The 49,569-nt window shown below is 72.6% G+C and carries 37 protein-coding genes; 20 read left to right on the forward strand and 17 right to left on the reverse strand.

The features are described 5' to 3' along the window. Window positions 1-87: 87 nt before the first annotated feature. Window positions 88-1,017 carry a LysR family transcriptional regulator gene (locus ABZ809_RS30350; RefSeq protein ID WP_357566052.1) on the reverse strand — a complete coding sequence of 310 codons (930 nt, stop codon included), beginning with the start codon at window positions 1,015-1,017 and terminating at the stop codon, window positions 88-90. 35 nt (window positions 1,018-1,052) lie between these two features. Here ABZ809_RS30350 and ABZ809_RS30355 point away from each other — a divergent pair, with 35 nt between their 5' ends. The 6 genes from ABZ809_RS30355 to ABZ809_RS30380 all read left to right on the forward strand — a co-directional run bounded on the left by ABZ809_RS30355 (window position 1,053) and on the right by ABZ809_RS30380 (window position 8,885). Beyond that, complete coding sequence (locus tag ABZ809_RS30355) at window positions 1,053-1,784, forward strand: succinate dehydrogenase cytochrome b subunit (RefSeq protein ID WP_357566054.1); 732 nt, start codon at window positions 1,053-1,055, stop codon at window positions 1,782-1,784. Between the two features lies 1 nt (window position 1,785). Continuing rightward, on the forward strand, window positions 1,786-3,723 hold the full coding sequence (locus ABZ809_RS30360) for a fumarate reductase/succinate dehydrogenase flavoprotein subunit (protein ID WP_357566055.1): 1,938 nt from the start codon (window positions 1,786-1,788) through the stop codon (window positions 3,721-3,723). After that, window positions 3,720-4,484 carry a succinate dehydrogenase/fumarate reductase iron-sulfur subunit gene (locus ABZ809_RS30365; protein WP_357566056.1) on the forward strand — a complete coding sequence of 255 codons (765 nt, stop codon included), beginning with the start codon at window positions 3,720-3,722 and terminating at the stop codon, window positions 4,482-4,484. Before ABZ809_RS30360 ends, ABZ809_RS30365 begins: the two co-directional genes overlap by 4 nt. 825 nt (window positions 4,485-5,309) lie before the next feature. Next, window positions 5,310-6,494: a zinc-dependent alcohol dehydrogenase gene (locus ABZ809_RS30370; RefSeq protein ID WP_357566058.1), complete on the forward strand. Its 1,185-nt coding sequence runs from the start codon at window positions 5,310-5,312 to the stop codon at window positions 6,492-6,494. Between the two features lie 128 nt (window positions 6,495-6,622). Next, a complete protein-coding gene (locus tag ABZ809_RS30375; RefSeq protein WP_357566060.1) occupies window positions 6,623-7,624 on the forward strand; it encodes a serine hydrolase in 1,002 nt (333 codons plus the stop codon). A 115-nt stretch (window positions 7,625-7,739) separates the two neighbouring features. After that, window positions 7,740-8,885 (forward strand): MBL fold metallo-hydrolase, encoded by a 1,146-nt coding sequence (locus ABZ809_RS30380; RefSeq protein WP_357566061.1) that lies wholly within the window; start codon window positions 7,740-7,742, stop codon window positions 8,883-8,885. Window positions 8,886-8,898: 13 nt separating this feature from the next. Here the strand turns inward: ABZ809_RS30380 and dgt are convergent, their stop codons facing one another. Continuing rightward, window positions 8,899-10,410, reverse strand: a complete 1,512-nt coding sequence (gene dgt / locus ABZ809_RS30385) for a dGTP triphosphohydrolase (protein ID WP_357566063.1) — start codon at window positions 10,408-10,410, stop codon at window positions 8,899-8,901. A 151-nt stretch (window positions 10,411-10,561) separates the two neighbouring features. Here dgt and ABZ809_RS30390 point away from each other — a divergent pair, with 151 nt between their 5' ends. Further along, window positions 10,562-12,997: a Tex family protein gene (locus ABZ809_RS30390; RefSeq protein ID WP_357566064.1), complete on the forward strand. Its 2,436-nt coding sequence runs from the start codon at window positions 10,562-10,564 to the stop codon at window positions 12,995-12,997. A gap of 368 nt (window positions 12,998-13,365) precedes the next feature. After that, window positions 13,366-13,800 carry a hypothetical protein gene (locus ABZ809_RS30395; RefSeq protein WP_357566066.1) on the forward strand — a complete coding sequence of 145 codons (435 nt, stop codon included), beginning with the start codon at window positions 13,366-13,368 and terminating at the stop codon, window positions 13,798-13,800. A gap of 106 nt (window positions 13,801-13,906) precedes the next feature. Here the strand turns inward: ABZ809_RS30395 and ABZ809_RS30400 are convergent, their stop codons facing one another. Beyond that, entirely contained in the window at window positions 13,907-14,857 is a 951-nt protein-coding gene (locus ABZ809_RS30400; protein ID WP_357566067.1) for a DUF389 domain-containing protein, read from the reverse strand. Window positions 14,858-15,086: 229 nt separating this feature from the next. Between ABZ809_RS30400 and ABZ809_RS30405 the strand changes: the two genes are divergently transcribed. From ABZ809_RS30405 to ABZ809_RS30420, 4 genes are all read left to right on the forward strand, one after another. Continuing rightward, entirely contained in the window at window positions 15,087-15,785 is a 699-nt protein-coding gene (locus ABZ809_RS30405) for a sugar transferase (RefSeq protein WP_357566068.1), read from the forward strand. Continuing rightward, a complete protein-coding gene (locus ABZ809_RS30410) occupies window positions 15,782-16,930 on the forward strand; it encodes an aminotransferase class I/II-fold pyridoxal phosphate-dependent enzyme (protein ID WP_357566069.1) in 1,149 nt (382 codons plus the stop codon). The genes ABZ809_RS30405 and ABZ809_RS30410 overlap by 4 nt, the downstream gene beginning before the upstream one ends. After that, window positions 16,927-17,568, forward strand: a complete 642-nt coding sequence (locus ABZ809_RS30415) for an acetyltransferase (RefSeq protein WP_357566070.1) — start codon at window positions 16,927-16,929, stop codon at window positions 17,566-17,568. Before ABZ809_RS30410 ends, ABZ809_RS30415 begins: the two co-directional genes overlap by 4 nt. 149 nt (window positions 17,569-17,717) lie before the next feature. Beyond that, window positions 17,718-19,589, forward strand: coding sequence for a nucleoside-diphosphate sugar epimerase/dehydratase (locus ABZ809_RS30420; protein WP_357566071.1), 1,872 nt, complete (start codon window positions 17,718-17,720; stop codon window positions 19,587-19,589). Window positions 19,590-19,661: 72 nt separating this feature from the next. Here the strand turns inward: ABZ809_RS30420 and wecB are convergent, their stop codons facing one another. Genes wecB through ABZ809_RS30440 form a run of 4 tightly spaced genes read right to left on the reverse strand, consistent with a single transcriptional unit; the run spans window position 19,662 to window position 24,179 of the window. Further along, the gene (gene wecB / locus ABZ809_RS30425; protein ID WP_357566072.1) at window positions 19,662-20,786 is read right to left on the reverse strand and encodes a UDP-N-acetylglucosamine 2-epimerase (non-hydrolyzing); all 1,125 of its coding nucleotides are present in this window, start codon (window positions 20,784-20,786) and stop codon (window positions 19,662-19,664) included. Next, on the reverse strand, window positions 20,783-22,021 hold the full coding sequence (locus ABZ809_RS30430; protein ID WP_357566073.1) for a glycosyltransferase family 4 protein: 1,239 nt from the start codon (window positions 22,019-22,021) through the stop codon (window positions 20,783-20,785). Before ABZ809_RS30430 ends, wecB begins: the two co-directional genes overlap by 4 nt. Further along, window positions 22,018-23,145 (reverse strand): NAD-dependent epimerase/dehydratase family protein, encoded by a 1,128-nt coding sequence (locus ABZ809_RS30435; RefSeq protein ID WP_357566074.1) that lies wholly within the window; start codon window positions 23,143-23,145, stop codon window positions 22,018-22,020. Before ABZ809_RS30435 ends, ABZ809_RS30430 begins: the two co-directional genes overlap by 4 nt. Beyond that, on the reverse strand, window positions 23,139-24,179 hold the full coding sequence (locus ABZ809_RS30440) for a polysaccharide biosynthesis protein (protein ID WP_357566075.1): 1,041 nt from the start codon (window positions 24,177-24,179) through the stop codon (window positions 23,139-23,141). Before ABZ809_RS30440 ends, ABZ809_RS30435 begins: the two co-directional genes overlap by 7 nt. Before the next feature lie 372 nt (window positions 24,180-24,551). On the opposite strand from ABZ809_RS30440, the gene ABZ809_RS30445 reads away from it, so the two are divergent. Both ABZ809_RS30445 and ABZ809_RS30450 read left to right on the forward strand, forming a co-directional pair. Next, window positions 24,552-25,955, forward strand: coding sequence for a hypothetical protein (locus tag ABZ809_RS30445; protein WP_357566076.1), 1,404 nt, complete (start codon window positions 24,552-24,554; stop codon window positions 25,953-25,955). A 68-nt stretch (window positions 25,956-26,023) separates the two neighbouring features. After that, on the forward strand, window positions 26,024-27,355 hold the full coding sequence (locus ABZ809_RS30450) for an O-antigen ligase family protein (RefSeq protein WP_357566077.1): 1,332 nt from the start codon (window positions 26,024-26,026) through the stop codon (window positions 27,353-27,355). Between the two features lie 58 nt (window positions 27,356-27,413). Here the strand turns inward: ABZ809_RS30450 and ABZ809_RS30455 are convergent, their stop codons facing one another. Together ABZ809_RS30455 and ABZ809_RS30460 are read right to left on the reverse strand one after the other, a co-directional pair. Further along, window positions 27,414-28,697, reverse strand: coding sequence for a glycosyltransferase (locus ABZ809_RS30455; protein WP_357566078.1), 1,284 nt, complete (start codon window positions 28,695-28,697; stop codon window positions 27,414-27,416). Then, window positions 28,694-29,818, reverse strand: coding sequence for a glycosyltransferase family 4 protein (locus ABZ809_RS30460; protein WP_357566079.1), 1,125 nt, complete (start codon window positions 29,816-29,818; stop codon window positions 28,694-28,696). Before ABZ809_RS30460 ends, ABZ809_RS30455 begins: the two co-directional genes overlap by 4 nt. Before the next feature lie 126 nt (window positions 29,819-29,944). Here ABZ809_RS30460 and ABZ809_RS30465 point away from each other — a divergent pair, with 126 nt between their 5' ends. Further along, window positions 29,945-31,240 carry a glycosyltransferase gene (locus tag ABZ809_RS30465; RefSeq protein WP_357566080.1) on the forward strand — a complete coding sequence of 432 codons (1,296 nt, stop codon included), beginning with the start codon at window positions 29,945-29,947 and terminating at the stop codon, window positions 31,238-31,240. Here ABZ809_RS30465 and ABZ809_RS30470 read toward each other — a convergent pair. From ABZ809_RS30470 to ABZ809_RS30480, 3 genes are read right to left on the reverse strand one after another with little or no spacing between them, the layout of a single operon-like run. After that, window positions 31,132-31,830: a CatB-related O-acetyltransferase gene (locus ABZ809_RS30470; protein ID WP_357566081.1), complete on the reverse strand. Its 699-nt coding sequence runs from the start codon at window positions 31,828-31,830 to the stop codon at window positions 31,132-31,134. The two genes, ABZ809_RS30465 and ABZ809_RS30470, sit on opposite strands and share 109 nt — an antisense overlap. 58 nt (window positions 31,831-31,888) lie before the next feature. Then, on the reverse strand, window positions 31,889-33,343 hold the full coding sequence (locus tag ABZ809_RS30475; protein ID WP_357566082.1) for a lipopolysaccharide biosynthesis protein: 1,455 nt from the start codon (window positions 33,341-33,343) through the stop codon (window positions 31,889-31,891). Then, entirely contained in the window at window positions 33,343-34,287 is a 945-nt protein-coding gene (locus tag ABZ809_RS30480; RefSeq protein ID WP_357566083.1) for an NAD-dependent epimerase/dehydratase family protein, read from the reverse strand. Before ABZ809_RS30480 ends, ABZ809_RS30475 begins: the two co-directional genes overlap by 1 nt. Window positions 34,288-34,435: 148 nt before the next feature. Here ABZ809_RS30480 and ABZ809_RS30485 point away from each other — a divergent pair, with 148 nt between their 5' ends. Continuing rightward, window positions 34,436-35,365 (forward strand): NAD(+)/NADH kinase, encoded by a 930-nt coding sequence (locus ABZ809_RS30485; protein ID WP_357566084.1) that lies wholly within the window; start codon window positions 34,436-34,438, stop codon window positions 35,363-35,365. Window positions 35,366-35,554: 189 nt separating this feature from the next. Here the strand turns inward: ABZ809_RS30485 and pgm are convergent, their stop codons facing one another. Together pgm and glgC are read right to left on the reverse strand one after the other, a co-directional pair. Beyond that, a complete protein-coding gene (gene pgm, locus ABZ809_RS30490) occupies window positions 35,555-37,201 on the reverse strand; it encodes a phosphoglucomutase (alpha-D-glucose-1,6-bisphosphate-dependent) (protein WP_357566085.1) in 1,647 nt (548 codons plus the stop codon). Beyond that, on the reverse strand, window positions 37,198-38,430 hold the full coding sequence (gene glgC, locus ABZ809_RS30495; protein WP_357566086.1) for a glucose-1-phosphate adenylyltransferase: 1,233 nt from the start codon (window positions 38,428-38,430) through the stop codon (window positions 37,198-37,200). The genes pgm and glgC overlap by 4 nt, the downstream gene beginning before the upstream one ends. A gap of 71 nt (window positions 38,431-38,501) precedes the next feature. Between glgC and glgA the strand changes: the two genes are divergently transcribed. Continuing rightward, a complete protein-coding gene (glgA, locus tag ABZ809_RS30500) occupies window positions 38,502-39,710 on the forward strand; it encodes a glycogen synthase (protein ID WP_357566087.1) in 1,209 nt (402 codons plus the stop codon). Window positions 39,711-39,715: 5 nt separating this feature from the next. On the opposite strand, the gene ABZ809_RS30505 is transcribed toward glgA, so the two are convergent. Beyond that, window positions 39,716-40,660 (reverse strand): inositol-3-phosphate synthase, encoded by a 945-nt coding sequence (locus ABZ809_RS30505; protein ID WP_357566088.1) that lies wholly within the window; start codon window positions 40,658-40,660, stop codon window positions 39,716-39,718. A gap of 470 nt (window positions 40,661-41,130) precedes the next feature. Between ABZ809_RS30505 and ABZ809_RS30510 the strand changes: the two genes are divergently transcribed. Further along, window positions 41,131-43,224 (forward strand): maltotransferase domain-containing protein, encoded by a 2,094-nt coding sequence (locus ABZ809_RS30510; RefSeq protein WP_357566089.1) that lies wholly within the window; start codon window positions 41,131-41,133, stop codon window positions 43,222-43,224. Then, complete coding sequence (gene glgB, locus ABZ809_RS30515; RefSeq protein WP_357566090.1) at window positions 43,212-45,314, forward strand: 1,4-alpha-glucan branching protein GlgB; 2,103 nt, start codon at window positions 43,212-43,214, stop codon at window positions 45,312-45,314. Before ABZ809_RS30510 ends, glgB begins: the two co-directional genes overlap by 13 nt. Before the next feature lie 444 nt (window positions 45,315-45,758). On the opposite strand, the gene ABZ809_RS30520 is transcribed toward glgB, so the two are convergent. Then, window positions 45,759-47,783, reverse strand: coding sequence for a family 10 glycosylhydrolase (locus ABZ809_RS30520; RefSeq protein WP_357566091.1), 2,025 nt, complete (start codon window positions 47,781-47,783; stop codon window positions 45,759-45,761). A 196-nt stretch (window positions 47,784-47,979) separates the two neighbouring features. After that, window positions 47,980-48,699 carry a hypothetical protein gene (locus ABZ809_RS30525; RefSeq protein WP_357566092.1) on the reverse strand — a complete coding sequence of 240 codons (720 nt, stop codon included), beginning with the start codon at window positions 48,697-48,699 and terminating at the stop codon, window positions 47,980-47,982. 183 nt (window positions 48,700-48,882) lie between these two features. Here ABZ809_RS30525 and ABZ809_RS30530 point away from each other — a divergent pair, with 183 nt between their 5' ends. After that, a complete protein-coding gene (locus ABZ809_RS30530; protein WP_357566093.1) occupies window positions 48,883-49,371 on the forward strand; it encodes a YcxB family protein in 489 nt (162 codons plus the stop codon). Window positions 49,372-49,569 lie beyond the last annotated feature (198 nt).

Raw genomic sequence — 49,569 nt, forward strand, 5'->3', positions numbered from 1 at the left:
GCGGCGCGGCGGGCCATCGGGCCCCCGTCGCCACCCGGTCGTTGACCAGCATGAACACCACCGCGTAGACGGGCGCGCCCGGCCACCTCAGAGGGGCTCGACGCCCGGCGGCAGGTCCCCGCCGGCGGTGGCGTCGCGGACGTAGTCCAGCAGGATCCGCCGTAGCTCCCGGCCGGCGTGCGTGGGCACCACGTCGCGGCGCCGGGCCACCGCGATGGTTCGCCGTACTCCGGGCGGGGCCAGCCGGGTGACGCGTACGCCCGGGCGCCGGGCCACCACGATCCCGGGCACCAACGCGACGCCCAGCCCGGCCTCGACGAAGCTGAGCACCGCGTCCATCTCGCCCCCGTCGACCGCGATGGTCGGCTCGAAACCGGCCTCCCGGCAGGCCTGGAGGGTGGCGTCACGCAGGTCGTAGCCCTCCCGGAACATCACCATCGGCTGGTCGCGCAGGTCGGTGACGCTCAGCTGGCCGGTGCCCCGCGTCCCGGGCAGTTCCTCGACCGAGGCGACCACCAGGCTCTCCCGGAGGATGGGGTCGGCGCGCAGCCCGGGGTCGGTGCCCTGCGCCGGCATGATGATCAGTGCCAGGTCGAGGTCGCCGCGCAGCAGGCCACGGACGAGGTCCTGGGAGCCGCTCTCCTCCACCCGCAGGTCGATGGTGGGGCGGGCGTCGCGGAACCGGCGCAGCACCGGCGGGGCCAGCGAGGTGGCGAGGCTGGGGGTGGCGCCGAGCCGGACCCGGCCCCGGCGCAGGCCGACCAGCTCCTGCACCTCACGGGTCGCCGTGTCCACGTCGGCCAGGATCCGCTTGGCCAGCGGCAGCAGCACCTCGCCGGCCGCGGTGAGCGTGATGTTGCCCCGTACCCGCTCGAACAGCGGGGCCCCGAGGGCCTCTTCGAGGGCGTGAATTTGCTTACTCAACGAAGGTTGGGTGATGCCCACGATGTCGGCGGCTTGGGTGAAATGTCGCACTTCTGCCACCGCGACGAAGTACTTCAGCTGATGGAGCTGCATCTACATAGCCTAAAGCTATCAAGACTGCGAGGTCGATGCATTGGACGACTGAATCAAGTGCTCCTAGCGTCGGTCGAGTGGTAGTCACGAGAACCCGGTCGCCCATCCGCTCCAGCGTCGGCCTGAAGGCCGTCATGGCGGTGACGGGCATCATCCTGGTGTTGTTCCTCATCGCGCACATGCTCGGCAACCTGAAGATCTTCACGGGGGCGACCTCGTTCGACCACTACGCGCACTGGCTGCGGGAGATCGGCGCCCCGATCCTGCCCGGCGTGTGGTTCCTGTGGATCCTGCGGATCGGGCTGGTGGTGGCGGTGCTCGGCCACATCTGGGCCGCCACCGCGCTCGCCCTGCGTGCCCGCGCCGCCCGCCCGGTCCAGTACGCGCACCGCAAGAAGGTCCAGGGCAGCTACGCGGCCCGCACGATGCGCTGGGGTGGCGTGATCATCCTGCTCTTCGTGATCTACCACATCCTCGACCTCACCACCGGCACGCTCAACCCGGTCGGCGACCCCACCCGGCCGTCCGCCAACGTGCTGGCCGACTTCACCCCGGAACGCTGGTACGTCACGCTCTTCTACACCCTGGCGGTCGTCACCCTCGGCTTCCACCTGCGGCACGGCCTGTTCAGCGCGCTGCGCAGCCTAGGTCAGCAGACCCCGCGCGGCGAGCGGCGGGCACGGGCCGTGGCACTGGGCTTCGCCGTCGTGCTCTGCGCCGGTTACCTGGCGGTCCCGTTCGCCGTACTCACCGGATTGGTGTCCTGACATGGATCTCTACACCGAAGGCGACCCGATCGCCGACGCCAAGGCTCCCGACGGCCCGATCGAGACCCGCTGGGAACGCCGCCGCTTCGAGGCCAAGCTGGTCAACCCGGCCAACCGCCGCAAGATGACCGTGATCGTGGTCGGCACCGGCCTGGCCGGCGGCTCGGCCGCCGCCACGCTCGCCGAGCAGGGCTACCGGGTCCGGTCCTACTGCTACCAGGACAGCCCGCGCCGGGCGCACTCCATCGCCGCGCAGGGCGGCATCAACGCCGCCAAGAACTACCGCAACGACGGCGACTCCGTGCACCGGCTCTTCTACGACACCGTCAAGGGCGGCGACTTCCGCTCCCGGGAGTCGAACGTGCACCGGCTGGCCGAGGTCTCGGTCAACATCATCGACCAGTGCGTCGCCCAGGGCGTGCCGTTCGCCCGCGAGTACGGCGGCCTGCTGGACACCCGATCGTTCGGCGGCGCGCAGGTGCAGCGCACCTTCTACGCCCGGGGCCAGACGGGCCAGCAGCTGCTGCTCGGCGCGTACCAGGCACTGGAGCGGCAGATCGGCCTCGGCAACGTGGAGATGAACGCCCGGCACGAGATGCTGGAGCTGATCGTCGTCGACGGCAAGGCCCGGGGCATCGTGGTCCGGGACATGGTCACCGGTGAGATCACCACCGAGTTCGCCGACGCGGTCGTGCTCGCCTCCGGCGGCTACGGCAACGTCTTCTACCTCTCCACCAACGCCAAGGGCTGCAACGTCACCGCCACCTGGCGGGCCCACCGCAAGGGCGCGTACTTCGCCAACCCCTGCTACACGCAGATCCACCCGACCTGCATTCCGGTCTCCGGCGACCACCAGTCGAAGCTGACCCTGATGAGCGAGTCGCTGCGCAACGACGGCCGGGTCTGGGTGCCCAAGGCCAAGGGCGACACCCGCAGCCCGCGGGACATTCCCGAGGACGAGCGGGACTACTACCTGGAGCGGATCTACCCCTCCTTCGGCAACCTGGTCCCCCGCGACATCGCCTCGCGCGCCGCGAAGAACGTCTGCGACGAGGGGCGCGGCGTCGGGCAGACGGGGCTCGGCGTCTACCTCGACTTCGGCGACGCCATCGACCGGCTCGGCCGCAAGGCCATCGAGGCCAAGTACGGCAACCTCTTCGAGATGTACGAGCGGATCACCGGCGAGAACCCGTACGAGGTGCCGATGCGGATCTACCCCGCCGTGCACTACACGATGGGCGGCCTCTGGGTCGACTACGACCTCCAGTCCTCCATCCCGGGTCTCTTCGTGATCGGCGAGGCGAACTTCTCCGACCACGGCGCGAACCGGCTCGGCGCCTCGGCGCTGATGCAGGGCCTAGCCGACGGCTACTTCGTGCTGCCCAACACCATTGCCCACTACCTGGCGACCAACCCGTCGGAGAAGATCGACGCCACCCACCCGGCGGCCGTGCAGGCCCGCGCCGACGTCGAGGACCGGATCCAGCGGCTGCTGGCCGTCGACGGCGACCGGACCGTCGACTCGTTCCACCGCGAGCTGGGCCAGATCATGTGGGAGCACTGCGGCATGGAGCGCAGCGAGGCCGGGCTGCGCAAGGCGATCGACGAGATCCGCGCCCTGCGGGAGCAGTTCTGGCAGCGGGTCAAGGTGCCGGGCAGCGGCGAAGGGCTCAACCAGTCGCTGGAGAAGGCCGGCCGGGTGGCCGACTTCTTCGAGCTGGCGGAGCTGATGTGCATCGACGCCCTGCACCGCGAGGAGTCCTGCGGCGGTCACTTCCGGGCCGAGCACCAGACGCCGGACGGCGAGGCGGAGCGCGACGACGACCGCTTCGCGTACGTCGCGGCGTGGGAGTTCACCGCCACCGGCGAGCCCTCGGTGCTGCACAAGGAAGACCTGAACTTCGAATACGTCCACCCCACGCAGCGGAGCTACAAGTGAACCTGACCCTGCGCATCTGGCGCCAGACCGGCCCCGAGGACAAGGGTCGGATGGTGACCTACAAGGTCGACGACGTCTCCCCGGACATGTCGTTCCTGGAGATGCTCGACGTGCTCAACGAGCGGCTGATCCTCGGCGGCGATGAGCCGGTGGCGTTCGACCACGACTGCCGCGAGGGCATCTGCGGCATGTGCGGCCTGATGATCAACGGCGACGCGCACGGGCCGCAGCGCGGCACCACCGCCTGCCAGCTGCACATGCGGCAGTTCTCCGACGGCGACACGATCGACATCGAGCCGTGGCGGGCCCGGGCCTTCCCGGTCATCAAGGACCTGGTGGTCGACCGGGGCGCCTTCGACCAGATCATCGCGGCCGGCGGCTACATCACCGCGCCGACCGGCAGCGCCCCCGAGGCGCACTCCACCCCGGTCGCCAAGGCCAACGCGGACGCCGCCTTCGAGGCGGCGGAGTGCATCGGCTGCGGCGCCTGCGTGGCGGCCTGCCCGAACGGCTCCGGCATGCTCTTCACCGCGGCGAAGGTCACCCAGCTCTCGTTGCTGCCGCAGGGCCAGCCGGAGCGCTACACCCGGGTGATCGGCATGGTCGACGCGCACGACGAGGCCGGCTTCGGCGGCTGCACCAATGCCGGCGAGTGCACCGTGGTGTGCCCCAAGGGCATCCCGCTCAACACCATCGGTCGACTCAACCGCGACTACCTGATGGCCACCTCGAAGCGGGGCGACAACACCCCCGGTTCCTGACACCGGACCGGCCAGCGGGCCGCCGCACCCCGCAAGGGTGTGGCGGCCCGCCCGCATTTCCGCCGGAACTCATGCCCGTGGGCCGGAAGTGGGCGACGCGACGGATACGGCCTATGGCCCCTGTCGAGCTGCCCCGTCCATGGGACCAGCCGCCAACCGAACGTCATCACGCCGGCACCCGGGTGCGCGTGCCCGGAGTCAACCGGCACCTGCACCGGCACGGCCGCCGCGCGCCGCGCGCCACGCGCCACGCGGCACGCGGCACGCGGCACGCGGCACGCGGCACGCGCCTAGGAGATCTTGGTACGAAACGGCCCCTGCATGGGCCGTTTCGTACCAAGATCTCGCGCATGGCAAGGCGGCAGGCTCAGCGAGTTCATTCCCACAGACGCGGCTTCACCGCCCCGTCCACGCCGCTCCAAGGCACCCCGACCCGGCCCTGCCTGGACGCCGGCCCCGCGGCCATCAAAGATCGCCGCCAACATGACACCGATCGGGTCCTATAACAGGCAAAATATCCGGTTTCGGGGCGCGGGCGGCACCACACCGGCACGGACGGCAGCACACCGGCACGGACGGCAGCACACCAGCACACGGCCGCGCATGCACGCCTGCCCCATCCCGCGGGGCAGCTCGACAGCGTCGTGCAAGCACCCCGCCACCCTGCGCACCGACCGGCGTGCCCGCACCGGCACCGGCACGAGCCCTGACCCGGGCACCGGCACCGGCAACGGGCCGAAGGTGGGGCGGGTCGGCTCGCCGTCCGGTTCAAGTCGCGTCGGCCGGGTAGCAGTCCGGGCACGACGCGCAGAGGGGGCGACGGACATGAAGGCAGTGACCTGGCAGGGCAAGCGGGACGTACGGGTGGAGGAGGTCCCCGATCCACGGATCGAGGAGCCGACGGACGCCGTCGTCCGGATCACCTCGACCGCGATCTGCGGATCGGACCTGCACCTGTACGAGGTGCTCGGGCCGTACCTGAAGCCCGGCGACGTCCTCGGCCACGAGCCGATGGGCATCGTCGAGGAGGTCGGCCCGGGGGTGACCCGGCTCAGGCCGGGCGACCGGGTGGTGGTGCCGTTCAACATCTCCTGCGGCTCCTGCTGGATGTGCGACCGGCAGTTGTACGCGCAGTGCGAGACCACCCAGGTCACCGCCGAGGGCAAGGGCGCCGCCCTGTTCGGCTACACCTCGCTCTACGGCTCCGTGCCCGGTGGGCAGGCGGAGTACCTGCGGGTGCCGCACGCCCAGTTCGGCCCGATCAAGGTCCCCGAGACCGGGCCCGACGAGCGCTGGCTGTACCTGTCCGACATCCTGCCGACCGCCTGGCAGGCGGTGAGGTACGCCGACACCCCGCCCGGCGGCACCCTCGCCGTCTTCGGGCTCGGGCCGGTGGGCCAGCTCAGCGCCCGCATCGGCCGGCACCTCGGGGCGGGCCGGGTGATCGGGCTGGACCTGGTGCCGGAGCGGTTGGCCATGGCCCGCCGGCACGGCATCGAGGTGCTCGACGTCACCGAGCTGGACGACGTGCCGGGCGCCCTGATCGACCTCGTCGACGGGCGTGGTCCGGACGCGGTGATCGACGCGGTGGGCATGGAGGCGCACGGCGCCCCCGCTGGCAAGTTCGCCCAGGCCGCCGCCGGGCTGCTGCCCGACAAGCTCGCGCAGACCATGACCGACCGGGCCGGCGTCGACCGGCTGGTCGTGCTGAAGGCCGCGGTGAAGGCCGTGCGGCGCGGCGGCACCGTCTCCGTCTCCGGGGTGTACGGCGGCGAGGTCGACCCGATGCCCCTGATGGAGATGTTCGACCGGGGCATCCAGCTGCGGATGGGCCAGTGCCACGTGCGCCGGTGGACCGACGAGATCGTCGATCTGCTCTCGGGCGACGACGACCCGCTGGGCGTGGCGGACCTGCGTACCCACCGGGTGCCGCTGACGCGGGCGCCGCAGGCGTACGAGATGTTCCAGAAAAAGGAGGACGGCTGCGTCAAGGTCGTGCTCGCACCGTGACCCGGGCCGGTGGTCGTGACCGGCGGTGGCCGCACCGCCGGGATCACCGGCGTCGATCGTTTCGCCTAGGGTGGTTTGCCGGAGAACGCTCCGGTACATCACGACGGGAGAGACGATTGACTATCCGGGTGAACCGCAGGACCGCGCTGGGACTGGGCACGGTGGCCACGGCGGGAACGGTGCTCGGCGCCGCCACGCCGGCGTCCGCCGACCCCGAGGTCACCGAACCGGCCCCGGCGACACCCCGGCAGGCCGCGCGGCGGGTGGCAGCCAGCTACGCGCGGGAGACCGAGCGCGCCGGCGGCAACTGGCAGGCGTACGTCAGCGTCGCCGACCCGGCCGGTGAGCCGGTGGTGGCGGTGGCCGCCGAGCCGGACCGGCGGATCGAGGCGTACAGCGTCAACAAGATCGCGGTCGCCGCCGCGGTGCTGGACAAGGTCGACCGCGGGCTGCTGACCCTGGACCAGCGGGTCGAGGTCACCGCCGCGATCGTGGTGCCCGGCGGGGACGGCATCTTCAGCCTGGACGGCGCGTACCCCAGCTTCGTGACGCTCGGTCACGTGCTGGCCAACCTGCTGACCGTCTCCGACGACACGGCGGTACGGCTGTGCGGCCTGGTCTGCCCGGCCGCCGAACTCAACGAGATCCTGCGCGGCAAGGGCTTCCCGAACACGCAGGTGCAGCCGGTGGCCAACCCCAACCGGTTCTTCCTCGGCACCAGCACCCCCCGGGAGACCCACGACCTGCTGCGCGCGCTGGTCGGCGGCACGCTGCTCTCGCCGGCCTCCACCGCGTTCGTGCTCCGGCAGCTGCGGGCGCCTGCCGCGTTCACGGACGGGATCCGGCGCGTGATGTCCTCGGCCGAGCGGGCCCGGATCGCCACGAAGGCCGGCTGGTTCGCCGACGCCCGGCACGAGGCCGGGGTGATCTTCGACGCGGCGGGCGCGCCCGTGCTGACGTACGCCCTCTTCGCGGACGGGCAGGCCGACCCGGACGATTTCGGCGCGACGCACCCCGCCGTCGAGGCCCGGGCCCGGCTGGGCCGGCGTTTCCTCGCGTCGGTCGACCGCCTCACCGGCACCGGCGCCACCCACCGCCCGTCCGTGCATCGTCCCAGCAACGGCGGCTGATCCGCCCCGCGACAGGCCGGGGCCCGCCGCCGCGGCGGCGGGCCCCGGCGGACCTCCGGCGGCCGTTTGTCGGCCGGGCTACGGTGTACGACGGGGCACGGCGGGAGGGACGACGATGAGCGCACCACGGGACGGCACCGGAGGAGACCGGGCGCTCGGGCGCCGGCTGCGCGGGGCCGCCGGGCTGGCCGCGCTCGCCGGGCTGGCGTGGGCGGCCCGGGACGTGCCGGCGGCGCTCCGCGGCCGGCTCACCGGCGTCCGGGCGGAGCGGGCCGCCCGCTCGCCGCGGTTCCGCGACGGCACCTTCCACAACCCGGGCGGCACCCGCTCGATGGCCGGCGCCCCCGACCGCAACCTGATCCGCGAGTTGATCTTCGGCAAGCAGAAGCGCCGGCCGACCGCCCCCGTGCCGCTGCTGCGCCCGGACACCGCGCCGGCCGCGCACGTCGAGCGCGAGCTGAACGTCGTCTGGTACGGCCACGCCTCCGCGCTGATCGAGATCGAGGGCCGGAAGGTGCTGCTCGATCCGGTGTGGAGCGAACGCTGCTCGCCGTCTGCCCTGGTCGGGCCGCGCCGGCTGCACGAGCCGCCGGTACGCCTCGACGAGTTGCCCGAGGTAGACGCGATCCTGATCTCGCACGACCACTACGACCACCTCGACATGGCGACCGTCCGGGCGCTGCTGACCAGCCAGTCGGCACCGTTCCTGGTGCCGCTCGGGGTGGGCGCGCACCTGGACCGCTGGGGCGTGCCCGCGGCGCGGATCGTCGAGCTGGACTGGTCGGAGAGCCACCGGGTGGCGGGGCTGGAGATCACCGCCACCGCCGCACAGCACTTCTCCGGCCGCGGGCTGCGTCGCGACGGCACGCTGTGGAGCTCCTGGGTGGTGGCCGGCACGCACCGGAAGGTCTTCTACACCGGCGACTCCGGCTACTTCGACGGCTACGCGGAGATCGGCGCGGAGCACGGTCCGTTCGACGTCACGCTCATGCAGATCGGCGCGTACGACCGGGCCTGGCCGAGCATCCACATGTTCCCCGAGGAGGCGGTCGCCGCCCACCTCGACCTGCGCGGCGGGCTGCTCCTCCCGGTGCACTGGGCGACGTTCAACCTCGCCCTGCACGACTGGTCCGAGCCGGTGGACCGGATCTGGGCCGAGACGAAGGCCCGGGGCGTGCGGCTGGCCGTGCCGCGCCCCGGGGAGCGGGTGGTGGTGGACGACCCGCCGCCCGTCGACGGCTGGTGGCAGGCGGTCGCCTGAGGAGTGTGCCGGCTCAGAGGACGAAGGCGTCGGTCCAGAGCGCCCCGGAGCGGCCCGACAGGGCGTCCAGCATGGCGACCGCCTGGCCGTCGGTGAGCTGGGCGACGAAGTCGATGATCGCCCGGCCGCGGGCCTTGCCGATCCGGTCCGGCGTACGCGGATGCAGCTCCGCCTCGGCGAGCTCGACCAGGTCGTGCAGGCGGCGCGGCAGCCGGGATTCCTCCTCGGGGTCGAGCAGCCAGTCCAGCAGCGCCTCCACCAGGGTGCCCAGCAGCCGGGCCTGCCCGCGCTGGTGCAGGGCCAGGTCCGGCCGGGCCAGCACGAACCGGTGGTGGACGAACTTGAGCACCTGCACCTCGTGCCACTGCGCGGGGGCGAGCAGCACGTGGCCGGAGCGGACCGAGGGCCGGTCGACCACCGTGATCGCGTCCACGAAGCGGGTCGTCCACCGGGCGGAGAACCGGGCCACGTACTGCTCCGCCTCGATGGATCCGTCGAAGGGCATGGCCAGCAGCCCCTCCACCAGCTCCTCCCGGACGTGCTCGACGGCGGCGGCGAACGCCTCGTCGGCGGCGATCCAGGCGTCCTTGCGGTGCAGTTGCCGGCGTAGCCGCTCGATCGCCGCGCCGGGCCGGCGGGCGGCGGCGGCGAGTGCCGCGTCGGTGATGGCCCGGAGGTGCCCGCTCTCGCGCTGCCAGGCCGTCAGCTCGGCGGCGACCGCGCCCTGCTGGAGCACCCCTACCCGGTAGAAGTCCTCCACGTCATGGATCGCGTACGCGATGTCGTCGGCCGTGTCCATCACCGACGCCTCGACGGTCTGCTGCCAGTCGGCGATGCGGCCGACGAACGGTTCCCGCGCCTGCCGCAGGTCGTCGACCTCGGTCCGGTACGCCCCGAACTTCGACGAGCCGCTGCCCGGGTCGTCCGGCGGCACGGTGGCGCCGCGCGGCGGCGGGTCCATCAGCCGCGGGTGCGGGTCCGGATGGTCCAGCCGCGTCCACGGGTACTTCAGCATCGCCGCCCGCACCGCCGCCGTGAGGTCCAGGCCGGTGGTCGCGGCGCCGCGGATCTCGGTGCTGGTGACGATGCGGTACGACTGCGCGTTGCCCTCGAAGCCGTCGGTCAGCCCGAGCCGCTGCCGGGCCAGCCGGTCCAGCACCCGCTCGCCCAGGTGCCCGAACGGCGGATGGCCGAGGTCGTGCGCGAGCGCGGCGGCCTCCACCACGTCCGGGTCGCAGCCGCCCAGCTTCTCCAGCAGGTCGCGGTGCCGGTCCTCGGCGGTGAGCCGTTCGGCGACGGCACGCGCCACCTGGGCGACCTTGAGGCTGTGGGTCAGCCGGTTGTGCACCAGCAGGCCGGAGCCGCCGGGGCTGACCACCTGGGTCACGCCGTTCAACCGGGCGAAGAACGGCGAGGACACGATGCGGTCCCGGTCGGCACGGAACGGGCTGACGGCGAGGTCGCCGAGGGCCCGGGCGCTGCCGCCGAAGAGCCGCCGGGCCCGCGGGTCCGCGGGAGGTTCCATGATCGCCACGCTAGCGCAGCCCGGCCCGGGACGGTGCACGACCGCCGGTGGCGCCGGGTGGTGGCGGCACGCCGGGCCGGGGGCGGCGACGGCCGTCGGTGCGGGCCGGCACAATGCACAACGGAACCCACACCGAAGGCGGATCGAGATCGTGACCCTCTCTGTTCATCAGCGGATCGCCGAGGAGCTCGGCGTCGCCGAGCGCCAGGTACGGGCGGCCGTGGAGCTGCTCGACGGCGGCGCCACCGTGCCGTTCATCGCCCGCTACCGCAAGGAGGCCACCGGCCTGCTCGACGACACCCAGCTGCGCACCCTTGAGGAGCGGCTGCGCTACCTGCGCGAGCTGGACGAGCGGCGCGCGGCGGTGCTGGAGTCGATCCGCGGGCAGGGCAAGCTCGACGAGGCCCTGGAAGCGCAGATCCTGGCGGCCGACTCGAAGTCCCGCCTGGAGGACATCTACCTGCCCTACAAGCCCAAGCGCCGGACCCGGGCCCAGATCGCCCGCGAGGCCGGGCTGGAGCCGCTCGCCGAGTCGCTGCTGACCGACCCGGGCCAGGACCCGCGCCAGGCCGCCGCCGGCTACGTCGACGCGGAGAAGGGCGTGGCGGACCCCGCCGCCGCCCTGGAGGGCGCCCGGGCCATCCTCATCGAGCGCTTCGCCGAGGACGCCGACCTGATCGGCACGCTGCGCGAGCAGATGTGGTCGCGGGGCCGGCTGGCTTCGCGGGTACGCGACGGGCAGGAGACGGCCGGCGCGAAGTTCGCCGACTACTTCGACTTCGCCGAGCCGTACCCGAGGCTGCCCTCGCACCGCATCCTGGCCATGTTCCGGGGCGAGAAGGAGGGCGTGCTCGACCTGACCATGGAGCCCGAGGAGGCCGGCGAGAGCGACGCGGCGCCCACCGGGCCGACCCGCTACGAGGCGGCGATCGCCGGCCGGTTCGGCGTCAGCGACCAGGGTCGGCCGGCGGACCGGTGGCTGACCGACACGGTGCGCTGGGCCTGGCGCACCCGGATCCTCATCCACCTCGGTGCCGACCTGCGGATGCGCCTGTGGCAGGCGGCGGAGGAGGAGGCGGTGCGGGTCTTCGCCACCAACCTGCGCGACCTGCTGCTGGCCGCGCCGGCCGGCACCCGGCCCACCATGGGGCTGGACCCGGGCCTGCGTACCGGCGTGAAGGTCGCCGTGGTGGACGCGACCGGCAAGGTGGTGGCGACCGACACGATCTACCCGCACGAGCCGCGCCGGCAGTGGGACGCCTCGATCGAGACCCTCGCCCGGCTGGCCGGGGCGCACGGCGTCGAGCTGGTCGCCATCGGCAACGGCACCGCCAGCCGGGAGACCGACAAGCTCGCCGGCGAGCTGATCAAGCGGTACCCGCAGCTCAACCTGACGAAGGTGGTGGTCTCGGAGGCCGGTGCCTCGGTCTACTCCGCCTCCGCGTACGCCTCGCAGGAGCTGCCCGGGCTGGACGTCTCGCTGCGCGGCGCGGTCTCCATCGCGCGCCGCCTGCAGGACCCGCTCGCCGAGCTGGTCAAGATCGATCCGCGCTCGATCGGGGTCGGCCAGTACCAGCACGACCTGTCGGAGGTGAAGCTCTCCCGGTCGCTCGACGCGGTGGTGGAGGACTGCGTCAACGCGGTCGGCGTCGACGTCAACACGGCCTCCGCACCGCTGCTGACCCGGGTCTCGGGCATCGGCGCCGGCCTGGCGGAGAACATCGTGCTGCACCGCGACGCCAACGGCCCGTTCCGCTCCCGGGCCGAGCTGAAGAAGGTCGCCCGGCTCGGGCCGAAGGCCTTCGAGCAGTGTGCCGGCTTCCTGCGCATCCCCGGTGGCGACGACCCGCTGGACTCCTCCAGCGTGCACCCCGAGGCCTATCCGGTGGTGCGCCGGATCCTGTCCAGCACCGGGCAGGACCTGCGGTCGCTGATCGGCAGGAGCGCCATCCTGCGGGGGCTGCGGGCCACCGACTTCGTCGACGACACCTTCGGCCTGCCCACCGTCACCGACATCCTCGCCGAGCTGGAGAAGCCGGGTCGCGACCCACGGCCGGAGTTCCGCACCGCCACCTTCGTCGAGGGGGTGGAGAAGATCAGCGACCTGGTCCCCGGCATGGTGCTGGAGGGTGTGGTGACCAACGTCGCCGCGTTCGGCGCGTTCGTGGACGTCGGCGTGCACCAGGACGGTCTGGTGCACGTCTCGGCCATGTCCCGGACGTTCGTGAAGGACCCGCGCGAGGTGGTCAAGTCCGGCGACGTGGTCCGGGTCAAGGTGCTCGACGTCGACGTGCCCCGCAAGCGGATCTCGCTCACCCTACGGCTGGAGGACGACGCGGCGGCCGGTGACGGGCGTGGTGGCCCGGACGGCGGGCGCCGCGAGCGCGGTGGCCAGGGCGGGCAGGGTGGACCGCGCGGCGACCGGGGCGCCTCGCGGGGTGGTCAGGGCGGCGGACGCGGCGGTCAGGGCGGACAGACCGGCCAGGGCGGTCGCGGCGGCTCGCCACGGCAGGGTCGCGCCGGTTCGGGGCCCGCGCCGGCGAACGACGCCATGGCCGAGGCGCTGCGCCGGGCCGGACTGGCCTGACCGTGAGAGCTGGCCTGGTCAGCACCGGCGGCGCCCGTTCGGGGATGCTCACGCCTGAGCGGGCGTCCGTCGGCGGCTCGAAAGACGCCTGCGGAACGCAGCCGAGCTGATGTCGTAGACGATTCAAGCCACGACACTCCCCCCACCCCCCACCCGCCACCCGCGCCCGCGCCCGCTCGCCTCGCCTCGCCTCGCCTCGCCGATCTTGCACTTTGTGCCCAGACATAGCGCCCATAAGTGACATTCAGGGGGCCTAAACTGCAAGATCGGCGAGGGCGAGGGCGAGGGCGAGGCGAGGGCGAGGGCGAGGGCGAGGCAGGGGCGGGCGGGGCGGGGGCGGGCGGGTGTCGGGGCGTAGCGTCGCGGGTGTGAATGAGGACGACGGCCGGGACTGGCGGGAGCGGCAGCGGCGGGCGGTGCGGGCGCACGCGGCCGCCGACGAGCGCCGGCGGGCCACCGAACAGGCCGAGGCGGCGGAGCAGGTCGCCTGGTTCGTCGCCGAGGCGGTCCGGCGCGGGCTGCCCACGGACCGGCTCACGGCGCGGGGCTACGACGGGCGCGGGAGCTACCGGACGAGGCTGCGCGGCTGGTACGTCGACCGGGCCCACACCCGGGCCGTCGACGTCGACGGGCGGTTCTACCTGCTGACCGTGGCGGGTGGCCTGCGCGCCCGGCTGTTCGGGGCAGACCCGCAGCCCGGTCCGCCGCCGCTGGTGGTCGGCGCGGGGGGCCGGGACGGCGAGTCGATCCCGCTGCGCACACTGCTCGCCCGCCGGCTGGAGGCGGGCGACGCCACCCCCTGACGGGGGTCGGGGAGGCGCGACCGAGGTCGGGGAGTCGCGACCGAGGTCGGGGAGTCGCGACCGGGGTCAGGGAGGCGCGACCGAGGTCGGGGAGTCGCGACCGGGGTCAGCGGGTGGCGCCGCCTGACCGGCGCCGCCGGCCCAGGTGCCACCACCAGGACTGCTGCACGGCCAGCGTGACCAGGCCTGCTAGCACGATCGCGCAGAGGTTGATCACCAACTGGAGTGCCGAGCCGGACGCCTCGTGCCAGATGCCGTACGCGACGGCGACGGCCACGTTCGCGGCAGCCGGCACGGTGGTCACCGAGATCAGCACCCCGACCAGGCTGCCGGACTTCTTCGAGGTCAGGGAGAGCATGCCGGCCACCCCGGCGAGCAGGCCGACCACCCAGGACAACGCGTCCGGCCGCCAGATGAAGTCGGTCAGCGGGCGTTTGGCCTCCAGCATCCCGCGGTCGACCAGCCCGGCGGCGTCCAGCCCCCACGTGCTGAGGACGGTGACCACCATGGCGGCGAGGAAGCCGACCACCAGGGCCTGCACCGAGCGGACGATGACCGGCAGGTTGCGGCGCAGCAGCGCCACGCAGAGCGCCGCCAGCGGGCCGAACTCGGGGCCGACCACCATCGCGCCGACGATGAGGATCGGCTGGTCGAGCATGACGCCGACGCCGGCGAGCATGGTGGCGACGGTGATCAGCACAAGGTAGGTGGCGGAGAGTTCCGTCTGCTCGCCGGTCTTGGCGGCGATCTCGTCCCAGACCACCGCGTCCGCCCCGCTGCCCGGTGCCCGCTGCGCCGCCCGGTCGGCCGCCGAGGAGATGGCCAGCTCGACGTCGTCGGCCGAGATGGCGCCGCGCTCCTCCACGCCGAGTTGCCGCAGGCCGTGCAGCACGCTGTCGGCGCTCTCCCGGACCACGTCGCAGAGGATGAGGTCGCCCTCGGGCTGGCGGGCGGCGCCCTGGAGCACCGCCAGGTGGGTCACTCCCGGATCGGCGGCCAGCAGGTCCGCCACGGCCGGGGACTGGTCCGGCGGTGCGATGACCCTCAGGTGCAGCAACGGCTCTCCCCCACGACGGTCGACCGGAGCACTCTACTGCCGCCACGGTCGGAGCGAAGGGGCACGTCTTCGGCCCCCGGCCGCGTCCTGCCGGGCCGCTCGGCAGTTGACCTGTCGGGTTCCGAACCTACTGTCACCGTTACGCCGTGCTGTCGCGTTCGTACCTGATAGAACCGGTTTGCTGACCGATGACCGATCCTGCCTGGAGGTCGAGACCTTGCCTGGTTCCGTGGACACATCGGGAAACCACACGGAGCGGCCCTGGCCGGAGGCCGTCAAGCGGGCCGTCGACGTACTGGCCGCCGTGCTGTTGCTCGTGCTGACCGCGCCCCTGGTCCTCGCGGTCGCGGCGCTGGTCGCCGTGGGCCTCGGGCGCCCCGTGCTGTTCCGGCAGCGGCGGGCGGGGCGGCACGGCCAGGTGTTCGAGCTGGTCAAGTTCCGCTCCATGCTGCCGCCGGACCCCGGACGGGGGCGGGTGCGCGACGGCGACCGGCTCACGCCGCTGGGGCGGTTCCTGCGCGCCACCAGCCTGGACGAGCTGCCCACGCTGTGGAACGTGCTGCGCGGCGACATGAGCCTGGTCGGCCCCCGCCCCCTGCTCGTCGACTACCTGCCGCGCTACTCCCCCACCCAGGCCCGCCGGCACGAGGTCAGGCCTGGGGTCACCGGGTTGGCCCAGGTGCGGGGACGCAACAGCCTGGGCTGGGAGGCGAAGCTGGACCTGGACGTCTGGTACGTCGACAACCGCAGCCTGCGGCTGGACCTGTCGATCCTCGCGGCGACCGTGCGCACCGTGCTGCGCCGCGAGGGGATCTCCGCGGCGGGCTCGGCCACCGCGCCCGAGTTCCTCGGTACGCCGTCGCTCGTCCCCGCCACCGCGCCGGCACCGGACGCCGACCTGACGATCCTCACCGGAGGTCGCCGATGAGCCGCGCCATCCTGCTCTCCCCGCCCGACGTCGGGCCGCTGGAGGAGTCGTACCTGATCGCGGCCCTGCGGTCCGGCTGGGTCGCTCCGGTCGGGCCGGACCTGGACGCGTTCGAGCGTGAGGTCGCCGCGCGGGTGGGCACCGAAGGGGCCGTGGCGGTGAGCTCCGGCACCGCCGCGCTGCACCTGGCGCTGCTCGGGGTGGGGGTCCGGCCCGGGGACGCCGTCGTCGTGCCCACGCTGACGTTCGTGGCCACCGCGAACGCCGTCCGGTACGCCGGCGCGCGGCCGGTCTTCGTCGACTGCGACGCGCAGACCGGCAACATCGACGTCGGCGGGGTCGCCGAGCTGATCCGCGCCCTCGCCGCCCGGGGCGAACGCGTCGGCGCGGTCGTCCCGGTCGACCTCTTCGGCAGCTGCGCCGACTACACCGCGCTGGCGCCCGTCTGCGCGGCGGCGGGCGTGCCGGTCGTCGAGGACGCCGCGGAGGCCCTCGGCGCGACCCACCACGGGCGGCCCGCCGGCGGCTTCGGGCAGGCGGGGGTCCTCTCCTTCAACGGCAACAAGATCATGACCACCTCGGGCGGCGGGATGCTCGTCTCCGACGACACGGCGCTGCTCGCCCGGGCCCGCTACCTGTCGACCCAGGCCCGGGAGCCGACGCCGCACTACGAACACCGCGAGACCGGCTACAACTACCGGCTCAGCAATCTGCTCGCCGCGCTGGGCCGCGCCCAGCTCGTCCGGTTGGACGGCATGATCGCCCGGCGCCGGCAGCTGCGCGACCACTACGCCAAGCTCTTCGCTGCGGCTCCGGGTGTGCGGCTGCTCGGTGCGGAGGACGACGGCTCCAACTGCTGGCTGACCACCATCGCCGTGGACCCGCGGCGGGCCGGCTGGCGGGCCGCGGACCTCGCCGCCCACCTGGGCGGACGGGGCATCGAGACCCGCCCGGTGTGGAAGCCGATGCACCTGCAACCGGCGTACGCCGACGCGGAGCGCCTCGTCACGGGGGCGGCCGAGCGGCTGTTCGCCGACGGGCTGGCCCTGCCCAGCGGCAGCGCCCTGACCGAGGGGCAGATCGGCGTCGTCCTCGCCGCCGTCGAGGAGTTCCTGGCGGCCCGGGCGGGAGCGTCGACGGCGTGACGATCCCCCTGGTGGTCGTCGGCTGCGGCGGGCACGGACGGGAGGTCCTCACGATCGCCCGGGCGATGGACTCCGCCGGCCGGCCCCGCTGGCGCCTGCTCGGGTTCGTCGACGACCGCCCGTCCGAGGAGAACCTGAAGCGGGTGCAGCGCCTCGACGTGCCCTTCCTCGGCGGCCTCGACTGGCTGCGCGACGCGCCCCCGGACACGCACCATGTCATCGGCATCGGCGACCCGCGCGTCCGGCGGGTGGTCTCCGGCCGCATCGACGCGTACGGCACGCCGGCGGCGAGCCTCGTGCATCCCGCGGCGACGATCGGGCCGGACATCGTGCACGGCCCAGGCTTCGTCGCCTTCGCCGGCGCGCGGGCCACCACCAACGTCACGGCGGGCCGGCACGTGCACCTGAACCAGAACGCGACCGTCGGGCACGACTGCGACCTCGCCGACTTCGTGTCGGTCAACCCGCTTGCCGCCGTCTCCGGCGACTGCCGGCTGGCCGAGGGGGTGCTCGTCGGCACGACGGCGGCCGTGTTGCAGGGCCTGCGGGTGGGGCGGGACAGCACCGTCGGCGCGGGTGCCTGTGTCGTCCGGGACGTGCCGGACGGGGTCGTCGTGAAGGGCGTCCCCGCCCGCTGAACCGGCGGCTCCCCCGGCCACTCGGAGCGAAATTCGGTCATCTGATGTGAAATGCCGCAAGATTCGCTTTAGGGCATGTATCAACTAACAGAGCCCAAAGCTCCTTCCGCCCCCCGGCGGAAGCGGTCGGAGACGGACAGGGAGCACAGATGCCGCCGGAAACAGAGACCACCCCCCTCAGCGAGCAGGAATCACCTCGGGCCAGGGCACGCCGCCGCACCATCGGATTTCTCGCCACCGACAGCACCGCCTGGGTCGGTGGGTTCGTCGCCGCTGTCTGGTTCCGGTACGAGTTCGCCCTGACAGCCGACCAGCTCGCGCGGGCCGCCGCCTGCGGTGCGCTCGCCGCCATCGTGCACGTGACCGTCGCGGCGGTACGCCGGATCTACTCCGGCCACCACCCCCTGGGCAGCCTCCAGGAGGTACAGGGCGTCGCCGGCACCACGGCCAGCACGGCCGCGATCATGCTGGTCGGGCTGCTGCCGGCCGACACCCGACCGGTCCCGGCGAGCGCGCCACTGGTCGGGGGCGCCCTGGCGCTGCTGTTCATGCTGACCGCCCGGTTCACCTACCGCCACCGTCGCGACCTCGCCATGCGGCCGGACGTCCGGTCCTCGACCCCCGTGCTGCTGTTCGGGCTCGGCGACGCCGGACAGGGGCTGCTCCGGGCCATGCTGAGCGACCCGCGCGGGCGGTACCGGCCCGTGGGGGCTCTCGACGACGACCCGCACAAGCGGGACCTGCGCATCGGCGCGGTACGCGTGCTCGGCGGCCGGCGGGACGTCGCGGACGCCGTCCGGCGTACCGGCGCCACCACGGTGATCTTCTCCGTCGCCAATGCCGACGCCGCGCTGATCCGGCAGATCCGGGAGGCGACCCTGCCGACGGGGGCGGCGTTCAAGGTGCTGCCCCCGGTCCGCGACCTCGTGGACCACCGGATCACCGTCACCGACGTCCGCGACGTGCAGATCGGCGACCTGCTCGGCCGCCGACAGGTGGTCGCCGACATGCAGCTGCGCACCAACGGGCTCAGCGGCCGGCGGATCCTGGTCACCGGCGCCGGCGGTTCCATCGGCTCGGAGCTGTGCCGGCAGGTGATGAAGGCGGATCCGGGCGAGCTGATGATGCTCGACCGTGACGAGTCGGCCCTGCACGGGCTCCAGATGTCGCTGGCGGGCCGGGCCCTGCTGGACGGCCCCGAGCTGATCCTCGCCGACCTGCGCGACGACGAGGGCATCCGGCGGATCGTCCGCGACCGCAAGCCGGATGTCATCTTCCACGCCGCCGCGCTCAAGCACCTCACGCTGCTCCAGCGGCACCCGGGCGAGGCGGTCAAGACGAACGTCTGGGGCACCCTCTCGGTGCTCGACGCGTGCCGCGACGTGGCCCGCTTCGTCAACATCTCCACCGACAAGGCGGCCGACCCCATCAGCGTGCTCGGCTACTCGAAGCGGATCACCGAGCGACTGACCGCGCACGCCGCCTCCCGCTTTCCCGGCACGTTCCTCAGCGTCCGGTTCGGCAACGTGCTGAGCAGCCGCGGTTCGGTCGTGACGGCGTTCCAGCGGCAGATCGAGCAGGGCCGCCCGCTCACCGTCACCCACCCGGAGGTGACCCGCTATCTGATGACGGTGCAGGAGGCGGTGCACCTGGTGCTGCAGGCCGCCGAGATCGGCCGCGACGGGGAGGCACTGGTGCTGGACATGGGCGAGCCGGTCCGCATCGCCGACCTGGCCCGGCAGATGGCCGAACAGGCGGACAGCGACGTGCCGATCGTCTACACCGGACTGCGCCCCGGCGAGAAGCTGCACGAGGACCTGCTCGGCACCGGCGAGGCCGACACCCGCCCACTGCATCCGCTGGTCTCGCACGTGACGGTGCCCGCCCTGGACCCGATCGAGGTCAGCGGCCTTGACCCGTACGACGATCCGGAGAAGGTCGTCGCGCAGCTCGCCCTGCTCTGCGCCCAGCCGGCCGGGCCGGTCCGCGGCGCCTCGGTGCAGGTGCCGTTGTCCCGCTGACCCGGGCCCTACGCGGTGACGCCGCCGACCCGTCGGGTCGGCGGCGTCACCGTGCGGGGCGGACGGCCGGGTTCAGCGGCGGATGCCCGCCCAGTCGTGGTGCCGGCGGACGGTGGAGAGGATGAAGTCGACCACCCGGCGGGAGGTGTCCGGGACCCGGTAGTCGACCGGGCACGGCACCCCCTGGGCGGCGACCTGGCCCACGGTGACCTCGACCGCCTCGACCACACCCTGCGGGTCGAGGCCGGTCATGATGATCCCGCCGGCGTCCAACGCCTCGGGACGTTCGATCGACTCGCGCAGCGTCACGGCGGGGAAGCCGAGGATGGCGGCCTCCTCGCTGATCGTGCCGCTGTCGGAGAGCGTGCAGTGGGCCCTGCTCTGCAGGTGCACGTAGTCGAAGAGGCCGAACGGCTCGTGGAACGCGATCCCGGCGAGGGCGGTGGCGTCGGGTGCCAGGGCCTCCAACCGCTTGCGGGTGCGCGGATGGGTGGAGACCAGCACCTGGTATCCCCACCGGTCGCGGACGGCCTTGAGGCAGTCGAGCAGCCGCTGGAGGCGGGCCGGCTGATCCACGTTCTCCTCGCGGTGCGCGCTGACCACGAAGTACCGGCCGGGCACGAGGTCGAGTTGGCGCAGGATCCCCGACGCCCCGATGTCGGCCCGGTAGTGCTCCAGCACCTCCCGCATGGGGGAGCCGGTGTGCAGGATGCGGCGCGGGTGCAGCCCCTCGGCCAGCAGGTTGCGCCGGGCGTGTTCGGTGTAGACCAGGTTGAAGTCCGCGACGTGGTCGACGAGCCGCCGGTTGGTCTCCTCCGGGACGTTGAGGTCGAAGCAGCGGTTGCCGGCCTCCATGTGGTAGACCGGCACCCGCATCCGCCGGGCCATCAGCGCGGCGATGCAGCTGTTGGTGTCGCCGAGCACCAGCAGGGCGTCCGGTCGGGTCTCGGCGATCGCCGTCTCCATGCCGACCAGCACACCGCCCAGCACCCGGCCGAGCGACGAGGTGTCCACCCGGAGGAACCGGTCCGGCTCGCGCAGCCGCAACTCCTTGAAGAAGACGTCGGACAGCGTGCTGTCCCAGTTCTGCCCGGTGTGCACCAGCAGGTGGTCCACCGTGTCGTCGAGCCGGGCGATCACCCGGGACAGTCGGATGATCTCGGGTCGGGTGCCGACCACCGTCATGATCCGGGTCATGCCCGTCCTCTCTCTGCTGCCAGCTTGGTCATGATGTCCTCGAACTGGTCCACACCGACCCGCAGCGACATGCGCTCCTGGTAGACCCGCCGGGCCCGCTGGCCCAGCTCCGCCCGGGTCGCGGCGGGCTCGGCCGCCGCCACGGAGAACCGCGCGGCGAGCGCGCGCCAGTCCTCCGGCGGGCAGACCAGCCCGACCCCGGCCGAACGGACCAGGGCCGCGGCGTCGCCACCCACGGAGGCGATCACCGGTGTGCCGCACGCCAGGGCGGCCTGCAACTTCGACGGGATGCTGCCGCGCAGCGCCGGCAGGTCGCGCAGGCAGACGAGCTGCCAGTCGGCGGCCGCGTACAGCTCGGCCATCTGTTCGGCGGGCCGCCGCCCGACGAACCGCACGTTGTCGGCGCCGAGGTCGGCGGCGAGCCGGCGGGCGGCCGGCTCGCCCGCGCCGGAGCCGACCAGCACCAGGTCGACCCGGTCGCGGGCGGCGGCCGCCGCCCGGATCGCGGTCTCGATCCCCTGCAACAGGCCGATGTTGCCGGCGAACATCACCGTGCAGCGCCCGCGGTGGCCCAGCACCGCGCGGGCCGCGGCCGTGGCCGGCACCGGCCGGAAGAGCGCGTCGTCGGTCCAGTTCCACACCACCCGGACCCGGGCCGGGTCCGCGCCACGGGCCACGACCAGGTCGGCCATCGCCGGCGAGATCACCACGATGGCGCCGGCCAGGCGGTACGTCGCGCGCATCAGCGCCGCGACACCGTGCTCCAGGGCCCGCCCGGACCGGCCGGTGGGTGACATGCCCGACTGGAGCACCGACTCCGGCCACAGGTCCTGGACGTGCAGCACGATCGGCGTACGCCGGGCCAGCCGGGCGAGCGCCGCCGCGGCCACCGAGGTGGGTGGCGGGTGGTAGACGTACGTGACGTCGGTGCCGGCCAACCAGCGGACGCCGCCCAGCGCGCTGCTGGCCCCGAAGGACAGGTGGCTCAGCGCGCGCCGGGCGGCGGACGTGTCATGGCTGGGGTAGGCGGGCACCCGCCGGACGGCGACCGGCCCGTCGTCCTCGACGTGCCGCCAGCGCTGTCGCCAGCCCGGGAAGATCCGGCCGTGCGGATAGCTCGGGAAGGTGGTGAGCACCCGCACGTCGTGGCCCCGCTCGGCCAGTTGACGCGCCAGGTTGCCGGGGATGAACACCCCCTCGGGCGGGTACCACTGGCTGACCAGGCCGATCCTCACGCGGGGGCCGCCATGTGCCGCGGCCGGGGCGCCTCCACCGGCTCGGGCCAGGTGTCCGGGCGGGCCGGGTCGAACAGCTCGTTCGTCCAGAACATGGTGACCAGCTCGTCCGGGCCGGTGTTGACCAGGTTGTGCACCCACATGGTGGGCATGTCGACAAGCACCGGCTCGGCGCCGGAGACCGCGAACCGGACCACCTCGGTGTCGCCGACCCGGCGCAGGCTGATCTCCGCCGTGCCGCGCAGCACGACGAAGCGTTCCACCTTGGCCAGGTGGAAGTGTTCGCCCCTGGTGACGCCGGGGCGGGTGGTGGAGCAGAAGGTCTGCCCGCCTCCCCCGTGCGCCTTGACCGTCTCGACCAGTTCGCCCCGGGCGTCGGCCCGGCGGGGCAGCGCCAGCGGGTAGTGCGCCGGGAAGCAGTGCGAGCGGTAGGTGTTGAACAGCCGTACGTCGTGCCGCTCCACCAGGGCCGGCAGTTCGCCCGTACGGTAGGTGGCGGCGACGTCGGCGAGCCGGTCGGCGAGGGCCCGCACGCCGGTCCGCAGCTCCGGCATCGCCGGGTCCCACGATCCCCCGGCCGGGGCGCCGACGAGCCGGGCGGCCGCGTCGGTGACGTGCACCAGGCCCAGCTCACGGTCGCCGTGCACCTCCGGCTGCCCGCCCTCGGCGAGCAGCCGGCAGAAGGTGGCGACCGCGGAGTTGTAGAACGGCCGCCCGTGCTCCCCGTAGAGGTTCGGCAGCAGGACGTCGTCGACGGGCACGCCGGCGTCGGCCAGGATGCCGGCGGCGGTGGCCTTGGCGTCGCCGTACGGCGTGCCGTTGCCGGCCTGCACCGAATTGGCGAAGACGACCGCGCCGGGCGGCCTGGGACAGTGCTTCAGGCCCTGGGCGAGCTGGGCGGCGAGCTGCACGTTGCCGGCGGCCACGTCCGCCGGCTCGCCCCGGTTGACCCCGGCCAGGTGCAGCACCCGGTCGACCCCGCTCACCTTCGCCGCGACCCGCTCCGGGTCGGTCAGGTCGTCGCGGGTGACGACGACCGGCTCCGGCCAGCCGAGCACCCGCAGCAGCACCCGCGCGTGCCAGCCGAGGAATCCGCCCGCCCCGGTGACCGCCAGCCTCAGCACGCCAGCACCGGGTCCCGCAGGGCCAGCTCCGCACGGACCTCCGGCAGCGTCTTCAGCAGCTCGACGATCTGCGGTACGTCCAGCCGCGCCGCGTTGGCGGAGTTGAACTCCTCCGGCGGCCCCTCGCCGAGCTCGCCCTCGGAGACGTAGAGCGCGTAGTTCAGGTCGCGGGCGTCCAGCGGCACCCGGAGGAAGTCGCCGAAGTCGTCGGCCTGGGCGAGTTCCTCCCGGCTGGCCAGGGTCTCGTCCTGCTTCTCGCCGTGCCGTACGCCGATCACGTCGAGCTTGGCGGGCACGTCGAAGAGCTGGCAGACCGCTTCGGCGAGGTCGCCGATGGTGCAGGCGGCGGCCTTGCGGATGAAGATGTCGCCGGGCCGGGCGTGCTGGAAGGCGTGCTCGACCAGCTCCACCGAGTCGGCCAGCGACATCAGGAACCGGGTCATTCCCGGGTCGGTCACGGTGGGCGCCCGGCCGGCCTTGATCTGCTCGATGAACAGCGGGATCACCGAGCCGCGCGAGTACATGACGTTGCCGTACCGGACACAGGAGACCGTGGTCGCACTGTGCGGGTTGTTCCGGGCGTGCGCCTGGGCCACCTTTTCCATGAGGGCCTTGCTCATGCCCATCGCGTTCACCGGGTGGACGGCCTTGTCGGTGCTGAGCACGACCACCGAGGCGACCCCGGTGCGCTCCGCCGCCTCGACGACGTTCGCGCTGCCCAGGATGTTGGTCCGCACCGCCTCCAGCGGAAAGAACTCGCACGAGGGCACCTGCTTGAGGGCCGCCGCGTGGAAGACGTAGTCGATGCCCCGGCTGGCCCGCAGCACCGAGTCGTAGTCGCGCACGTCCCCGACGTGGTAGCGGACCCGGTCGTCGCCGAGCATCCGGCGCATGTCGTCCTGTTTGGCCTCGTCCCGGCTGAGCACCCGGACCTCGCCGACGCCGCGGTCGAGGAGCCGACGCACCATCGTCTTGCCGAAGGAACCCGTGCCGCCGGTGATGAGCACGCGGCGGCCGGTGGTCGAATACGTCACTGGTTGCTCCCCGTCTCGGCTCTCGGAAGGCGACCGGCGCGCACCGCGGGTCGGGGCGGCGGTCACACCACCCGCAACGAGCCGGGCCAACGTCGGGAAACGGTTAAACAGGACGAACGGACAGCCCGGTGACAGACGACCCGGAGCCATCCGCTCGCGCCCGCTGATCTGGATGGTGGGCGACGTCATTAGCAGAAACGGGCAAATTATGCCATTCGCTGCTGCTATAACACCAACAGCACGTCGGCAGAAGCCACCACGCCGGATGCCGGACGGGCGCAGACGACCTGACGGGTGGGGCCGGAAACCAGTGCGACCAGTACCTCGGGAGACGCCCGACGGACCAGCTACGGATGCGGGGGCACCAGCCGGATGACGAGCACGACAGCGGTCCGGGACAGGCGACCACGACCGCAGCCGGCCGCGGCACCATGGGCGCACCCGGCCGCCGCCGGGAGACAGCGGTCGAGCCGCGCCTGGCTGCCCCTGTTGATCGCCGTGGCCTGGATGCTCGGCACGTTCGGGCTGTTCTGGACCGGCTCGCTGGCCGAGGAGGTCTCGAACCCCGGTCGGCTCTGCCTGTTCGTGTTCGCGGCGACCACCGCCTTCGCCGTCGGCTACGCCGCACGGATCCGGCGACGGGCGGACACCGCGACCGAAACCGCGACCGAAACCGTCGGCTCGCCCGTGGACGACCGGCGGATCAGGCGGCTGGTCGTGGCGAGCGCCGTCTACCACCTCGCCCTCGGCGCGGCGCTCCTGCTCGAGTACGGCGCCACCGGCCCGGGCGAGATCGTGGCCAGCCTCCGGGACCCGGCCCAGGCGTACGCCAACAAGTTCGCGGTCTACCAGGACCAGCAGGACAGCGGCCGGGTCAACCCGGCGATCCAGGTGCTGACCCTGCTCGGGGTGTTCGGTACCGCACTGGTCCCGCTACTGGTCGTCGGCTGGCGGCGGCTTCCCGGAGGCATCCGGGTGCTCGGGCTCGCCGGGATGGGCGGCTACGCCCTCTTCTTCCTCTACATCGGCACCCTGAAGGGCCTCGGCGACATCGTCGTGATGATCGCCGCCGGTCTGCTCGTCTGGGCGGCACGCCGCCCAGCGGCCCGCCCGGAGGTGCGACCGGCCGCCCGGCGGCGAGCGTTGGTGATCGTCGGGGTCGTCGCGGCGCTGTTCTGCGCGTACATGGTCAACAGCCAGGCCGACCGGGTGGTCCGGTTCGGCACCCAGGATCGGGTCCGCGCGAACCCCACGGTCGAGCGGCTGGTCGGACCGCACCTGGCCACCGGCGTGGCCGCGCTGGTCATCTATCCGACGCACGGCTACCTGGGGCTGGCCCACAACCTGGAGACACCGTTCGTCTGGTCCCGCGGCCTCGGCAGCACCCCCGCGGTCGCCTCGTACGCGGGGCAGTACCTGGGCGTCGACACCGCTCGCCACCCGTCGTACCCGGTCCGCACGGAGGCGCGGTCCGGGTGGCCGTCGGGCATGTACTGGTCGACCATCTATCCCTGGCTGGCCTCCGACCTGACCTACCCGGGAACCGTGTTGTTCATGGCGTTGCTGGGCTGGCTCCTCGCCGCGATGTGGCTCGGCGCCACCCGGTCCCGCAGGCTCCTGCCGACGCTGCTCTTCGTCCAGCTCTGCCTGCTCGTCGCCTACATCCCGGCCAACAACCAGCTCGGCATCTCCCGCCCCGGCATGATCGGCCTGGCCACGCTGCTGGCCGGACTGGCCTGGACCACCGTCGGGCGGCGGCGACGCGCGACGGGCTGAGCACCACCTCGATTCCTCTGCGTCGTTGACCCTCCCGAGACGGGCGGGATCCGGGGAGGAGGAGAGCCGTGAGCCGACGGTACGACGCGCACGGGCCCGTGGCGGACGGGCCGACGAGCCGGATGTCGAGCGTCCTGGCGCTCCGGATGCCCCGCCACCTCGCCCCTGCCGGCGGTCCCGCCCACGCCGCGCCCGAGGAGACGCGGTGGCGCCCGACCTGGCTGGGCGTGCCGCCGATCGTCCTCGCCGCCGCGCTCGCGCCGGTCGATCCCGCCCTGGTGTACGCGTTCGGGCTGTGGCTGGCCGGGCTCGCTCTGCTCGGCAGCGGCCGGATCCCCCGGCCCGGTCCCGTGGACTACCTGGCCCTGCTGCTCTGCGGCTGGGTCAGCGCGACGCTGATGTGGACCCGCGACGCGGCGGCCAGTCAGGTCGCCGTGCAGGCCTGGTGGACCGTCGCGTCGCTGCTGGTCGCCGCACGGCACGTGCTGACCACCCGCCGCCGGCTGCTGATGGTGGCCGGCGCCCTGCTCGGCGGCACGGTCTGGACGGCGGTCCGGCTCCTGCTCGCCGACGACGCCGGGGACTCCGCGCTGCGCGTCGGACTGGACGGCGTGGGGATCAACTACACCGCGTACGCGCTGACCAGCGGAACCCTCGTGTGCGTGCTGTTGCTGGTCGCCCGGGCCGGCAACCGGCTCGTCCGGACCGGGCTCTGGGCGCTGTTCCCGTTGTTCGCTTACGCGATCGTGCTGACCGGGACCAGGGCGAGCCTGGTCGCCCTCGTCGCCGTCGCCGGCTATCTGCTCGCCGCCCGCGCGCACCGGTCCTCCTGGGCCTGGCCGGTGGCGGCGTCGGCGTTCCTTCTCGCGGTCGTACCGTTCGGCCACCTCACCCCGTATCGTCCCGAGTGGCTGGACAGCGTCTTCAACCGGCCGTTGGACGACCTCTCCGGGCGGCTGCTCGTCTGGCCGATCGCCGAGGCCTCCTTCTGGGAGTCACCGCTGGTGGGCATCGGGGCGGGAGCCTTTCCGAGCACCAACCCCTACTTCGGCATCGGCGCGCACTCGCTGCTGCTCACCCTCGGCAACGACATCGGCCTGCTGGGGATCGCCCTCGTCGTCGTGCTGATCGCGCACGTGCTCCGCGGCGCGGCACCGGCGTCCGGACGCGGCAACGCCCTCCTCGTCGGGGTTCTGTTCGTCGGGTGGACCCCCATCTGGCTCAGCGGGCACTGGGAGATCTCACCGTTCGCGTGGCTGGTGCTGGCGCTCTGGTCCCGGCTGCCCGTGGCGCTGGTCCTGCCCCGCGGCGGCCGACGACGCCGACGACGCTCCGACCCGGTCCTGCCGCGGCGACCCGTGCCGCGCCGCCCGGCCGGCGTGCCGGCACAGCAGACCTGACGACCGCGTGACGCCGGGCCGGACCCGGACGGGCGGCGTGGTCAGCGCCGGCGGGCGGTCAGCGTGGGTGGCTCGGTTCGATCCGGGCTGCCACCTCCTGGACGGGCAGGTCGGCCCGTCCCGCGAGCGCCGCCAGGAAGTCACGCATCCGTCGCCCCTGCGCCAACGGGCCACGGGTCTGGCGTACGAAGGCGGCAGCACCGAGCCCGATCCGCGTCCGCTCACCGGGAGGCAGCCGCAGCGCCCGGTCGATCGCGTCCCGTAACCCGTCGGCGGTGTCGGAGCCGGCGAAGATCAACCACGGCGCGTAGTCCCCCGGAATGCCGGAGAGCCTCGTGGTCACCACGGGCACGCCGGTGGACAGGTACTCGATGAGCTTCGACGGGAAGGACCAGCGGACAAAGTCCTGCCCGACGGGCCGGGGATTCACCAGCACGGCGGCCCGGGTCAGCCGAGGTGTCAGCGCCTCCCGGGGCAGCAGTTCGACCGGTGCGATGCGGGGGTCGGCGGCGGCCTGCTCGCGGAGCCACTGTTCGAGTTCGCCCCGGCCGTACACCCGCAGCCGCAGATCGGCGTCGGGCAACCCACGGAACGCCTCGACCAGCCGGTCGACGCCGTACGCCCGGCTGAGCCCGCCGGCGTAGACCACCTCGCGAGTCCCGGGTGTGGACGGTGCCCGGTCGACAGCGCCGGACCCGGCACGGACCGGATTGAAGATGCCTTCCATGACCAGCCGGGGCAGCCCCGGGGCGAAGTCGTCGGCGAGCGCGGCGGTCAGCGTGATCACGCCGGAGCAGCGGGCCAGCGCGGCGCGGACGAGGGCCCGGTCGAGCCGGCGCAGCGCCCGGACCAGCCGGCCGTCCGTGGGCAGCACGACGCTCGGCGGGTCGGTCAACACCGGAACCACCCGTACGCCGAGGCGGCGCCCGCGCAGCGCGCCGAACCAGAGGAAGGGTGAGTGCACCCCGTGCACCAGCAGCACGTCCGCCTCCCGGTCGCGCAGCACGCGGGTACCGGTACGCCAGACGGCGACGAACCGGGTGAGGTGCTTGAGTCCGAGCGCGTTGACGAAGCCGAGGAGCTGCCCCCCGACCTCCTCCTGGCGGAACGTGCCCGAGCGGAACCGGAGCTGGCGGTTGCCCGGCCAGTGGGAGACGGGAGCCGCCGAAAGCAGGTGCACCGGGCAGTCGGCGGCACGCAGGCCACGGACCAGCCCCCAGGCGAAGGTGTGCGTCTGGACAGGCATGATCGTGTCCCTGCCCATGATCTGGGCGAAGAGGTCGTCCGGCACGGTGAAGCCGAGCAGGACGACCCGGACCTGACCTTCCGCCGGGGCGGTCACCGCCGCAGCATCCGTCCGTAGACACCGTCGAGCGACCGCAGCATCACGTCGAGGCTGTAGCACTCGCTCACGACCTTGCGGCCCAACTGCCCCAGGTGGTGGCGCCCCGCCGGGTCGACGAGCAGCCCCGCCAACGCCGCGGCGAGGGCGTCCGGGTCACCCGCTGGCACCAGCCGGCCCCCGCCGGAGCGCAGCACCTCCACGTTGCCGCCCACCGCCGAGGCGACCACCGGTAGGCCGTGCGCCATCGCCTCCAGCAGCGCGTTGGACAGGTTCTCGTGCAGCGTGGGAAAGACGAAGAGGTCGGCGGCGGCGAGCAGCTCCGGCACGTCCAACCGGTTGCCCAGCATCCGCACCTCGGCTCCACCCGCCCCGGTCAGCGCCGCCGCCACGCCGGCCCGGTCGGGCCCGTCGCCCGCGACGAGCAGCACCCGCCGGCCACCCGGCGGCGACAGCCGGCGCAACGCGTCGGCGAGGACGCCGTACCCCTTGTCCCAGGTCAACCGCGCCACCGCGATGATCACGACGTCGTCGGGGTGAAGGCTCAGCTCGGCACGGACCCGGTCGCGGGCAGCCGTCGGATCGGGCGGCACCGGGACGCCGTTGGGAACGACGCCCACGAACTTGCCGGCGTACGGGCGCAGGAAGTCCCGCCCGGCGGCGTACTCGCAGACGGTGGCGACGTGGGTGGCCAGCCGCAGGGTCGCCGGCTCCGCACCGTGCGTCAGCAGCCGTCGCCGCCAACTCCGGGCGCCCTGCCGCAGGTCGCGCACCGAGCCGTGCACCGTGACCAGGACCCGTGGGCAGCCGGCGAGCCGGGCGGCGAGGACGCCGTGGAAGCCCTCGTTCTGAAGTCCCCGGACGTGCACCAGGTCCGGCCGCGTCCGGCGCAGAAGCCGCACCCACTCGCGCAGCAGAGCCGGGTCGACGCCCCCGTTGCCCGCGCTCTGGTGCATGCGGACGAAGTCGTACCGCTCGGCGAGCGGCGAGGCGAGCACCCGCTGCACGGCCGTCAGTGGACCGTTGGCGCCGGGCCGGCCGGCCGAGTGCTGCACGACGACCGGCCGGGTGCGCGGTGCTGACGGCCGGCTCCGATCGGCCGGCGGGGCGGATGGCTGCACGGGCACTCCAATTCGACCTGGGCCGGCACCGGCTGGCGGCGACAGTCGTTGGTGAAGACGAGAGTGCGTAGAGTAACACCGACAAATGCCTCAATAGCACCGACACGGGCAAGGCGGAAGGATGGCATGAAAGAGCGGAAGCCGCCCAACGGTCCGGCGCGGAGCCACGGGAACTCGGGCACGGTCCCGCCGACATCGATGGTCCTCGCCGCGTACCGGTTCCCGCACGGGGACGCCATGTCGAACCGGCTCCTGCACCTGGCACGTTCCGCCACCCCCGAGGGCGCCACCGTGCTGGTCGTCAACGACTGGCCCGCCGGCGCCGGCCGGCCCGACCCGAGCCCCGACCTGCCGCCCGGCGTACGACTCATCACGCTGACCGGCGGCGGTGGTCGCCGGCCCGGACGCTGGTTGCACCAGCGCACCCGCCCCCTGCGAGCGCTGGTCGCGCTCCGGCGGGCGGGGTTACGAACCGACCAGTTCACCGCCGCCTACCTGCCACTCGGGTTGTGGACCCTCACCACCTGGGCGGTCCTGCGCGTGGCGCTGCGGTGTCCCCTCACCGTCGACGTCGTGGAGCGGCACGACCCGGAGCAGTTTCCCCGTGGCCGTTTGGCGCCGTACTTCATCCGGCACCGATGGTCCGCCTTCCTCGCCGGCCGTACGGCGGACCGCGTCATCGCCATCTCCGAGACCATCGAGAGGCAGTTCCTCCGGCGCGGGAGGCGGACCATGGTGGTCCCGCCCCAGGTCGACTGCGCCGACTACGGCGACCCCGCGCCTCCGTCACTGCACGACGGGCTACGACTGCTCTACGCCGGCTCCGCCGGCCCGAAGGACCTGCTGGCTGTCGTACTGGCGGGGATCCGCCTGCTGCCCCCCGCCGACCGCGCGCGGATACGGCTGGTGATCGCCGGGATGAGCCGGGAGCAGGCCACCGACGTCTCCGACCTGGACGAAGGCGATCTGGCCGCGCTCGGTGAGCAGGTCACGATCCTGGGCCGGATTCCACGCCGGCAGGTGCTCGCGGAACTGTCCCGCGCGCACTTCTCGGTGCTGGTGCGACCGACCGCAGGCTACGCCCAGGCCGGGTTTCCCTCGAAGGTGCCGGAGAGCCTGGCGGCCGGCTGCCCCGTCCTGCTCAATCACACCAGCGACCTGGCCCGGCACATCGTCGACGGCCGGGAGGGGATCGTCCTGGCGGGGCACGGCGCGGAGGACGTCAGGGAGGGACTGGTCCGGGCACTTGCCCTCAGCGACGCACAGTGGTGGCGGATGAGCCGACACGCCCGGGAGCGGGCCCGGTCGTTCGACTACCGGTCCTGGAGATTGGCGGTGAGTCGGTTCGTGACCGACGCCGGACGTGCCACCGGGGCCGGGAACTCCACCAGCGCGGCCAGTTCTTCGTCGTCCAGACGCTGACTGGGCGGATACAGCGCCCGCTCGTGCTCGGCGATCGTCTCGACCGGCCAGCGGAGCCGGATCACCCGCGCCGGGTTACCGGCGACGATGGCATACGGCGGGACCGAGCGGGTGACCACCGCTCCCGCCCCGATCACCGCACCCCGGCCCACTGTGACGCCCTGCAGGATGATCGCCCGAGTTCCCACCCAGACGTCGTCGCCGATCGTGACACCTCGGTCGTGCTGCTCATCCCCCGGCTGTTTCCGCACCGCGATCATCGGCACGCCCACCCGGTCGACGCGGTGGTTGCCGCCGCGAATCGTGACCTCCGGCCCGAACATGACGTTGTCGCCGATCCGGATCCGGCTGCGGGCGGCCATCAGCACGGGCCGATAGCCCAGATCCACGTTGGCACCCAGCTCGATCGTCTCGTAGGTGTAGACGCCGTCCGGGTCGAACACCACCCGTCCCCCGCGCACCGCGAACCGGTGCACCGTCGCCCACCCACGTACCGCCCGGCGGACGCGGGAGCCGGCCGTCCACGCGCCGTCGAGCAGGCGTGCGAGGCGAAGAGTCAGGGGCCCTGGTCGGCCCGGGTCGACACGCATCAGGACCGCCTCCTACCCAGCCGGCCGCCCGCTGCCGGCACGGCGAAACCGCGACGCATCATCCCCCCGACCTCGGGCCGCCGCGCGCCGCGACGACGGACAGTGTCCTGCGGTACCCGAACAGGGCCGCCGGGAGCACAGTAAGCGCGTATGAGGCCGCCCCGACGGACGCGATTCCCGCCAGGCCGAGCCGCCTGGCCACAGTGATCTTCAGGACGACGGAAAAGACGAGGAAGGCGGTCCACCCGGCGAACTGCGGGCGTAGCAGGCCGATGCTGTTCTGGACCATGAACATCGGGGAGGCCGAGGCCACCAGCACCGACCAGGTGGCGAGCGCGGCGAACACAGCGACCGGTGTCGGCGGCAGTTCCGGCGACCGTACCCAGGACTGGAGGATGTCGTTTCCCCACAGCACGAGCCCTCCGGCCGGCACAGCCACGGCCGCGACCGAGAGGACGATCATCCGTCGGGTGTTGCGACGCACCCAGCTCACGTCCCCCCGGGCCAACGCCTCGCCGTTGGCGGGCCAGAGCGGCATGTTGACCAGCGTCACGAAGAGCGCCAGCAGGCTGAACAGGCGCAGCACCACGGCGTAGTTCGCCGACGCCTCCAGGCCCAGCAGCCGACCGACGAGGAACGGGTCGACGTTGAGCGCCATGGAGCTGAGCACGGAGAGCACGAAGAACCTGACCCCGAGCCGCAACAGACCGCGTGCCACCGCCACGCGCACGTCCCGCCGACGAGGCCGCAGCAGGCGGTTCTGCCAGCCGAAGTAGCAGATCGAGTTGCCCAGGCTCACCACCGGCACCGCGAGGACGGCGGCGCCCACCACCAGCACCGGCCCGGCGTCGGCGGCCACCGCCGCGAAGACCAGGCCGACCGAGACGAGGCTGCCCCCCGCCTGCCAGAGGTTGCTCTGCGCCACCTGCTGGTGCGCGTACTGGACGCGCTGAATGAGCCCCAGCGGGATGTTGACCAGGAACGCGCCGAAGCAGAGCAGGACCACCGCCCGGGTGTCCCGGGCGACCGCCGGATCGGTGACGTTCAGCAACGTGGGCCACGGAACCGCCCGCGCGGTCGCCACCAGCACCGCCAGCAGGCCGACGGCCAGGGCACCGAGCATCGCGTACGCGCTGGCGATCTCACGGGCCGCCGCCTGTCGATCACCGGCGGCGTGCAGCCGGGCGAGCCGGGTGAGCAGCCCGTTGCCCAGCCCGAAGTCGGCGAAGAGCGCCATGCCCGTCAGCGAGGTGACCGCCATCCAGAGGCCGTACCGCTCCGCGCCGAGGTCGTTGAACGCGACGGGCGTGATCAACAGCGGCGCCACGAGCCCCACCGCCTTGCCCCCGAGCGACGACGCGATGCCCGTCACCAAGGTGCGGGACCGGGCCGCCGCCCGCTGCTGATCGGCGCGGCTCGCAGCCGTCGGTGTGTCGTCGTCCGGCGCCGCCTCCGTGGCGGTGTCGACCAGGACGGCCGGGGCCGGGCTGGCGGCCGGTGGCCGGTGGGTCATCAGACCGGCTGCTCCGCGTGGGCCTCGTACCATTCGACTGTCGCCCGTAGCGCCTGGTCGCGCGGCGCGGGGACGATGTCGGGAAAGAGCGCCCGCAACGCCCGGTTGTCGGCGTCGGAGTGCCGCACGTCGCCGGCGCGGGGCGGGCCGTGCTCCACGTCGAGCCGGCGCCCGAACACCGTCTCCAGCTCGGCGATCAGCTCCAGCAGGGAGAGCCGCGCGCCAAAGGCGAGGTTCACCACGTCGGGGCTGCTGACCCGGCCCAGGACGGCGTCGACGATCACGTCCGTGACGCTGCCGACGTAGGTGAAGTCGCGGGTCTGGGTGCCGTCGCCGTGCACCTGGAGCGGGCGGCCGGCCAGCGCCGCGGAGACGAACCTCGGCACCACGGCGGCGTACGCGTGGTTCGCGGCCTGCCGGGGACCGTAGACGTTGAAGAAGCGGAAGGGCAGCACGTCGATGCCGTAGCAGGAGGCGTACGCGAGCGTGTACGCCTCGGTCGCCAGCTTCGACACGGCGTACGGGCTGACCGGCATCGGGCGCAGCGCCTCCTGCCTGGGCAGGACCGGGTTCGCGCCGTACACGGAGGACGACGAGGCGACCACGACGTGCGGCACCCGGTGGCGGCGGACCGCCTCCAGCACGCTGAGGGTGCCGGTGGCGTTGGCGTGGTGGCTGCGCAGCGGGTCGTCGATCGAGCGGGGCACCGAGCCGAGGGCGCCGAGGTGAACCACGCTCGCCGCGCCGCACACCGCCTCGTCGAGCAGGTCGGGATCGAGGATCGTGCCGGTGAACAGCCGCACTGGCAGGTCGAGGAGGTTGTCCCGCGAGCCTGTGGAGAGGTCGTCGACCGCGACGATCTCGTCGACGGCCGGCACGTCCGCCAGGGCGCGTACCAGGTTGGCTCCGATGAATCCGGCACCACCGGTAACGACGATCTTCAAGGATCCTCCTCGCGACAGGGTGCGACGATCCCCTCACGGACCGCGCCCGTCTCTAGCAACGACCGGACGCTCCGCCCGTCACGCCGAAAAAGCCCGGAAGGGTTCCGGTACGCCCGTGCGGGAGCCCCGGATGTGGTGAGCTTGGGGCATGGACCGGAGCCGGCTCGGGCTGGTGCTGCATCCCACCCGGGACGTCTCCGAGGTGGTCTACACCATCGTGAACTGGGCCGGCCGGCACCGGATCGACCTCGCCGTACGCGCGGAGGACCGGCACCGGGTGCCGGCCACGGTCGAGCCGCTGCCGGTGGCCGAGGTGGCCGCCCGGTCGGACGCCCTGATCGCCATCGGCGGGGACGGCACGATGCTGGGCGCGTTGCGCGCGGCGGTGCACGACCCGAAGCCGGTGCTCGGGGTGCACGTGGGCAAGCTCGGCTTCCTGGTCGAGGTGGAGCCGCCGGAGCTGCCGACGGCGTTGGACCGGCTGGTGGCGCAGGACTTCACGGTGGAGAACCACAGCTGCCTGGTCTGCGATCTCTGCGGGGACGACCTCGTCGCGTTCAACGACGTCGCGCTGATCCGCCAGCCCGGTTCGGGCTTCGTGGACGCCTCCCTCGCGGTCGACGGGCAGCAGTACGGCTACTACCGCTGCGACGCGCTGGTGGTCAGCACCCCGACCGGCTCGACCGCCTACAGCTACGCCGCCGGCGGCCCGCTGGTCTCGCCGGCCGCCGACGTGGTGGTGGTGACCCCGTCCGCGCCGATGGCCGGCATCTCCCGCGCGGTGGTGCTCTCCCCCGACGAGACGATCCGGCTGGAACTGCGTGACGGCTCCGGGCCGATCGCGGTGGAGATGGACGGGCTGGTGATCCGGGACGCGTCGACCCAGGGATCCGTGCAGGTGCGCTACCGCCGCGACGCCGGCCTGGTCGTCCGCCTGGACCCGCGCCGCTACCAGGAACGCAACCAGCTCAAGCTGAGCCTGCTGGACCTGCCGTTGCTCCCCGACCAGCTTCGCGAGCTGCTCCCGGAGGGCCTGCGCGACCGGCTCAACCGCCGCGAGCTGCCCCCACCCCGCTGACCCGGTGTCCGGCTGCCAGGTCGTGCGGCGATTGGGGGACCAGGCGGCCATGGGCTGATGCGACGCTGTCGAGCTGCCCCGTTCATGCGACCAACCGGAGTCGGCTCCCCGCCCCAGCTACAGGGGCAGCTCGACAGCGCGTGCACCAGCCCTTCAGGACCCTGGCACCGCACCGCACCACCCGGGCGTTCAGGCCCGCTTGAGGACCTCGGAGACCAGGTCCTGCGCCTCCTGCTGGATGCGGGCCAGGTGGTCCGGGCCCTGGAACGACTCGGCGTAGATCTTGTAGACGTCCTCGGTGCCCGACGGCCGGGCGGCGAACCAGCCGGACTCTGTGGTCACCTTGAGCCCGCCGATCGCCGCGCCGTTGCCCGGTGCGGTGGTGAGGGTCGCGGTGATCGGTTCGCCGGCCAACTCGGTGGCGGTCACCTGCTCCGGCGAGAGCTTGCCGAGCACGGCCTTCTGCTCCCGGGTGGCCGGCGCGTCGATCCGGGCGTACGCGGGCGCGCCGAAGCGCTCGGCCAACTCCGTCCAGTGCTGGCTGGGCGTGCGGCCGGTGGTGGCGATGATCTCGGCGGCCAGGAGGCAGAGCAGCAGGCCGTCCTTGTCGGTCGTCCAGGTGCTCCCGTCGCGGCGCAGGAACGACGCGCCGGCGCTCTCCTCGCCGCCGAAGCCGACCGCGCCGTCGAGCAGCCCGGGGACGAACCACTTGAAGCCGACCGGCACCTCCAGCAGCGGGCGGCCCAGGTCGGCGGCGACCCGGTCGATCATCGAGGAGGAGACCAGGGTCTTGCCGACGGCGGCGGCGGGGCCCCACTGCGTGCGGGTACGGAACAGGTGGCCGATCGCCACCGCCAGGTAGTGGTTGGGGTTCATCAGGCCGCCGTCCGGGGTGACGATGCCGTGCCGGTCGGCGTCGGCGTCGTTGCCGGTGGAGACCTGGTAGTCGGCGCGGGCGGCGATCAGGGAGGCCATCGCGTTCGGCGAGGAGCAGTCCATCCGGATCTTGCCGTCGCCGTCCAGGGTCATGAACCGCCAGGTCGGGTCGACCGTCGGGTTGACCACGGTGAGGTCCAGCCGGTGCCGCTCGGCGATCTCGCCCCAGTAGGCCACGCTCGCCCCGCCGAGCGGGTCGGCGCCGATGCGCACCCCGGCGTCGCGGATCGCGTCGACGTCGATGGCCGCCGGCAGGTCGTCGACGTAGCGGGCCAGGAAGTCGTACGACCCGGTGGTGTCGGCGGCGCGGGCCCGGGCGTACGGGATCCGCCGCACCTCCTTCAGACCGTCGGCGAGGATGGCGTTGGCGCGGTCCTGGATCCACTTCGTGACGTCGGTGTCCGCCGGGCCGCCGTGGGTGGGGTTGTACTTGAAGCCGCCGTCGTCGGGCGGGTTGTGCGACGGGGTGATGACGATGCCGTCGGCGAGCCCGCCGGTGCGGCCCCGGTTGTGGGTGAGGATGGCGTGCGACACCGCCGGGGTGGGCGTGTAGCCGTCGCGGCTGTCCAGCAGCACGGTGACCTCGTTGGCGGCGAGGACCTCCAGCGCGTCCACGGCGGCCGGGGCGGAGAGCGCGTGGGTGTCCCGGCCGAGGAAGAGGGGACCGTCCAGGCCCCGCTCGCGGCGGTAGTCGCAGAGCGCCTGGGTGACCGCGAGGATGTGGTCGGAGTTGAACGCGTTGCGCAGGCTCGACCCGCGGTGCCCGGAGGTGCCGAAGGAGACCTGCTGCGCCGGGTCCAGCGGGTCCGGATGCTCGGCGTAGTAGGCGGTCACCAGACGCGGCACGTCGACCAGGTCGGCGGGCTGGGCGGGCTTGCCGGCCCGGGGATGACTGCTCACGGTTCCACCTTCTGTCCCTTGCCGATCACCACGATGCCGTTGTCGGAGACCGTGTAGCGCTGCCTGTCCCGCTCCAGGTCGACGCCGATCTCGGCGCCCTCCGGCACGACCACGTTCTTGTCGAGGATGGCCCGGCGGACGACCGCGTGCCGGCCGATGTCGACGCCCTCCATCAGCACCGCGCCGTCCACGTGCGCCCAGGAGTGCACCTTCACCTTCGGCGACACGATCGAGTTCTCCACCAGCGAGCCCGAGATCACCGCGCCGGGCGAGACCATCGAGGCGACCGCCCGGCCGACCCGCTCGCCCCACTGGTGCACGAACTTCGCCGGCGGGTAGGTCAGCTGCCCGGTGTAGATCGGCCAGTCGAAGTTGTAGAGGTTGAACACCGGGTGCACGTTGATCAGATCCATGTGGGCGTCGTAGAAGGAGTCGAGTGTCCCCACGTCGCGCCAGTAGCCGCGGTCCCGGTCGGTGCTGCCGGGCACCTCGTTGTCGCGGAAGTCGTAGACGTTGGCCTCGCCCCGCTCGACCAGCATGGGGATGATGCTGCCGCCCATGTCGTGCTTGCTGGTCTTGTCCTCCGCGTCGCGCTCGACCGCCTCGCACAGCACCCCCGTGCTGAACACGTAGTTGCCCATCGAGGCGTAGATCTGGTCGGGGGCGTCGGGCAGGCCCACCGCGTCGGTGGGCTTCTCGCGGAACGCCCGGATCCGCCGGCCGTCCTCGCCGACCTCGATCACGCCGAACTGGTCGGCCGTCGACAGGGGCTGCCGGATCCCGGCCACGGTCACCCCGGCGCCGGAGGCGATGTGGTCCTCCACCATCTGCCGGGGGTCCATCCGGTAGATGTGGTCGGCGCCGAAGACGATCACGTAGTCGGGCTGCTCGTCGTTGATCAGGTTGAAGCTCTGGTAGATCGCGTCGGCCGAGCCGGCGAACCACCACGGGCCGCGGCGCTGCTGCGCCGGCACCGGGGTGACGTAGTTGCCGAGCAGTGTCGACATCCGCCACGTCTTGGTGATGTGCCGGTCCAGCGAGTGCGACTTGTACTGGGTCAGCACGACGATCTTCAGAAAGCCGGCGTTCGCCAGGTTGGAGAGGACGAAGTCGACCATGCGGTACATCCCGCCGAACGGGACGGCCGGCTTGGCCCGGTCCGCGGTGAGCGGCATCAGGCGCTTGCCTTCCCCGCCAGCCAGGACGATCGCGAGCACCTTGGCAGCCATGACCAGACGCTATCCATCCCCGTGGGACTTCACCACTCGTACGGGCACACTTCTGCACTAGGGTCCGTGGGGTGACGGAATCCGCACCGCTGCGCGTCGATCTGCTGACCCGGGAGTACCCGCCGGAGGTGTACGGCGGGGCCGGGGTCCACGTCGAGTACCTGGCCCGCGAGCTGCGCGGGCTCGCCGACGTACGGGTGCACTGCTTCGGTGCGCCGCGCACCGGGCCGGGCGTGACCGCGTACGCCGAACCGGCGGGCCTGGCCGGCGCGAACGCCGCGCTGCGGACGATGGGCGTGGACCTGGAGATGGCGGCGGGGTGCGCCGGCACGGACGTGGTGCACAGCCACACCTGGTACGCCAACTTCGCGGGGCACACCGCGAAGCTGCTGCACGGCGTGCCGCACGTGGCGACCGCGCACAGCCTGGAGCCGCTGCGGCCGTGGAAGGCCGAGCAGCTCGGCGGCGGCTACACGCTCTCCTCCTGGTGCGAGCGCACGGCGTTCGAGGCCGCCGACGCGGTCATCGCGGTCAGCGAGGGGATGCGACGTGACGTGCTGACCGCCTACCCGGCGGTCAACCCCGACCGGGTCCGGGTGGTGCACAACGGGATCGACACGGCGCAGTACGCCCCGGACCACGGCACGGACGTGCTGGACCGGCTCGGCATCGACCCGGCCCGCCCGAGCGTGGTGTACGTGGGCCGGATCACCCGGCAGAAGGGGCTGCCCTACCTGCTGCGCGCGGCGCGCGACCTGCCCGCGGACGCCCAGTTGGTGCTGCTCGCCGGAGCGCCGGACACGCCGGAGATCGCCGCCGAGGTGGAGGGCCTGGTGGCCGAGCTGCGGGCCAACCGCTCGGGCGTGGTGTGGGTGGCCGAGATGCTGCCCAAGCACGAGGTGATCCAGGTGCTGACCCACGCCACGGTCTTCGTCTGCCCCTCGGTCTACGAGCCGATGGGCATCGTGAACCTGGAGGCGATGGCCTGCGAGACGGCGGTGGTGGCCACCGCGACCGGCGGCATCCCGGAGGTGGTCGCCGACGGCGAGACCGGGCTGCTGGTCCCCATCGAGCAGGCGACGGACGGCTCCGGCCGGCCGCTGGCCCCGGACCGCTTCGTGGCCGACCTGGCCGCCCGGATCAACGAGGTGCTGGCCGACCCGCAGCTCAGGACGAGCTTCGGCCGGGCCGGCCGGCAACGCGCCGTGAAGCACTTCTCCTGGGACGCCATCGCCCGGCAGACGCTGGAGGTGTACCGGTCGGTGGGCGCCACGGGCTGATCCGCTCAGACCGCCGTTCCGGGCGGAGACTTGAGCAGCGGGGTCGCCTCGGCGGAGTAACCACCATGTCCGTTTCGTAGCGCGCCGGCGGCGATACGGATGAGGTCGATGTTGACCCCGGCGGCACCACTCGGGTCATGCACCTTCAGTTTCACGTCGAGGCTCACCGCCGTCCCGCCCCAGCCCTGCGCCTCGACGTTGAGGTGTGCCACCTTCTGCGATTTCAGCTGCGACAGGTAGCCGAGGGGAGCCATCTGCACCTTGTCGGCCGCCGACAACGCGTTCAGCTTGGACTGCTTCTTGGAATCGGGGTTCTCGACCAGGTTACGGAAGTCTTCGGTGCCCCCCAGGTTGACCTGGTAGGAACTGACCAGCGTGAGGCCCCGCTCGGCGAGCAGCCGCAGCAACGTGTCGTGCACCACCGAGGTGCCGAACTGGCTGGCCAGGTCGTCGCCGAGCAGCGGCAGACCGGCCGCCGCGAACCTGCTCATCCACCGGGGATCGCGGGCTATCGGGTCGGAGGTGGTGTTGATGAAGGCGACACCCGCCCTGCACGCGGCTTCGGCGTACGCCTTGGCCGTTTCCGGCCGGCCGCTCGGGGCCGAGTAGAGCAGCACCTCCGCCCCGGCCAGCACCGCCGCCACCCGATCCACCTCGGCCGCGTCGACCAGTCCCCTGGTGACCGGGACGTCAGCCCTCGGAAGTTCGCAGTCGAGTCGCGGAAAATTGTTCGGTGCCATGAAGATCGCCTCGGTGAGGTCGCTACCGATCTTCCGCTCGGACACGGCGAACGCCGCGACGATGTCGATGTCACCCACCCCGAGCCCGTCGACGAGCGGACTGCGGACCCCCACCAGGCTCCCGGTCTGGCGGTGGAGGGCGATCCCCTGCACCAGGGCCGAGGTGTTGTTGCCGACACCCACGACCGCGACTCTCACCCGTTCGATCATGAACGCGAAGCTACGCCACCTCGACAGTTCGGTGGTGCCCGTCAGGGTCGTCGCCGGGCCGGGCGACGCCCGTCAGGTGACGTGGAGGGTGGCGGCGAGCTGGGCCAGCCCGGCCGGGGCGGCAGCGCACCTCACCACGACCCCGACCAGCCGCTGTTTCCCACACAGCAGGTTCCTGCTTCCAAATGTAGGGACGCCAGAAGATCTTGGCAGGAAAGTGCCCCTGGAGGGGCCGATTCTTACCAAGATCTAGAACGATCTGGGGCGGCAGCAAGTCGCCGGGCATCCTCCTCATGAGCAACGTGCTCCGTTGGTCGGCGGCGGCAGGCGGGTGAGTCGTCGACGGCATCAGCTCGAAAGGACGTCAGGAGCTGATACGGCCCACCGTCCGCGCCGACGGCACAGGAGCCCGGGCGGAGAAGGGGACGCTTGGCCGCGCGCGGGACGATCTCGGGCAGTAGGTTGGCGGGGTGACTGGACGGTTCCCGATCGAAGACGTCTCCCCCGTCGTCTCCTGCGGTCGCTACCCGGCCAAGGCGGTGGTCGGCGAGCCGGTGCCGGTGTCGGCCCGTGCCTACCGTGAGGGGCACGACGCGCTCGGCTGCAACGTGGTCTGGCTGGGCCCCGACGGTCGGGCCCGGCCGTTCACCCGGATGCGCCCGGGCGAGCCCGGCCAGGACCGCTGGCACGCCACCATCCGCCCCGACGCGGTCGGCGAGTGGGTGTTCACCGTCGAGGCATTCCAGGATCCGTACCTGACCTGGCAGAACGCGGTCACCAAGAAGATCGCCGCCGGGCAGGGGCCGGAGGACCTGGCCAACGACCTCGCCGAGGGCGCCCGGGTGCTGACCGCCGCCGTCGAGCTGGTGCCGGCCGGCGACGCGGGGCGGGTCCGCGCGGCGGTGGCGGCGCTGGGTGACGCCGACAGGGAGCTGCCCCGGCGGGTCGCCCCGGCGCTGGAACTGGCCGGCCTGCTCTGGGAGCACCCGGTCCGGGAGCTGGTCACCACAGGCACGGAGCACCGGCTGTGGGTGGACCGGCGGCGGGCGCTCTTCTCCGCCTGGTACGAGTTCTTCCCCCGCTCGGAGGGGGCCGTCCCGGCGACCGCCGACGCACCGGCCCGCTCCGGCACGTTCGCCACCGCCGCCGAGCGCCTGCCGGGCGTCGCGGCGATGGGCTTCGACGTGCTCTACCTGCCGCCGATCCACCCGATCGGCCGGGTCAACCGCAAGGGGCCCAACAACTCGCTGACCGCCGGGCCGGACGACGTCGGCTCGCCGTGGGCGATCGGCGCCGCCGAGGGCGGCCACGACGCGATCCACCCCGACCTGGGTACGCCGGCGGACTTCCGGGACTTCGTGGCCGCCGCCGCCGGGCAGGGCCTGGAGGTGGCGATGGACCTGGCGTTGCAGTGCGCGCCCGACCACCCGTGGGTGACGGAGCACCCGGAGTGGTTCACCACCCGGGCCGACGGCAGCATCGCGTACGCGGAGAACCCGCCGAAGAAGTACCAGGACATCTACCCGCTGAACTTCGACAACGACCCGGAGGGCATCCGGGCCGAGGTGCTGCGGGTGGTGCTGCACTGGGTCGGCGAGGGCGTCCGGATCTTCCGGGTGGACAACCCGCACACCAAGCCTGTCGACTTCTGGCACTGGCTGATCGCCGAGGTGAAGAAGGTCGACCCGGACGTGCTCTTCCTCGCCGAGGCGTTCACCCGGCCGGCGATGATGCACGGGCTGGGCAAGGTCGGCTTCACCCAGTCGTACACGTACTTCACCTGGCGCACCTCGGCGGCCGAGCTGCGGGCGTACTGCGAGGAGCTGGTCGCGGCAGCCGACTACATGCGGCCGAACTTCTGGCCGAACACGCCGGACATCCTGCATCCCTCGTTGCAGCACGGCGGCCCGCCGATGTTCAAGATCCGGGCGGTGCTGGCCGCGCTGCTCTCCCCCTCCTGGGGCATGTACGCCGGCTACGAACTCTTCGAGCACACCGCCCGCCCCGGCGCGGAGGAGCACCTGGACAGCGAGAAGTACGAGCTGCGCCCCCGCGACTGGGCCGGTGCGCAGGAGCAGGGCCGCTCGCTGGCGCCGTTCGTCGCCATGCTCAACCGGGTCCGCCGGGAGAACCCCGCCCTGCACCAGCTACGTAACCTGCGCTTTCACGAGATCGACAACCCGGCGCTGCTCTGCTGGTCCAAGCACGACCCGGAGACGGGCAACACGGTGCTCGTGGTCTGCTCGTTCGACTCGCGTGAGGTGCAGTGGGGCAACACCACGCTCGACATGCCCGCGCTCGGCTTCGACTGGCACGACCGGTTCACGGTGCACGACGAGCTGACCGGTGCCAGCTACGACTGGGGCCAGCACAACGCCGTGCGCCTCGACCCGTACCTGCAACCGGCGCACGTGCTGACCGTGCGGCGGCCCGCCCCCGCCGCCGGCCCGGCCCCCGCGTCGGCGGCGCCGGACCTGACCGTCGCCGACGTCCCCGACGAGCTCTCGGGCGGCACCGCCCCCACCGCTTCCGCCCAGGAGGACGACGCCCGATGGACAAGCTGATCGCCGGCGGCACGCACGATCCGCACGCCATCCTCGGCGCGCACCCGGCCGACGGGCGGACGGTCGTCCGGACGATGCGCCGGGGCGCCGCCGACGTGGCCGTCCTGGTCGGCGGCGAGCGGTACCCCATGCGGCGCGTGCACGACGTCGGCGTGTTCGAGACGGCGGTGCCGGGCGAGGTGCTCGACTACCGCGTCGAGGTCGACGGGCAGCCGCACGACGACCCCTACCGCTACCCGCCCACCGTCGGCGAGCTGGACCTGCACCTGATCGCGGAGGGCCGGCACGAGCGGCTGTGGGAGGCGCTCGGCGCCCGGGTCTTCGACGAGGGCGTGGCGTTCTCCGTCTGGGCGCCGAACGCGCGCGGGGTCCGGGTGGTCGGCGACTTCACGGGCTGGGCGCCCGACGACGGCTGGCCGATGCGCTCGCTCGGCGGCAGCGGCGTGTGGGAGCTGTTCGTCCCCGGCGCCGGGGCCGGGGCCCGCTACAAGTACCGGGTCCTGGGCGCCGACGGCGAGTGGCGGGACAAGGCCGACCCCCTGGCGGCGTACGCCGAGGTGCCGCCGGCCACCGCCTCGGTGGTGCACCGGTCGACGTACGAGTGGCACGACGCCGACTGGCTGGAGCGGCGGGCCCGGCGGCAGCCCCACCAGGAGCCGATGAGCGTCTACGAGGTGCACCTCGGCTCCTGGCGCCCCGGCCTGGGCTACCGGGAGCTGGCCGAGCAGCTGACCGCGTACGTCACGGAGCTGGGCTTCACCCACGTGGAGTTCCTGCCGGTGATGGAGCACCCGTTCGGCGGTTCCTGGGGCTACCAGGTCACCGGCTACTACGCGCCGACGTCCCGCTTCGGCGACCCGGACGACTTCCGGCACCTGGTGGACACCCTGCACGGCGCCGGCATCGGGGTGATCCTGGACTGGGTGCCGGCGCACTTCCCGAAGGACGGGTGGGCACTGGCCCGGTTCGACGGCACCGCCCTCTACGAGCACCCCGACCCGCGCCGGGGCGAGCACCCCGACTGGGGCACGTACGTCTTCGACTTCGGCCGCCCCGAGGTGCGCAACTTCCTGGTCGCCAACGCGCTCTACTGGTGCGACCAGTTCCACGTCGACGGGCTGCGGGTGGACGCCGTGGCCTCGATGCTCTACCTGGACTACTCCCGGCAGGAGGGGCAGTGGCTGCCCAACCGGTACGGCGGCCGGGAGAACCTGGAGGCGATCGCGTTCATGCAGGAGGTGAACGCGACGGTCTACAAGCACCACGCCGGGGTCACGGTGATCGCCGAGGAGTCCACCGCCTGGCCGGGGGTCACCCGCGCCACCGACGCCGGAGGGCTCGGCTTCGGCTTCAAGTGGAACATGGGCTGGATGCACGACACCCTGCTCTACACCTCGAAGGACCCGGTCTACCGGCAGCACCACCACCATCAGCTCACGTTCTCCCTGGCGTACGCGTGGAGCGAGAACTACGTGCTGCCGATCAGCCACGACGAGGTGGTGCACGGCAAGGGCTCCCTCGCGGGCAAGATGCCCGGCGACACCTGGCAGCGGCTGGCCAACGTCCGCGCCCTGCTGGCCTACATGTGGGCGCACCCGGGCAAGCAGCTGCTCTTCATGGGCTGCGAGCTGGCCGACGACCGGGAGTGGAGCGAGGAACGGGGCCTCGACTGGTACCTGCTGCACGACCCGGCCCGCGCCGGGGTGCAGCGGCTGGTCGCCGACCTAAACCGCGTCTACCGGGACACCCCGGCCCTGTGGGCGCAGGACACGGAGCCCGCCGGGTTCCGCTGGATCGCCGGGGACGACGTCGCCAACAACGCCGTCTCGTTCGTCAGAATTGCACCCGACGGCGCGACCCTGGTCTGCGTGGCGAACTTCTCCGCCCGGCCGCTGGAGGAGTACCGGATCGGGCTGCCCGCCGGCGGCACCTGGGCGGAGGTGCTCAACACCGACGCCCACCACTACGGCGGATCCGGCGTGGGCAACCTGGGCGAGGTGCACGCGCAGGACGTGCCGTGGCACGGGCTCCCGGCCTCGGCGGCGCTGCGGGTGCCGCCACTCGGCGCCCTCTGGCTACGCCGCGACTGAGCCGGGCGTCAGTCAACCCGCGCCCACCACCGGCCACCGTCCCCGGCACGACCCGCGCCGGCACCGACCAGAAACGCCACCCCTGGCGGTAATCCGGGACCACGGCTGACTCAGTGGTAGATCTTGGTAGGAAACAGCCCTTGGAAGGGTCACTTCCTACCAAGATCCCCGGCTATCCCACGAAGAGGAACAGAAATCCCGAGGGACAGGAACGGCGACAGGGGTACAGCGCGGCGGACTGCGCCGGGAGCCGCCGCACCGGAGGCGTCCACGCACGCGGGCCGCCCACCCGCCAGCCCGCCAGCCGCCAGCCGCCAGCCGCCAGCCGCCAGCGATCTTGCAGTTTCTGCCCCAGTTATGTCCTGAAAGACCTAAAGGTCGGGGCTGGAACTGCAAGATCGCGGCAGACTGGCACGGCTTGGACCGTCCGACAGGTTTCTTGGGTCAGAGGCGGGTGATTCGGACCGCGTCGGCGACTACGTAGCCCTGGGTGCTGGTCCAGCGGCTGACCCCGACGACCTGGCGCGTCCCCGCGGCGAGGTCGTAGGTGCCCAGCACCCGCCACTGGCCCCCGCCGGTGCGCTGGTCGACCCTGGCCGTGACGGTCCCGCTCGCCGTCGCCACCAGGTACGGCGTGGCGCTGTTGTAGCCGGGGTCGGCCGGGTACCAGACCTCGACCCGGTAGCTGCCCGTGGCGGGCAGGGTCGCGGTGAACCAGGCCGGGTCGCTGACCGCCTCCGGGTTGGCGAACCGGTAGTTGGCCCCGTACCGCGCCGGGAGGTACGACGACGTGCCCCAGGTGGTGGCGGCCGTGAAGCCGCCCGCGGTGGCGTTGTCCACGATCACGCTGAACGTGCCGCCGGTGCCGGTGACCACCCGCGCGTTGCTGGCCGGGCTCTCGTGGTGCAGCCGGTCCAGTCCGGTCACGAGGTACCGGTAAGTCGAGCCGGCCGCGGCGGTGGCGTCGGTGAACGTCCCGGTGCTGCCCGAGGCGCGCACCGTGCCCAGCAGGTGACGGGCGTCGGCCAGGTCGCAGGGGTCGACCGCGCCGTCTCCGGGCAGCCGGTACACCGCGTACGCGGACGTGCTTCCCGTGCTGCCGCGCTGCCAGGTCAGGGTCACGCCGCCGGTGCCGCGTACCGCCGAGGTGAGGTTCGGCGCGGCGGGCGCGGCGCCGCCCACCCCGGCCGGCGCCAGCGCGGGCCGGCGGTAGTGGTCGGTCGCCACCCGGGAGACGGCGCCGATCCGGTCGGCGCGGACGTCCTTGGCGCTGAAGTGGATGTCGCCGACGACGCGCGGGTGGCTGCGGTTGAGCGTCAGGTGGTCGGTCAGTTCGGCCGGATCCTGCCAGGCCGCGTCCTGCCCCGTCGCGCCGGCCCGGTAGGTGGCCTGCCCGACGAGCAACTGCACGTCGGTGCCGGTCACCGTCTCGGACCACCAGCGGACCAGCTCGGCGTAGTCGGCCGCCGGGTGGCCGATGTGCCAGTAGATCTGCGGGGCGATGTAGTCGACCCAGCCCTGGCGCACCCAGCGGCGGGTGTCGGCGTAGATCGCGTCGTACGACTGGAGCCCGGTGGTACGCGAGCCGAGCGGGTCGGTGCCGGCGTTGCGCCAGATACCGAACGGGCTGATGCCGAGCTTCACCCACGGCTTGGCCGCGTGGATCCGCCCGCTCATCTCCTGGACCAGCAGGTTGACGTTGTTACGCCGCCAGTCGGCGATGGTGCTGAAGCCGGCGCCGTACTGGGCGAAGGTGGCCTGGTCGGGGAAGGCCACCCCGCTGACCGGGTACGGGTAGAAGTAGTCGTCCCAGTGCACGCCGTCGATGTCGTAGCGGTTGACGGCGTCCATCATCGCGTCCTGCACGAAGTCGCGGACGGCCGGAATGCCGGGGTTGTAGTAGATGTGGCCGCCGTAGGTGACGGTCCAACCCGGGTTCTTACGGGCCGGATGGCTGGTTGCCAGCTTGGTCAGGTCGGTGTGGTTGGCCACCCGGTACGGGTTGAACCAGGCGTGGAACTCCAGGTTCCGGGCGTGCGCCTCGGCCACCATGAAGGCCAGCGGATCGTAGCCGGGGTTGCCGCCCTGGGTGCCGGTGAGCCACTGCGACCAGGGCTCGTGGGGCGACGGCCAGAACGCGTCGGCGGCGGGGCGGATCTGCACGACGACGGCGTTCATCCGCCGCTGCTGGGCCAGGTCGAGCCAGCCCCGGTACTCCGCCTGCTGGGCGGCCGGGGTGAGCCCGGTCCGGCTGGGCCAGTCGATGTTGGCCACGCTGGCGATCCACATGCCGCGCAACTGCCGCTTGGGGGTGGCCGGGTCGGTCGTGCAGGCCGCCTGGACGGCAACCGGCACGGTGTCCGGCGTGGTGGGCCGGGAGACGGGGGCGGCCGTGGGGACGGCCGCGCCGAGCGCCAGCGCCGCTACCAGCGCCGCCCCGGAAACAAATCGACCATAATCTCTAAGCACGAAAATATATTCAGCGCTTTCGCACCCTTCCGCAAGTATCCTTCACCAGGTTCACCCTGCGCGTCCACCTGGACACCCGACGGCGACGGACGCCGCCGCCCGGGCTCTCGAGGCGTACAAGCTCACGCTCCGCAGCATCACGGTGGCCGAGATCGAGAGCCATCGTCCCGGGACGCGGAAGCGGTGCCCTGGGGCGCTACCGGTGGACGACGTGCTTCGGGGGCTGAAGCGTGGCGGCGACGAGGCGGAGTTGTTCCGGCGACAGTTCACCTGCGTGACGGCGGTAGGCATGCGGTCCCAGGCTGACGAGGACGTCGTCGAGGTCCGCCCATCGGCACGGCGTCCAGTACCTGCGACTGTTCAGCAGTTCTTCGCTGACCCGACGCACGTCGGATCGGGCGCCGAGAGTGGCCAGGGCTTCCGCGACCAGGTCGACGGCCTTGCGCGGGCGGTTGCTGTCGGCGCAGGCGGGAACGAGAAGGAGCAGCCGCTCGGCCGGGGTGTGATCCGGATCTGCCTGATGCGCCGCGGCGACGACTTCCGGCCACGCGAACGCCGGCCCTCGGAAGTGTCCCTCCATGGCGGCCAGGGTGATCGACGCGTCGCCGGTACCAGGATCGAACACGTAGTCCACGCCACTGTCGTCTTCGAAGTTGCGCATGACGACGTGCAGGCGACAGCGCCCCGAGAGTGGTAGCGAGAACACCGGCCACCTGCGCGGGTCGAGGAAGACGTCGACGATCTGCTCCAGGTCGGCCGGATCGACGTCGAAGGCGTCCGGCGCCGCCGCAGATCCGCCGACAACAGCGAGGAAAGCGGGCCAGAACAGCGCGTGCGACATCACGTCGGACCCGTCGACCAGCGGCGATCGTGGGAACGGCGGTTCGCACCCGTCCAGATATCCGGGGATGATCACGTCGCCATCATGGCAGTGCGGCAGCCGCCTGCCGGACCAGCCGCCGCTGTCCTTCGCTGTCGGCGAGGCCGCGTGCACGCTTCGGCCATCGACGGCGCGCCACAGACGGAAAGGGCTCGTCCCTGGAGGAACCTGACGCGAGTCAGACGCTGCCCGATGGCGGATGGGCCCTATCGTTCTGGCGTGCACATCCGTTTCGACGTCCCCGCCGATCCCGCCTACCCCGGCCGCGTGGCCGCCGCGCTCAGCAGTGTCCGGCTGCGCAAGTACGGTTACGTCGGCGCCGCGCTGGCGGCCGTCGGTGCGATCGGTCTCGCCGTCTCGCGGGGGTTCGCGTGGGGCGACCAGGTCTCGTCGCTGTGCATGGCGATGGTCGTGGGTGGCGTGCTGTCGATGCTCTACTCGCCGTGGGTGCGGTGGCGTGCCCGGCGCCGGTCCGGTCGCTACGCCGTCGAGGGCGCGTACGACATCACCGACGACAACATCATGATGCGCAGTGGCTCGGAGTCCGGTGGCATCGCCTGGGACGGGGTCACCCAGGTGAGGGACACCCCTGAGTTCTGGATCCTGTACGTCGGCCGGATGCCGGCGACCGTGATCCCACGCCGCTTGATGTCCGCCGAGGACGCCGGGACATTGCGCACCTATATGGCCGAACGTGGGCTGCTCTAGCTTTGGATAACTCATTGGCCGCCGACCGCTCGTCAGGTGTTGTCACGGCACTCGACGGCCCGCTGGGCAACCGACGTACCGGCAGCCCGGCGAGTCGGGCTGACCCACCGGCAGTGGCTGCGGCAACAGCGCAGCGATAGCCTGCCGTCATGGCGAGCGCCGAACTGGATGAGTTGATCGTCGCGGACGCCGACGCGC

This window comes from Micromonospora sp. NPDC047074 (genome assembly GCF_040643815.1).
Classification (GTDB): domain Bacteria; phylum Actinomycetota; class Actinomycetes; order Mycobacteriales; family Micromonosporaceae; genus Micromonospora.

Excerpts from the sequence above, each read along its gene's own strand:
- ABZ809_RS30350 (WP_357566052.1), bottom strand. The coding sequence starts at position 1,017 with ATGCAGCTCCATCAGCTGAAGTACTTCGTCGCGGTGGCAGAAGTGCGA.
- ABZ809_RS30355 (WP_357566054.1), top strand. The coding sequence starts at position 1,053 with ATGCATTGGACGACTGAATCAAGTGCTCCTAGCGTCGGTCGAGTGGTA.
- ABZ809_RS30360 (WP_357566055.1), top strand. The coding sequence starts at position 1,786 with ATGGATCTCTACACCGAAGGCGACCCGATCGCCGACGCCAAGGCTCCC.
- ABZ809_RS30370 (WP_357566058.1), top strand. The coding sequence starts at position 5,310 with ATGAAGGCAGTGACCTGGCAGGGCAAGCGGGACGTACGGGTGGAGGAG.
- ABZ809_RS30380 (WP_357566061.1), top strand. The coding sequence starts at position 7,740 with ATGAGCGCACCACGGGACGGCACCGGAGGAGACCGGGCGCTCGGGCGC.
- dgt (WP_357566063.1), bottom strand. The coding sequence starts at position 10,410 with ATGGAACCTCCCGCGGACCCGCGGGCCCGGCGGCTCTTCGGCGGCAGC.
- ABZ809_RS30410 (WP_357566069.1), top strand. The coding sequence starts at position 15,782 with ATGAGCCGCGCCATCCTGCTCTCCCCGCCCGACGTCGGGCCGCTGGAG.
- ABZ809_RS30420 (WP_357566071.1), top strand. The coding sequence starts at position 17,718 with ATGCCGCCGGAAACAGAGACCACCCCCCTCAGCGAGCAGGAATCACCT.
- wecB (WP_357566072.1), bottom strand. The coding sequence starts at position 20,786 with ATGACCCGGATCATGACGGTGGTCGGCACCCGACCCGAGATCATCCGA.
- ABZ809_RS30445 (WP_357566076.1), top strand. The coding sequence starts at position 24,552 with ATGACGAGCACGACAGCGGTCCGGGACAGGCGACCACGACCGCAGCCG.
- ABZ809_RS30465 (WP_357566080.1), top strand. The coding sequence starts at position 29,945 with ATGAAAGAGCGGAAGCCGCCCAACGGTCCGGCGCGGAGCCACGGGAAC.
- ABZ809_RS30470 (WP_357566081.1), bottom strand. The coding sequence starts at position 31,830 with ATGCGTGTCGACCCGGGCCGACCAGGGCCCCTGACTCTTCGCCTCGCA.
- ABZ809_RS30475 (WP_357566082.1), bottom strand. The coding sequence starts at position 33,343 with ATGACCCACCGGCCACCGGCCGCCAGCCCGGCCCCGGCCGTCCTGGTC.
- ABZ809_RS30485 (WP_357566084.1), top strand. The coding sequence starts at position 34,436 with ATGGACCGGAGCCGGCTCGGGCTGGTGCTGCATCCCACCCGGGACGTC.
- glgC (WP_357566086.1), bottom strand. The coding sequence starts at position 38,430 with ATGGCTGCCAAGGTGCTCGCGATCGTCCTGGCTGGCGGGGAAGGCAAG.
- ABZ809_RS30505 (WP_357566088.1), bottom strand. The coding sequence starts at position 40,660 with ATGATCGAACGGGTGAGAGTCGCGGTCGTGGGTGTCGGCAACAACACC.
- glgB (WP_357566090.1), top strand. The coding sequence starts at position 43,212 with ATGGACAAGCTGATCGCCGGCGGCACGCACGATCCGCACGCCATCCTC.